60 protein-coding genes and 1 tRNA gene (2 of these 61 only partly in view) are annotated in these 55,513 nt (G+C 68.4%); 27 read left to right on the top strand and 34 right to left on the bottom strand.

The genetic code is table 11. The features are described 5' to 3' along the window. The 3 genes in view from ABT313_RS16835 to ABT313_RS16845 are tightly spaced (at most 3 nt apart) and all read right to left on the bottom strand, a layout consistent with a single transcriptional unit that may run on beyond the window. Positions 1-1,939 carry the 5' portion of a bifunctional aldolase/short-chain dehydrogenase gene (locus ABT313_RS16835; RefSeq protein ID WP_350853800.1) on the bottom strand. 101 nt of this gene lie to the left of the window's left edge, so only the first 1,939 of its 2,040 coding nucleotides appear in the window; the start codon lies at positions 1,937-1,939; its stop codon lies off the left edge, out of view. Then, entirely contained in the window at positions 1,936-3,099 is a 1,164-nt protein-coding gene (gene rhaI / locus ABT313_RS16840; RefSeq protein ID WP_350853803.1) for an L-rhamnose isomerase, read from the bottom strand. Before rhaI ends, ABT313_RS16835 begins: the two co-directional genes overlap by 4 nt. Before the next feature lie 3 nt (positions 3,100-3,102). Continuing rightward, positions 3,103-3,429 carry an L-rhamnose mutarotase gene (locus tag ABT313_RS16845; protein ID WP_350853806.1) on the bottom strand — a complete coding sequence of 109 codons (327 nt, stop codon included), beginning with the start codon at positions 3,427-3,429 and terminating at the stop codon, positions 3,103-3,105. 199 nt (positions 3,430-3,628) lie between these two features. Between ABT313_RS16845 and ABT313_RS16850 the strand changes: the two genes are divergently transcribed. Both ABT313_RS16850 and ABT313_RS16855 read left to right on the top strand, forming a co-directional pair. After that, entirely contained in the window at positions 3,629-4,705 is a 1,077-nt protein-coding gene (locus tag ABT313_RS16850) for a LacI family DNA-binding transcriptional regulator (RefSeq protein ID WP_350853809.1), read from the top strand. A 45-nt stretch (positions 4,706-4,750) separates the two neighbouring features. After that, a complete protein-coding gene (locus ABT313_RS16855) occupies positions 4,751-5,797 on the top strand; it encodes a lysylphosphatidylglycerol synthase transmembrane domain-containing protein (RefSeq protein ID WP_350853811.1) in 1,047 nt (348 codons plus the stop codon). Between the two features lie 3 nt (positions 5,798-5,800). Here the strand turns inward: ABT313_RS16855 and ABT313_RS16860 are convergent, their stop codons facing one another. After that, on the bottom strand, positions 5,801-6,436 hold the full coding sequence (locus tag ABT313_RS16860) for a TetR/AcrR family transcriptional regulator C-terminal domain-containing protein (RefSeq protein WP_350853814.1): 636 nt from the start codon (positions 6,434-6,436) through the stop codon (positions 5,801-5,803). Between the two features lie 77 nt (positions 6,437-6,513). Here ABT313_RS16860 and ABT313_RS16865 point away from each other — a divergent pair, with 77 nt between their 5' ends. Both ABT313_RS16865 and ABT313_RS16870 read left to right on the top strand, forming a co-directional pair. Further along, positions 6,514-7,317: an alpha/beta fold hydrolase gene (locus ABT313_RS16865; protein WP_350853817.1), complete on the top strand. Its 804-nt coding sequence runs from the start codon at positions 6,514-6,516 to the stop codon at positions 7,315-7,317. A 40-nt stretch (positions 7,318-7,357) separates the two neighbouring features. Further along, positions 7,358-7,909: a DUF4240 domain-containing protein gene (locus ABT313_RS16870; protein ID WP_350853820.1), complete on the top strand. Its 552-nt coding sequence runs from the start codon at positions 7,358-7,360 to the stop codon at positions 7,907-7,909. Here ABT313_RS16870 and ABT313_RS16875 read toward each other — a convergent pair. Genes ABT313_RS16875 through ABT313_RS16885 form a run of 3 tightly spaced genes read right to left on the bottom strand, consistent with a single transcriptional unit; the run spans position 7,906 to position 10,151 of the window. Further along, positions 7,906-8,571 (bottom strand): hypothetical protein, encoded by a 666-nt coding sequence (locus ABT313_RS16875; protein ID WP_350853823.1) that lies wholly within the window; start codon positions 8,569-8,571, stop codon positions 7,906-7,908. The genes ABT313_RS16870 and ABT313_RS16875 overlap by 4 nt on opposite strands. A gap of 3 nt (positions 8,572-8,574) precedes the next feature. Then, a complete protein-coding gene (locus tag ABT313_RS16880) occupies positions 8,575-9,801 on the bottom strand; it encodes an RNA polymerase sigma factor (RefSeq protein WP_350853826.1) in 1,227 nt (408 codons plus the stop codon). Further along, on the bottom strand, positions 9,798-10,151 hold the full coding sequence (locus ABT313_RS16885) for a YciI family protein (protein ID WP_350855132.1): 354 nt from the start codon (positions 10,149-10,151) through the stop codon (positions 9,798-9,800). The genes ABT313_RS16880 and ABT313_RS16885 overlap by 4 nt, the downstream gene beginning before the upstream one ends. Before the next feature lie 180 nt (positions 10,152-10,331). On the opposite strand from ABT313_RS16885, the gene ABT313_RS16890 reads away from it, so the two are divergent. From ABT313_RS16890 to ABT313_RS16900, 3 genes are all read left to right on the top strand, one after another. Beyond that, complete coding sequence (locus tag ABT313_RS16890) at positions 10,332-11,726, top strand: MFS transporter (protein ID WP_350853829.1); 1,395 nt, start codon at positions 10,332-10,334, stop codon at positions 11,724-11,726. 88 nt (positions 11,727-11,814) lie between these two features. Further along, positions 11,815-11,970, top strand: coding sequence for a DUF6131 family protein (locus tag ABT313_RS16895; protein ID WP_166679556.1), 156 nt, complete (start codon positions 11,815-11,817; stop codon positions 11,968-11,970). An 82-nt stretch (positions 11,971-12,052) separates the two neighbouring features. Next, complete coding sequence (locus ABT313_RS16900; RefSeq protein ID WP_350853833.1) at positions 12,053-12,415, top strand: YciI family protein; 363 nt, start codon at positions 12,053-12,055, stop codon at positions 12,413-12,415. Here ABT313_RS16900 and ABT313_RS16905 read toward each other — a convergent pair. Continuing rightward, positions 12,386-13,153, bottom strand: coding sequence for an enoyl-CoA hydratase/isomerase family protein (locus ABT313_RS16905; RefSeq protein ID WP_350853836.1), 768 nt, complete (start codon positions 13,151-13,153; stop codon positions 12,386-12,388). The two genes, ABT313_RS16900 and ABT313_RS16905, sit on opposite strands and share 30 nt — an antisense overlap. Before the next feature lie 274 nt (positions 13,154-13,427). On the opposite strand from ABT313_RS16905, the gene ABT313_RS16910 reads away from it, so the two are divergent. Continuing rightward, complete coding sequence (locus tag ABT313_RS16910; RefSeq protein ID WP_350853839.1) at positions 13,428-14,405, top strand: SH3 domain-containing protein; 978 nt, start codon at positions 13,428-13,430, stop codon at positions 14,403-14,405. A gap of 60 nt (positions 14,406-14,465) precedes the next feature. Here the strand turns inward: ABT313_RS16910 and ABT313_RS16915 are convergent, their stop codons facing one another. Continuing rightward, positions 14,466-15,734, bottom strand: a complete 1,269-nt coding sequence (locus tag ABT313_RS16915; RefSeq protein WP_350853841.1) for an FAD-binding oxidoreductase — start codon at positions 15,732-15,734, stop codon at positions 14,466-14,468. 76 nt (positions 15,735-15,810) lie between these two features. On the opposite strand from ABT313_RS16915, the gene ABT313_RS16920 reads away from it, so the two are divergent. Then, positions 15,811-16,548 (top strand): phosphotransferase family protein, encoded by a 738-nt coding sequence (locus tag ABT313_RS16920; protein ID WP_350853844.1) that lies wholly within the window; start codon positions 15,811-15,813, stop codon positions 16,546-16,548. Here ABT313_RS16920 and sigJ read toward each other — a convergent pair. Continuing rightward, the gene (gene sigJ / locus ABT313_RS16925) at positions 16,529-17,407 is read right to left on the bottom strand and encodes an RNA polymerase sigma factor SigJ (RefSeq protein WP_350853847.1); all 879 of its coding nucleotides are present in this window, start codon (positions 17,405-17,407) and stop codon (positions 16,529-16,531) included. The genes ABT313_RS16920 and sigJ overlap by 20 nt on opposite strands. Positions 17,408-17,492: 85 nt before the next feature. On the opposite strand from sigJ, the gene ABT313_RS16930 reads away from it, so the two are divergent. Together ABT313_RS16930 and trpD are read left to right on the top strand one after the other, a co-directional pair. Then, entirely contained in the window at positions 17,493-18,278 is a 786-nt protein-coding gene (locus ABT313_RS16930; protein ID WP_350853850.1) for a glycoside hydrolase family 16 protein, read from the top strand. Positions 18,279-18,426: 148 nt separating this feature from the next. After that, positions 18,427-19,467, top strand: a complete 1,041-nt coding sequence (gene trpD, locus ABT313_RS16935) for an anthranilate phosphoribosyltransferase (RefSeq protein WP_350853853.1) — start codon at positions 18,427-18,429, stop codon at positions 19,465-19,467. Here trpD and ABT313_RS16940 read toward each other — a convergent pair. Both ABT313_RS16940 and ABT313_RS16945 read right to left on the bottom strand, forming a co-directional pair. Further along, entirely contained in the window at positions 19,452-20,213 is a 762-nt protein-coding gene (locus ABT313_RS16940; protein WP_350853856.1) for an alpha/beta fold hydrolase, read from the bottom strand. The genes trpD and ABT313_RS16940 overlap by 16 nt on opposite strands. After that, positions 20,204-21,193, bottom strand: coding sequence for an acyltransferase domain-containing protein (locus ABT313_RS16945; protein WP_350853860.1), 990 nt, complete (start codon positions 21,191-21,193; stop codon positions 20,204-20,206). Before ABT313_RS16945 ends, ABT313_RS16940 begins: the two co-directional genes overlap by 10 nt. Positions 21,194-21,317: 124 nt before the next feature. On the opposite strand from ABT313_RS16945, the gene ABT313_RS16950 reads away from it, so the two are divergent. Continuing rightward, positions 21,318-22,046: a DinB family protein gene (locus ABT313_RS16950; RefSeq protein ID WP_350853863.1), complete on the top strand. Its 729-nt coding sequence runs from the start codon at positions 21,318-21,320 to the stop codon at positions 22,044-22,046. A 109-nt stretch (positions 22,047-22,155) separates the two neighbouring features. Here ABT313_RS16950 and ABT313_RS16955 read toward each other — a convergent pair whose 3' ends face one another. The 8 genes from ABT313_RS16955 to ABT313_RS16990 all read right to left on the bottom strand — a co-directional run bounded on the left by ABT313_RS16955 (position 22,156) and on the right by ABT313_RS16990 (position 28,261). Then, positions 22,156-22,854 carry a GNAT family N-acetyltransferase gene (locus ABT313_RS16955; protein WP_350853866.1) on the bottom strand — a complete coding sequence of 233 codons (699 nt, stop codon included), beginning with the start codon at positions 22,852-22,854 and terminating at the stop codon, positions 22,156-22,158. A 55-nt stretch (positions 22,855-22,909) separates the two neighbouring features. After that, a complete protein-coding gene (locus ABT313_RS16960; protein WP_350853869.1) occupies positions 22,910-23,575 on the bottom strand; it encodes a dihydrofolate reductase family protein in 666 nt (221 codons plus the stop codon). Next, positions 23,575-24,072, bottom strand: coding sequence for an SRPBCC family protein (locus tag ABT313_RS16965; protein WP_350853872.1), 498 nt, complete (start codon positions 24,070-24,072; stop codon positions 23,575-23,577). The genes ABT313_RS16960 and ABT313_RS16965 overlap by 1 nt, the downstream gene beginning before the upstream one ends. Next, on the bottom strand, positions 24,073-24,417 hold the full coding sequence (locus ABT313_RS16970) for an ArsR/SmtB family transcription factor (RefSeq protein ID WP_350853875.1): 345 nt from the start codon (positions 24,415-24,417) through the stop codon (positions 24,073-24,075). A 78-nt stretch (positions 24,418-24,495) separates the two neighbouring features. Beyond that, on the bottom strand, positions 24,496-25,917 hold the full coding sequence (locus tag ABT313_RS16975; protein WP_350853877.1) for a DUF2252 domain-containing protein: 1,422 nt from the start codon (positions 25,915-25,917) through the stop codon (positions 24,496-24,498). A gap of 136 nt (positions 25,918-26,053) precedes the next feature. Beyond that, positions 26,054-26,755, bottom strand: a complete 702-nt coding sequence (locus ABT313_RS16980) for a hypothetical protein (RefSeq protein ID WP_350853880.1) — start codon at positions 26,753-26,755, stop codon at positions 26,054-26,056. 242 nt (positions 26,756-26,997) lie between these two features. Further along, entirely contained in the window at positions 26,998-27,702 is a 705-nt protein-coding gene (locus tag ABT313_RS16985) for a hypothetical protein (protein ID WP_350853882.1), read from the bottom strand. Between the two features lie 470 nt (positions 27,703-28,172). Further along, positions 28,173-28,261 (bottom strand) — tRNA-Ser (locus tag ABT313_RS16990). Between the two features lie 91 nt (positions 28,262-28,352). Between ABT313_RS16990 and ABT313_RS16995 the strand changes: the two genes are divergently transcribed. The 3 genes from ABT313_RS16995 (at position 28,353) to ABT313_RS17005 (ending at position 31,738) form a co-directional block, all read left to right on the top strand. Further along, positions 28,353-29,588 carry an MFS transporter gene (locus ABT313_RS16995; protein WP_350853885.1) on the top strand — a complete coding sequence of 412 codons (1,236 nt, stop codon included), beginning with the start codon at positions 28,353-28,355 and terminating at the stop codon, positions 29,586-29,588. A 74-nt stretch (positions 29,589-29,662) separates the two neighbouring features. Then, positions 29,663-30,880 (top strand): MFS transporter, encoded by a 1,218-nt coding sequence (locus ABT313_RS17000; protein WP_350853888.1) that lies wholly within the window; start codon positions 29,663-29,665, stop codon positions 30,878-30,880. A gap of 258 nt (positions 30,881-31,138) precedes the next feature. Continuing rightward, a complete protein-coding gene (locus tag ABT313_RS17005; protein WP_350853891.1) occupies positions 31,139-31,738 on the top strand; it encodes a gamma carbonic anhydrase family protein in 600 nt (199 codons plus the stop codon). Between the two features lie 18 nt (positions 31,739-31,756). Here the strand turns inward: ABT313_RS17005 and ABT313_RS17010 are convergent, their stop codons facing one another. The 5 genes from ABT313_RS17010 to ABT313_RS17030 all read right to left on the bottom strand — a co-directional run bounded on the left by ABT313_RS17010 (position 31,757) and on the right by ABT313_RS17030 (position 36,915). Beyond that, entirely contained in the window at positions 31,757-32,812 is a 1,056-nt protein-coding gene (locus tag ABT313_RS17010; protein ID WP_350853894.1) for a sucrase ferredoxin, read from the bottom strand. 168 nt (positions 32,813-32,980) lie between these two features. Continuing rightward, positions 32,981-34,270 (bottom strand): cupin domain-containing protein, encoded by a 1,290-nt coding sequence (locus ABT313_RS17015; protein WP_350853897.1) that lies wholly within the window; start codon positions 34,268-34,270, stop codon positions 32,981-32,983. 5 nt (positions 34,271-34,275) lie between these two features. Further along, the gene (locus tag ABT313_RS17020) at positions 34,276-34,890 is read right to left on the bottom strand and encodes a BatC protein (RefSeq protein ID WP_350853900.1); all 615 of its coding nucleotides are present in this window, start codon (positions 34,888-34,890) and stop codon (positions 34,276-34,278) included. Between the two features lie 146 nt (positions 34,891-35,036). Next, entirely contained in the window at positions 35,037-36,065 is a 1,029-nt protein-coding gene (cobC, locus tag ABT313_RS17025; protein ID WP_350853903.1) for an Rv2231c family histidinol phosphate aminotransferase CobC, read from the bottom strand. A 58-nt stretch (positions 36,066-36,123) separates the two neighbouring features. Beyond that, entirely contained in the window at positions 36,124-36,915 is a 792-nt protein-coding gene (locus tag ABT313_RS17030) for a carbon-nitrogen hydrolase family protein (RefSeq protein WP_350853905.1), read from the bottom strand. 41 nt (positions 36,916-36,956) lie between these two features. Between ABT313_RS17030 and mobA the strand changes: the two genes are divergently transcribed. The 3 genes from mobA to ABT313_RS17045 all read left to right on the top strand — a co-directional run bounded on the left by mobA (position 36,957) and on the right by ABT313_RS17045 (position 39,573). Next, the gene (gene mobA / locus ABT313_RS17035; RefSeq protein WP_350853908.1) at positions 36,957-37,496 is read left to right on the top strand and encodes a molybdenum cofactor guanylyltransferase; all 540 of its coding nucleotides are present in this window, start codon (positions 36,957-36,959) and stop codon (positions 37,494-37,496) included. A 111-nt stretch (positions 37,497-37,607) separates the two neighbouring features. Beyond that, positions 37,608-38,570: a TRM11 family SAM-dependent methyltransferase gene (locus ABT313_RS17040; RefSeq protein ID WP_350853911.1), complete on the top strand. Its 963-nt coding sequence runs from the start codon at positions 37,608-37,610 to the stop codon at positions 38,568-38,570. Positions 38,571-38,595: 25 nt separating this feature from the next. Then, positions 38,596-39,573: an NAD(P)H-quinone oxidoreductase gene (locus ABT313_RS17045; protein WP_350853914.1), complete on the top strand. Its 978-nt coding sequence runs from the start codon at positions 38,596-38,598 to the stop codon at positions 39,571-39,573. Positions 39,574-39,678: 105 nt separating this feature from the next. Here the strand turns inward: ABT313_RS17045 and ABT313_RS17050 are convergent, their stop codons facing one another. After that, positions 39,679-40,095, bottom strand: coding sequence for a VOC family protein (locus ABT313_RS17050; RefSeq protein ID WP_350853917.1), 417 nt, complete (start codon positions 40,093-40,095; stop codon positions 39,679-39,681). 72 nt (positions 40,096-40,167) lie between these two features. Here ABT313_RS17050 and ABT313_RS17055 point away from each other — a divergent pair, with 72 nt between their 5' ends. Further along, on the top strand, positions 40,168-40,740 hold the full coding sequence (locus ABT313_RS17055) for a TetR/AcrR family transcriptional regulator (protein ID WP_350853920.1): 573 nt from the start codon (positions 40,168-40,170) through the stop codon (positions 40,738-40,740). On the opposite strand, the gene ABT313_RS17060 is transcribed toward ABT313_RS17055, so the two are convergent. After that, positions 40,724-40,885: a hypothetical protein gene (locus ABT313_RS17060; RefSeq protein ID WP_350853923.1), complete on the bottom strand. Its 162-nt coding sequence runs from the start codon at positions 40,883-40,885 to the stop codon at positions 40,724-40,726. The genes ABT313_RS17055 and ABT313_RS17060 overlap by 17 nt on opposite strands. A gap of 25 nt (positions 40,886-40,910) precedes the next feature. Here ABT313_RS17060 and ABT313_RS17065 point away from each other — a divergent pair, with 25 nt between their 5' ends. Together ABT313_RS17065 and ABT313_RS17070 are read left to right on the top strand one after the other, a co-directional pair. Further along, on the top strand, positions 40,911-41,441 hold the full coding sequence (locus tag ABT313_RS17065; RefSeq protein ID WP_350853926.1) for a CGNR zinc finger domain-containing protein: 531 nt from the start codon (positions 40,911-40,913) through the stop codon (positions 41,439-41,441). 16 nt (positions 41,442-41,457) lie between these two features. Then, positions 41,458-42,069 carry a bacterial proteasome activator family protein gene (locus ABT313_RS17070; protein ID WP_350853928.1) on the top strand — a complete coding sequence of 204 codons (612 nt, stop codon included), beginning with the start codon at positions 41,458-41,460 and terminating at the stop codon, positions 42,067-42,069. Between the two features lie 5 nt (positions 42,070-42,074). Here ABT313_RS17070 and ABT313_RS17075 read toward each other — a convergent pair whose 3' ends face one another. Continuing rightward, complete coding sequence (locus ABT313_RS17075; RefSeq protein WP_350853931.1) at positions 42,075-42,920, bottom strand: HAD family hydrolase; 846 nt, start codon at positions 42,918-42,920, stop codon at positions 42,075-42,077. 539 nt (positions 42,921-43,459) lie between these two features. Here ABT313_RS17075 and ABT313_RS17080 point away from each other — a divergent pair. Continuing rightward, the gene (locus tag ABT313_RS17080; RefSeq protein WP_350853934.1) at positions 43,460-44,014 is read left to right on the top strand and encodes a WhiB family transcriptional regulator; all 555 of its coding nucleotides are present in this window, start codon (positions 43,460-43,462) and stop codon (positions 44,012-44,014) included. Positions 44,015-44,148: 134 nt separating this feature from the next. Here the strand turns inward: ABT313_RS17080 and ABT313_RS17085 are convergent, their stop codons facing one another. Together ABT313_RS17085 and serS are read right to left on the bottom strand one after the other, a co-directional pair. After that, positions 44,149-44,952, bottom strand: coding sequence for an HAD family hydrolase (locus ABT313_RS17085; protein WP_350853937.1), 804 nt, complete (start codon positions 44,950-44,952; stop codon positions 44,149-44,151). After that, the gene (gene serS, locus ABT313_RS17090) at positions 44,949-46,223 is read right to left on the bottom strand and encodes a serine--tRNA ligase (protein WP_350853940.1); all 1,275 of its coding nucleotides are present in this window, start codon (positions 46,221-46,223) and stop codon (positions 44,949-44,951) included. Before serS ends, ABT313_RS17085 begins: the two co-directional genes overlap by 4 nt. 127 nt (positions 46,224-46,350) lie before the next feature. On the opposite strand from serS, the gene ABT313_RS17095 reads away from it, so the two are divergent. Next, entirely contained in the window at positions 46,351-47,910 is a 1,560-nt protein-coding gene (locus ABT313_RS17095; RefSeq protein ID WP_350853943.1) for a bifunctional phosphatase PAP2/diacylglycerol kinase family protein, read from the top strand. Between the two features lie 7 nt (positions 47,911-47,917). Here the strand turns inward: ABT313_RS17095 and ABT313_RS17100 are convergent, their stop codons facing one another. Further along, a complete protein-coding gene (locus ABT313_RS17100) occupies positions 47,918-48,400 on the bottom strand; it encodes a DUF4446 family protein (RefSeq protein WP_350853946.1) in 483 nt (160 codons plus the stop codon). A 112-nt stretch (positions 48,401-48,512) separates the two neighbouring features. On the opposite strand from ABT313_RS17100, the gene larB reads away from it, so the two are divergent. Continuing rightward, positions 48,513-49,229 (top strand): nickel pincer cofactor biosynthesis protein LarB, encoded by a 717-nt coding sequence (gene larB, locus ABT313_RS17105; protein WP_350853948.1) that lies wholly within the window; start codon positions 48,513-48,515, stop codon positions 49,227-49,229. Then, positions 49,229-50,509 (top strand): nickel pincer cofactor biosynthesis protein LarC, encoded by a 1,281-nt coding sequence (larC, locus tag ABT313_RS17110; protein WP_350853950.1) that lies wholly within the window; start codon positions 49,229-49,231, stop codon positions 50,507-50,509. Before larB ends, larC begins: the two co-directional genes overlap by 1 nt. Here the strand turns inward: larC and ABT313_RS17115 are convergent. Together ABT313_RS17115 and ABT313_RS17120 are read right to left on the bottom strand one after the other, a co-directional pair. Then, on the bottom strand, positions 50,506-52,050 hold the full coding sequence (locus ABT313_RS17115; RefSeq protein WP_350853952.1) for an MptA/MptB family glycosyltransferase: 1,545 nt from the start codon (positions 52,048-52,050) through the stop codon (positions 50,506-50,508). The genes larC and ABT313_RS17115 overlap by 4 nt on opposite strands. Then, positions 52,047-52,838, bottom strand: coding sequence for a glycosyltransferase family 2 protein (locus ABT313_RS17120; protein ID WP_350853955.1), 792 nt, complete (start codon positions 52,836-52,838; stop codon positions 52,047-52,049). Before ABT313_RS17120 ends, ABT313_RS17115 begins: the two co-directional genes overlap by 4 nt. A 197-nt stretch (positions 52,839-53,035) precedes the next feature. Here ABT313_RS17120 and ABT313_RS17125 point away from each other — a divergent pair, with 197 nt between their 5' ends. Both ABT313_RS17125 and ABT313_RS17130 read left to right on the top strand, forming a co-directional pair. Beyond that, positions 53,036-53,626, top strand: a complete 591-nt coding sequence (locus ABT313_RS17125; protein WP_350853958.1) for a dihydrofolate reductase family protein — start codon at positions 53,036-53,038, stop codon at positions 53,624-53,626. Between the two features lie 87 nt (positions 53,627-53,713). After that, complete coding sequence (locus ABT313_RS17130; protein WP_350853961.1) at positions 53,714-54,931, top strand: arginine deiminase; 1,218 nt, start codon at positions 53,714-53,716, stop codon at positions 54,929-54,931. 233 nt (positions 54,932-55,164) lie between these two features. On the opposite strand, the gene ABT313_RS17135 is transcribed toward ABT313_RS17130, so the two are convergent. Beyond that, positions 55,165-55,513: the 3' end of a DUF5926 family protein gene (locus ABT313_RS17135; protein WP_350853964.1), read on the bottom strand. Its footprint extends 620 nt past the window's final position; only the last 349 of its 969 coding nucleotides appear in the window; its start codon lies off the right edge, out of view — the gene reads right to left on this strand; its stop codon occupies positions 55,165-55,167.

The following is a 55,513-nucleotide window of genomic DNA, read 5'->3' on the forward strand; positions in this document are numbered from 1 at the left end:
CGTTCTCCGGCAGCACCTCACGCTTCAGCAGGGTCCGCTGCGCATAGAACGCACCGAGCTCCGCCTCCGGTACGCCGTACACCGCGGCCCGCTGTGCGCCCCAACCGCCGGCGAAGATCCCGGACCCGCGGACCACGCCGTCCGGGTTCACGCCGTTGACGCGGATCCCGTACTCGCCGAGCTCGGCCGCGAGCAGCCGGACCTGGTGTGCCTGGTCCGCCTTCGCCGCGCCGTACGCGACGTTGTTCGGGCCGGCGAAGACCGAGTTCTTGCTGGAGATGTAGATGATGTCGCCGCCCATCCCCTGGTCGATCAGTACCTTCGCGGCCGCCCGCGATACCAGGAACGAGCCCTTCGCCATCACGTCGTGCTGCAGGTCCCAATCCCGTTCCGTTGTCTCCAGCAACGACTTCGAGATCGAAAGCCCGGCGTTGTTGACGATCAGGTCCACCCCGCCGAACGCCAGTACGGCGTCCCGCAGCGCGGCCTCGACCGCCTCCGCCGACGACACATCGGCGCCCACGGCAACGGCCACGTCGGACGAACCGAGCTCCTTCGCGACCGCCTCGGCAGCCGCCAGGTCCAGGTCCGCGACGACGACGCAGGCGCCCTCGGCCGCGAGTCGAGTAGCGATCGCCTTCCCGATGCCCGACCCGCCGCCGGTCACGAGCGCAACCCGGGTCGCGAGCGGCTTCGGCTTGGGCATCCGCTGCAGCTTGGCCTCCTCCAGCGCCCAGTACTCGATCCGGAACTTCTCCCGCTCGTCGATCGGCGCGTACGTCGACACCGCCTCGGCGCCGCGCATCACGTTGATCGCGTTCACGTAGAACTCGCCGGCCACCCGCGCGGTCTGCTTGTCCTTCCCGAAGCTGAACATCCCGACGCCGGGGACGAGCACGATCGCCGGATCGGCGCCCCGCATCGCCGGGCTGTCAGACTCGGCGTGCCGGTTGTAGTAGGCGGCGTAGTCCTCGCGGTAGGCGGCATGCAGCTCCTTGAGGCGCGCGACCGCGTCCTCCAAAGAAGCGGAAGCCGGCAGATCCAGTACCAGCGGACGCACCTTGGTCCGCAGGAAGTGGTCCGGGCAGGAGGTGCCGAGGGCAGCCAGCTCGGCCAGCCTCTCCCGGGCAGTGAACTCGAGCACGACGTCGGAGTCGTTGAAGTGTCCGACCTGCGGCTTGTCGGTCGACGCGAGCCCGCGAATCACCGGGGCCAGCGCGGCCGCACGCACCCGGCGTTCATCGGCCGGCAGCGCCTCGAAACCCTGGACGACCGCGCCGAACGGCTCCGCCTTGCCGTTGTCGGCGAGGAACTGTTCCGCCGTACGGATGATCTCCAGCGAGTTCGCCTCGCACTCCTCGGACGTGTTGCCCCACGCGGTGATGCCGTGACCGCCGAGCACGCAGCCGATGGCCGCAGGGTTCTCGCGCTTGACCGCGGCGATGTCCAGACCGAGCTGGAACCCGGGCCGCCGCCACGGCACCCAGACCACCCGGTCGCCGAAGCACTCCGCCGTCAACTTCTCACCGTCCGCCGCGGTCGCCAGCGCGATCCCGGAGTCGGGGTGCAGGTGGTCGACATGAGGGGCGTCGACCAGCCCGTGCATCGCGGTGTCGATCGACGGCGCCGCGCCGCCCTTCCCGTGCAGGCAGTAGTCGAACGCGGCGACCATCTCGTCCTCGCGGTCGACACCCGGATAGGCATCGACGAGCGCGCTCAGGCGGTCGAGCCGCAGTACGGCCAGCCCGGCCGAGGTCAGCGTGCCGAGGTCGCCGCCGGATCCCTTGACCCACAACAGATCCACGGGGTTCTGCGTGACCGGATCGGTCGCCGTACCCTTCGCCGACGTGTTGCCGCCGGCGTAGTTGGTGTTCCGCGGATCGGCACCCAGTCGGTTGCTACGCGCAACGAGCTCGGCTGCGGTGTCACTCACACTCATGCTCCCCATCCGGCTTGCTGACCGCCCACGCGATCCTTGGTGATCTGCTCGAAGTAGCCGCTGCGCTTGTACGCCGCGACCGGGTCGGCGTCCAGTCCCTGCGACTCGCGCAGTTCCGCGAGCAGCGGACGGACGTCGGTGTTGTAGGCGTCCATCAGCGCCGCATTCGCGCCCAGCACGTCACCCGAGGCCTGGGCCGCGCGCAGTACGTCGCGGTCGACCAGCAGCGCCTTCGCGGTCGCCTCCTGGACGTTCATCACCGAGCGGATGATCGCGGGGATCTTCTCCTCGATGTTGTGGCACTGGTCGAGCATGAACGCGATCCCGCGGTCCGGGTCGAGCGCGTCGCCGCGGACGATCTCGTTCATGATCCGGAACAGCTGGAACGGGTCGGCCGCCCCGACCATCAGGTCGTCGTCGGCGTAGAACCGGCTGTTGAAGTCGAACGCGCCGAGTTTCTTGGTCCGCAGCAGGAACGCGACGATGAACTCGATGTTCGTGCCCGGCGCGTGGTGCCCGGTGTCGATACAGACCGTTGCCTTCGGCCCCAGCTCGAGACAGTGCGCGTACGACGTACCCCAGTCCGGCACGTCGGTGGTGTAGAAGGCCGGCTCGAACAGCTTGTATTCCAGCAGCATCCGCTGGTCGTCGCCGAGCCGGTCGTACACCTCCTTCAGCGCGGTCGCGAGCCGGTCCTGCCGGTCCTGGATGTCGTCCTGGCCCGGATAGTTCGTGCCGTCGGAGAACCACAGCTTCAGGTCCCGGGAGCCGGTCGCGTCCATGATGTCGACGCATTCGAGCAGGTGGTCGGTGGCCTTGCGGCGGACCGCGGGGTCGGGGTTCGTGACGCTGCCGAGCTTGTAGTCGTCGTCCTGGAAGACGTTGCTGTTGATCGCCCCGAGCCGGACGCCCTGCTCCTTCGCGTACGCCGCCAGCGCGGCGTAGTCGTCGACCTTGTCCCAGGGGATGTGCAGCGCGACGCTCGGCGCGACCCCGGTGTAGGAGTGGACGACGGCCGCGTCGGCGATCTTCTCCTCCGGCGAGCGGGGTACGCCGGGCTGGGCGAACACCTTGAACCGGGTGCCGGAGTTGCCGAACGCCCACGAGGGGAGCTCGATCTCCTGGCGGCTCAGCGCGGCCTTCACGGCATCGGTCGTCATGGGTCAGCCCTCTCTCAGGTGGAAGATCTCGGGAAGCAGCAGGAAGGACTCGTCCGGCGGCCTGCCATCGATCCCGGTGAAGAACTCGGTCATCTCCGACTGCCAGCGCGTGTTGACCTCGGTGGCCGCCATCGCCTTCTGGGCGGCGTCCAGGTCTTCGGCCTCGACGTACCCGATCAGCAAACCGTCGTCGCGGAGGAACAGCGAGTAGTTGTGCCACCCGGAGTCCCGCAACGCGGCCTGCATGTCGGGCCAGACGTTGCGGTGGCGGTCGACGTACTCGGCCAACCGGTCCGGCCGGACCTGCAGGCAGAAGCAGTAACGATTCACGGCGGCACCTGTGTCTGAGCGGGCGGGAAGGCTATGAAAGGTTTCAAGAACGTCTCATGACGCTAAGCGGGTGTACAGGCGGCCGTCAAGTGCCTGCCCACCTTTTGCGACCGATCCCGGACTGCCGACGCGGAGAATCCGCAGGAACCGGGTATTCTTCGGCAGCTAACACGTTTCAAGTTGCGCAGGGGAGGTTCTCGTGTCCGTCGACGATGCGGAAGCCCTGCCCGAGCGCACGCGGCGACGCCGTACGCCGAAGCCGCACGCCGCCGGCGTGAAGGCCGTGGCCGCGGCGGCCGGCGTCTCGCTGGGGACCGTTTCCAACGTGCTGAACCGGCCCGAGGTGGTCAGCCCGCTGACCCGCGCGAAGGTCGAGGCGGCGATGGCGTCGCTGGGCTTCGTCCGTAACGAGTCGGCGCGGCAGCTGCGAGCGGGCTCGAGCCGGATCCTCGCGTACCTGATGCTCGACGCCGGCAACCCGTTCTTCACCGATGTCGCGAAGGGCGTCGAGGAGGCGGCCCAGGCGGCCGGCCTGTCGGTGTTCCTGTGCACCAGCAGCGAGGACGCGGACCGCGAGGCGGCGTACCTCGATCTGCTCGAGCAGCAGCGGGTGCAGGGCATCCTGATCACGCCGATCGACCAGAACTCGTCCCGCCTGCGCAAACTGCCCTCCCGCGGTACGCCGGTCGTCGTGGTCGACCGCGCTCTCGACGAGGGCCAGCACTGCTCGGTCGCGGTGAACGACGTCCTCGGCGGCGAGCTCGCGATCTCGCATCTGCTCGAGCTCGGCCACCAACGGATCGCGTACGTCGGCGGCCCGAACACGATCGGTCAGGTCGTCGACCGGCGCGAAGGCGCTCGCCGGGCCTTGAAGTCGGCCGGGAGGCCGGCGGCGGATCTGATCGAGCTGACCACCGGCGCGCTCACCGTCGCCGAAGGTAGGGGCGCAGGGCAACGACTCGCCGGGCTCCCGGCTGATCGCCGGCCGACCGCGGCGTTCTGCGCGAACGACCTGCTGGCGTTGGGATTGCTGCAACAGTGCGTGAGTCTGGGGCTACGCGTTCCGGAGGATCTCGCGATCGTCGGGTACGACGACATCGAGTTCGCCGAGGCTGCCGCCGTACCGCTGACCTCCGTGCGTCAGCCGCGACAGCTGCTCGGCCGGACCGCGGCGGAGCTGCTGCTGGACGAGTCGTCGAACCCGGACCACGAGCACCAGCGCGTCACGTTCACGCCGGAGCTCGTCGTGCGCACTTCCACCCGCGGGACGCTGTAAGCAGGCGTTATGGTGGGGCAAGGGGTTCTCTGGGCGAGGTGAGTCATGCGCGTCGCTGGCGGGGGTTTGGTACGGCGATGGGGCGGCCGCGCGGTCGGCCTGGCGATCACCGGTGTCGGCCTGTACATCGTGGCGCCGAGCATCCTGTCACTCTTCGGGGCCTGGCCGCGCCTCGCGGACGTGGATCCCTGGTGGTTCCCGATCCTCGTGGTCCTGGAGGGCTGTAGCTTCGCCGCTCTGTGGTGGCTCGCCAGACTGGCTCTCGACCAGGACAGCGCAGAGCAGTCCAACGCGGGATGGGGCACGATCGCGACCGCCCAGCTGGCCGGGAACGCGGCCAGCAAGGTGATACCCGGCGGTGCGGCTGCGGGCAGCGTCCTCCAGGCCAGGCTCTTGATCCAGGCCGGGCAGCCGGCCGCAGTCGTCGCCTCCGCACTGACCGCGATCGGCCTGATCACGACCGGCGTGTTGCTGCTGTTGCCCGTGCTGACGATTCCCGCCGTCCTGATCGGTCCGCCGCCGGCCAGGCAGCTCGAGCTCGGTCTCCTGGTCTCGTTGATCATGGCGATTCTCATCGTCGGTTTCGGGCTGGCCGCCCTCAAGTGGCCACGGTTCGTCGTGCTGGTCGGTCGCGGGGCCGGACACGTGATCCACCTCGTGAAGCGCAGTGTGACCGCCGACAGTTGCGCCGCCCTGCTGGTCATTCAGCGGGAGCGAGTTGCCGCCGCCTTCGAGGGCCGGTGGTGGGCCGCGGCCTTGGCTGCTGCCGCGAACCGCATGTTCGACTACGCCGCGCTGGTGGCCGCGTTGGCCGCGCTGGACGTTCACGTTCGGCCTTCGATGGTGCTGCTGGCCTATGTCGTGGCTCAGGCGCTCGCGATGATTCCGATCACGCCAGGCGGTCTCGGCTTCGTCGACGCGGGTCTGACCGCGCTTCTCGTCCTGATCGGAGTCAGCCCGGACGCCGCGCTGATCGGGACTCTCCTGTATCGGCTCGCGTCCTTCTGGTTACCGATCCCGCTGGGCCTCCTGGCCTGGGCAGGCTGGCGGATCCACCTGCACATCACCCGGCCGGCTCGGGACGACCAGTAGCCGTCAGACGCCGTACGCCGCGAGGAAGACGTCGGCCGCCTGGTCGGCGAGCTTGTCCAGCTCGCCGGGCTTCGGACGCTGGCGTGTGCCGGCGAACATCGCGCGGTTCATCGGCTTGTACATGACCAGGCCCGCGAACTGGTACGCCGCGAGCGTGGGGTCCTCGAGCTCCTTCAGCAGACCGCGATCGCTGAGCCTCGTGAGCGCTTCACCGAGTGCGTCCAGCGACTGCTCGAAGCCTCGGTTGAACCAGGCTCCGCAGACCTCCGGGAAGCGGTCCGCCTCTGCGATCACCAGTCGGCGCAGCTGCAGGACGCTGTCGGCGGTCAGGCTCTGGAGCAGGCGATGAGCCAGCGCACGCAGGGCTTCCCGGGCATCGGCGGCTCCGTCGAGGGTTTCGACGTACGCCTGTAGTAGGCCGTCCATCAGCTGGTCGCTGGTGCCGAGGACGATCTCGGCGAACAGGCGTTCCTTGTTCTCGAACTGCTTGTACACGGTCTGTTTGGAGACGCCGGCGTTCGCGGCGACCTCGTCCATGCTCGCGCCGAGGTACCCGTGCTGGAGGAAGGCCGTGGTCGCGGCGGCCAGGATCGCGCGGCGCTTGCGGGGCGTCCGTCCTTCGAGCTCTACCTGCTCCATCCGGAAATCATACTAGACAGTCCAGTTCTCTGGCGAGTACTGTACGGTCTAGTTCCCTGCCACTGAGGAGAAGACCGATGAGCACCGTGACATCCGCCGACGGCACCACGATCGCTTTCGACGCGTACGGCGAGGGCCGGCCGCTGATCCTGATCGATGGAGCCACCGCACACCGCGCCGTCAACCCGGCGAACGCCGAGGTCGGCGAGCTGCTGAGCGACGAGTTCCGCACGTACGTGTACGACCGGCGCGGCCGCGGCCAGAGCACCGACACGGCGCCGTACGCTATCGAGCGCGAGATCGAGGACATCGCTGCCCTGATCGAGGACGCCGGTCAGCCGGCCATCCTGTTCGGCTGGTCGTCCGGGGCACTGCTGGCCCTGGATGCTGCCGCAGCCGGCCTCCCCATCGACGGCCTGGTCCTCTTCGAGCCGCCCGTCGTCGTGGACGACGTCCGCCCGCCGCTCCCCTCCGACTACGTCGAGCAACTGGACGCGTTCGTCGCAGAAGGCCGCCGCGACAAGGCCGCCGAACTCTTCATGACCGCCGCCGCAGGGCTGCCCGCCGAAGCCGTCGCCGGCATGAAGCAGTCCCCGTACTGGGCCCCCGTCGAGGAGATCGCCCACACCATCGCCTACGACGGCCGCATCATGGGCACCACCATGTCCGGCAACCCGCTCCCGGACGACCGCTGGTCCGCAGTCAAACTCCCCGTCCTCGTCCTCCACGGCGACAAAACCTGGCCAGCTCTCTCCTCCGGCGCCCAAGCCGTAGCCAACCACCTCCCCACCGCCACCCTCACCCCCATCCCAGGCGAAAACCACAGCACCGAGCCCAGCACGCTCGCTCCGGTACTGCGGACCTTCGCCGGCGGCCTCTGACCCCTCCCGTTGGACCCCGGGTCGGTGAGATGGTTTATGGGTGGACAGGGATGGTTTCTGGGGTCTTGTCGAGGAGGCGCGGGCCTCGGTGGATGACACCGTGGCTGATCCGGACGGGGTTGCGGACGCGTTGACCAAGGTGCTGGGTTCGGCGGCGGCCGGGGAGATCGCGGGGTTCGGGGTCGAGCTCGCGCGGTTGCAGGTCGAGTCGTACCGGTGGGACCTGTGGGCGGCGGCGTACCTGATCAACTCCGGGGCATCGGAGGACGGGTTCGATTCGTTCCGCGGGTGGTTGATCGCCCAGGGGCGTGAGGTCTGGGACGCCGCGCTGGCGGGGCCGGACTCGCTCGCGGACGTGGTCGACGAGGATCGGCCGGAGGGGTTCGAAGGGTTCGACGGCGAAGGGATGCTGCACGTCGGCAGTCACGCGTACAAGAACGTGACCGGCGACGAAGCGGCGTACTGGAAGGCTGTTGACGCGGATGCCCCGGACACACCGGACATGCCTGCCGGTGCGGAGATCGACTTCGACGACGAAGACGACCTCGAGGCTCACCTGCCCCGGCTGGCCGCGCTCTACCTCGACAACTAGGCCGGTTCGCCGCTGAGGCGTTCGATGGCAGTCCGGAGGCGGCGGCGCCAACCGGACTGGCCGGCCTCCTCATCTGCAGCGGCCAAGCTCACCAGGTGCTGCGCCATCTCGAAGCTCTCGTCGGTCTGCGGCTCTACGTCGGTCAACGCCGACTGCGGCTCGTCATGGTCGTACCCGAGCGACCTGCTCCTCCACCCGAACCCGTCCGGTACCAGCAGCTCCGGCACGAGCGTCTCGTGACTGAGCGACATCAGGTCCTTGTCACCGTTGCCAATGCTGAAGATCGTCGTACCACGTCGACGTACGTCGCTGACCCGCTCCAGCAACGTGTCGGCCGGATTGTCCTCGGCGACCACCAGCAGCGACTCGCCGCGGCCAGCGTCCTGCAGCCGGTCCAGACCGATCGCCAGGTGTGGCGGTGCGCCCGCTGGCGGTGCCCAGCGAACCAGTGACGGCCGTGCGTCCTCGATGCCCGCTCGGTGAAGCTCGTCGTCCAGATGCGCGGTCAAGTGCCACGGCTCGTCGTCGACCGGTCCGAACAGCATGAGCCCACTGCGTCTGGTCGTGAACCTTCGCAGTGCGTAGCCGAACTGCGTCGTCCGGCTCCCAAGCTCAGTACCGCTCAGCATCTCCCGGAGGAGCGAGGCTCTGGTCAGATCCACACCTCAGGCTAACCGGTCAGCCTTCGACTGGAGGTAGTTGCGCTCCGGCACGCTCGTCGTACGGCGGGCCGCGAGCAGGTAGCTCTCCCGAGCAGCAGCAGTGTCACCGGACATCTCGAGCAGGTGTGCGCGCACAGCCTCCAGCCGGTGGTTCATCCGGTCGTCGGCCTCGAGTGGCTCGAGTACGGCGAGCCCCTCCTTCGGACCGACTGCCATAGCGACAGCGACCGCGTGGTTGAGCTTCACCATCGGGTTGTCGACCAACTGCTCGAGTACGTCGTACAGCGCGACGATCTGCCGCCAGTCCGTGTCGTCAGCGTCCTCAGCCGTGTCATGCACCGCAGCGATCGCGGCCTGCACTTGGTACGGCCCCAGCTGCGACCGCGACAGCGCATCGGTCACCAGCGCTTCGCCCTCGACGATGGTCGCCTTGTTCCACTTCGACCGGTCCTGCTCGGCCAGCGGAATCAGCGCCCCGTCCGGCCCGGTCCGGGCCGGACGACGGGCGTCCGTGAGCAGCATCAGCGCCAACAGCCCGGCCACCTCACCGTCATCCGGCAGCAGCTTCCGGACGCCGCGCACCAGCCGGATCGCTTCGGTAGTGAGCTCCGCACTGTGCAACGACGTACCGGATGAGGCGGTGTAGCCCTCGTTGAAGATCAGATAGAGCACATGCAGTACTGCGCCCATCCGCTCGTCCCGCTCCGCCTCGGGCGGCATCTCGAACGAACTCCCGGCCTGCTTGATGCTCCGCTTCGCCCGGCTGATCCGCTGCGCCATCGTTGCCTCTGGCACCAAAAACGCCGCCGCGATCTGCGCGGTGGTGAGACCGCCGACAGCACGCAGCGTCAGGGCGATCTGCGAGGCCGGCGACAACGCCGGGTGACAGCAGAGGAACAACAACGTCAGCGTGTCGTCCCGGCCGCCCGGATCGTCGATCTCCGGGCCTGAGGCAACGAACTCCTCCGGTGCGGCGAGCTGGACCGCGTTCTCCTCACGCCGTCGCCGTGCCGACTCGCTGCGGAGCAGATCGGTCAGCCGCCGCGACCCGACCCGGATCAGCCAGCCCCGCGGGTTGTCCGGCAGGCCCTCACTCGGCCACTGCTGCGTCGCCGCGAGCAGCGCCTCCTGGACCGCCTCTTCGGCCAGGTCGAAGTGCCCGTAGTGCCGGACCAGCGCACTCAGCACCTGCGGCGCCTGCTCCCGAAGCAGGAGCTCGAAGTCAGTCACATTTCCAGCCCGGACGCATCCATCACCGGCCGCACCTCCACCGCGACGTACTCCGCGTCAGGCATCCGGGCGGCGTACCCGATCGCCTGGTCGATGTCGTCGCACTCCACCAGGTAGAACCCGGCCAGGTGCTCCTTGGCCTCGGCGTACGGCCCGTCCGTCGTGGTCGTGGTGTCGTCACGCACCTGCACGGTCCGCGTGGTGATCGGGTCGGCCAGCCCGGCCGCACTGACCAGGAGGCCCTGCTCGGTCAGCTCCCGGGCCAGCGTCTCGTGCGCGGTGGCCAGTCCGTCGCGTTGCTCGGCGGACAGGCTCGCCCAGCTCTCCGGGTTGCTGTAGATCAGCAGCATGTACTTCACAGGCACCATCCTGTCGCTTGCGGAGGCCCCTGTGACCCCCTGTCACCTGCTACGTCGAAACAAGCCCACCGAACTTCGACAGATCGAGGATGTCGAACTCCGCCCGGCCGGCACCGACGTCTCCACCGAGTGACGCTCAGCCGGGGCGTCCCGGCGTACTGGAGATTCCTGATGGTTTCGCATTCGAAGCGCTGGCTGGCGCTGGCACTGCTGTGTCTGACCGGGTTCATGATCATCCTGGACGCGTCGATCGTGCTGGTCGCCGTGCCGTCGATCGAGCGCGAGCTGACGTTCTCGACCGGGGGCGTGCAGTGGGTGCCCAGCGGGTACGCGCTGATGTTCGGCGGGCTCCTGCTCCTCGGCGGGCGGATCTCGGACCTGCTGGGTCGCCGGCGGGTCTTCATGACCGGATTGCTGTTGTTTGCCGGGTCCTCGCTGCTGTGCGGGTTCGCGTGGAGCGGAGACGCGCTGGTCCTCGCCCGCGGGCTGCAGGGCGCGGCGGCCGCCGTACTGGCGCCGAGTGCGTTGTCGATCGTGATGACGACGTTCCCGTCCGGTGCGGATCGCAACAAGGCGCTCGGCATCTGGGGCGCGACCAGCGGGGTCGGAGGTACGGCGGGGTCGCTCATCGGCGGACCGGTGACGGACGGACTCGGCTGGCAGTGGATCTTCTTCATCAACGTGCCGGTGTGCCTGCTGGTCGTCGTACTCGCACCCACGCTGCTGATGGACAGCCGCGGACCAGGACGCCGCGGTTTCGACGTCGCCGGCGCGGTCACAGTGACGGCAGCGCTCATCGTCCTCGTGTACGCCGTCATCGAGGCACCCGAGTCGTCGGGGCTCCGGACCGCACTGCTCGTCGTGCTGTCGGCCGTCCTGTTCGCAGCGTTCGTCCTTGTGGAGAAGCGATCCGCGGCACCGCTCGTACCACTGCGGATTTTCCGCTCGAGAGCACTGGTCGGCGGCAACCTCATCACGATCGCCTGGGGCCTGGCGGCGTTCGGACTCAACTTCGTCTACACGCAGTACGCCCAGCTCGCTCTGGGCGCGTCAGCGATCCGCTACGGCCTCATGTCCGCCGTACTCGCGGCCGCCGCGGTCGTCGGCTCGATCATCGGCCAGCACCTCGTCACGCGCGTCGGCCCACGCTGGGTCGCCTCGGTGTCGCTGCTGATCGCCGGAGTCGGTACGATGCTGATGACGCAGCTGACCGTGGACTCCGGGTACTTCGAGCTGGCTTTCTGGGGTTTGACGATCTTTGGCGCCGGACTGGGGGCTGGAACGGTCGCGGGTTCGATCGCCGCGCTCAGCGACGTACCGGGGGAGGACTCCGGCGTCGCGTCGGGTCTCCAGAACGCCAGCTTCCAGATCGGCGGCGCAGTGGGTGTTGCGGCAGTCTCCGCTGTCGCAACCGCCAGTACGTCGGGCACGTCGCCGGTCGACCTGACACACGGGTACCGGATCGCCTTCGCGACAGTGTGGTTGTTCATCGCGATCGGTCTGGCCGGTTGCGGCCTCCTGCTCACCCGCAAACGCTCACTGCGGCTCGAGCCGGTCGCGTCCTGAAACTCAAACACCCGTTGGAGGTTAGGCGTGGGCACCTGGTTCGTGTGGCCGCCGGCGACCGCCAGCCGGCCCTTGCGAAGGAGGCTTCATGCTCATCCTCGGTTTGATCCTGCTGATCTTGGGATTCTTGCTGAGTATCCCGATCCTGTGGACCATCGGCATCGTGCTGCTGGTGGTCGGAGCGGTGCTCTTCCTGCTCGGATCGACGGGCCGTGCTGTCGGCGGCCGCCGGCACTGGTACTGATCCACCCCCGGACCTGAACGGCCGGACCCCGCGGACCACGAGGCCGCGGGGTTCTGTCCGTCCCGATGGCTACGGTGAACCCATGAAGTACGTCGTGATGATCTTCCGCAACCTCGACCGCGTCTGGACCGACGAGGACCAGCAGGCCGTCGTCCGCCTGACCCGGCTCAAGCGTGAGCTCGACGAGTCCGGCGAGCTGGTCAGCTCCGAGGGCCTGCTGCCGCCCGAGGAAGGCCGGATCGTGCAGATCCGCGACGGCGAGCAGGTCGTCACCGACGGGCCGTTCGGCGAGGCCAAGGAGCAGCTCGCCGGGTACTTCCTGGTCGATGCCGTCGACGACGAGCGGGCCCGGGCGATCGCGTCGCTGGTCTCGGCCGCGGTCGGCGACCGGGTCGAGCTCCGCGGCACGCTGATCTCAGCGGGGATGCCAGCGGAACTCCGGTGACCGCTTCTGCGTGAAGGCGTCGATCCCTTCGGCCAGTTCGCCGGACGCGATGGTCTCGCGGTACCGCCGTACCGCTGCCGCATCGGCGTTCTCGCCCGCCAGCAACGCGTTGACCGACTCCTTGGCCGAGCGGATCGTCAGCTGTGACCGCGAGACCAACGTCTCCGCGAACGCCTCGGCCGCCGCCATCGGATCGTCAGCGACCCGATCGACCAGCCCCTTCAGCTCGGCCTCGACCGCGGTCAGCAACTCGCCGCTGAACAGCAGGTACTTCGTGGTTGCCGGACCGACCAGGTCGAGCAGGACCTTGATCGCGGCCGGCGGGTAGACGACGCCGATCCGGGCCGGCGTGACGCCGAAACTCGCATTGCGCGCCGCGAACCGGAAGTCGCAGTTGACCGCGATCTCCAGACCGCCGCCGATGCAGTGCCCGCGGACGACCGCGATCGTCGGCTTAGGGAACTCCCGCAACGCCGCCTGGGCCCGCAGGTTGAATGCCCGCAGCTCGGCCATCGGATCAGCCGGATCGTCACCGGAGATCAGCTCCCGGATGTCCGCACCGGCCGAGAAGCTCGAGCCGGCGCCGGTGACGAGCAGGACCTTCACGTGGTCGTCGTACGCCAACTCCGTGAGCAGCCCCGGCAACGCCTCCCACATCGACCGGGTCAGCGCGTTCCGCTTCTCGACCCGATCGATCACCAGCCGCGCGACCGCCCCACGCTCGATCCGAAACTCCACGCCCGCAGTCAACCAGCAACAAGCACCGAACCGCCGCGCCCTGAGCCACACCCGGATCGCCAGCCGATCACGACCGCGATCACGGCGGCGATTTGTCGACCAAGCGTTTGATCTCGGGGCGATTACATCCGGATACCGGGCGAATCACGGTGCCGGCGAGTCTGTGGATGTTCGTAATGCGTTAAGACCGAGGGCCGATTCGAACCGGCGCGGCGAAGTGTGCTTGACTCCTCCGGTCGATAACGTTTTGGTCTCGGCAGATTGGGTTCGACAAGTGGCTGAAGGACGGCATAGACAGGCGCGGCACCGCCAGCAGCGCAAGAAGGTGATCCAGCCAGGTCTCGCAAAGGTTGTGATCCCCGGCGCGGCAGTGGCCCTGGTGGCCACCGGCTCGGCCGCCGCACTCCCCGCCCAGCACGTCAAGCTCGACCCGTCGATCGCCAGCTCGTCCCTGCAGCTGTCGCGCGACACCACGATCAGCCGGGACGCTCTGCGTCCGCCGATCGGCGCCACGTCGTCGACCCCCAGTGCGTCTCCGACGCCGAAGGCGTCACCGACCGCGAAGCACCTGAAGAAGCAGGCGCCGATCCCGACGCCGACCTCCGCGAAGACCCGCGCGGCCGCGGATCTGAACGCGGCGCCGCCGAAGATCAGCGGCACGAAGTACACCACCACCGACGTGAACCTCTGGTCGATCCCGCTGACCGGCAGCCTGCTGGACGTGCTGCCGAAGGGCACCAAGGTCTCGGTCACCGGCAAGATCGACGGCATCTGGGCCGAGGTCGTCAGCGACGGCAAGTCTCGCTGGGTCAAGGCGCAGTACCTGTCCGCCACCAAGCCGGTCGCGAGCGTCGGCGGCGGCTCGATCTCGCAGGCGGCCTGCAAGTCCGGCTCGGCGATGGAGTCCGGTCTGACCCAGGACGCGATCCGCGTGCACCGGGCGATCTGCGCGATGTTCCCCGACATCACGTCGTACGGCGGGCTGCGGTCCGGTGACAGCGGTTCGGAGCACTCCAGCGGCCGCGCGGTCGACATCATGATCAACAGCTCGTCCGAGGGCCAGGAGATCGCCGACTGGCTGAAGGCGAACTACAAGAAGCTCGGCGTCAGCCAGCTGATCTGGGAGCAGCACATCTGGACGGTCCAGCGCAGCAGCGAGGGCTGGCGCGCGATGGAGGACCGCGGCAGCGCGACCGCGAACCACATGGACCACGTCCACGTCTCCGTCTACGGCAACTCCGGCACAGTCTGAATTCCTGAGGCGCCCTGAGCGATCCGGTCCCTTGACCCTCCTGGGGACCGGATCGCTTTGTTATGGCCGGATGTTGGCGTTCAGGTGGAAGAAGTTCGCCGGGTCGTAGGCGCGCTTGACCTCGCGCAGCCGGCGCAGATCGTCGGCGTCGTACGCCGTATCCGCGCGGCCCAGGTCGCCGAGGAAGTTCACGAACGTGCGACCGGAGCTCGGCAGGCCGGCGACCTCACGGTCGACGATCAGCGAGTACGACGCCTGCCGGTGGCCGACCGGTCCCGCACCCGGCCCGGGGTTCGCCATCGCGCCACCCCAGTGCCGGATCTCGACCGTGGCGTCCTCGAGTTCGGTGACGAGGTCGATCACCTCGTCGGTGAGGGCGTCCAGGAAGTCGAGGTGGCGGGCGGGGGTGCCGCCCATCGCGGCATCGGCGTACTCGATCGTCTGCAGTTCGCCGGCGAGGCGTTGCCCGGCCGTTGCGAGGAGCGGCTTGAGCAGGTGCTCCGCGAGGTCGGCGGGGCCGGCGTACATGACCTTGATCGCGACGGCGCGCTGCTCGGTGCCGGGGACGCGGGTCAGAAGGACGGCGGTGCTCAGCTCGTTGGGAATCGTGGCGGTCCAGTCGCGGTACGCGCGCAGGATCGCGGCGGCGCGGTCGATGCCGAAGTACACGATGCCGGCGTGGATCTGGCGGACCGGGTACAGGCGGAACTCGAGTGACGTGACGACACCGAAGTTGCCGGTGCCGCCGCGGATCGCCCAGAACAGGTCTGCGTGGTGTTCCGCGCTGGCGGTGACCGTACGTCCGTCGGCGGTGACAACCTCGGCGCGGATCACGCTGTCGGCCGCGAACCCATACTTGCGGGCCAGCCAGCCCACACCGCCGCCGAGCGTGTACCCGGTGACGCCGACGTCTCGGTGCGAGCCGGACAACGGGGCGAGTCCGAACTGTCTCGCCGCATCCAGCACCGCGCCCCAGCGAGCACCCGGCGCGACCTTGGCGATCCGTCGCTCCGGGTCGATCAGCACCGACGTCATCGGCGTCGTCTTCAGCAGGATCCCACCGTCCGCCGGTACGCGCGTCCCGTGACCGGTCGCCTGCACAGCGATCGGTACGCCGTAGTCGCGCGCGGTGCGGACCGCTGCCTGTACGTCGGTCCTGGTGTAGGCCTCGGCAACCAGCAGCGGGCGTGAGTCCACCGACGGGATGACGGAACGACGCTGCTCGTCGTACTCGACCTCTCCGGGCAGCCGGACCGCACCGTTGAACCCGGCCCCCAGCAGCCCCGCAACAACGTCACTGACAACCGCTGCAATCGCCTGCGTAGACATCCGATCCCACTCCCTCGCCGTATCAGCTCCTGCCCATACGTCGAAGAGGGGACCCCGTTATCGACACACTTTCCCGATGACCCACACAATCTCGGTCTCCGGCTCGGTTCTGACCAAGCACTACACCTCCTGGTCCCGCAACGAGCCGGACCGGGAGTGGGCCGCCCTCACCCTCCTGTCCGAAGCCGTACCGGACCTGGTCCCGCACCCCATCTCCAGGACCTCCGCCCCGTCGGTGACCATGACCACCGTCCCCGGCCATCCCCTCACCGGCTCTCTGCACCCTCCCCAACTGACAGCTCTGGGCGATGCGATCGAGGCACTCTGGTTCATCCCGTCCAGCACCCTGGCACCGATCGATCTTGCTGCTCTTGTCGACCGCACCCGCACCGGTCTCACTACGCTGCAGGATGGCGACGGCGTTGTTGCTCGGGCCGCTTCGGCCTGGCTCGACAACGAGCCGCCGGACCTCACCGCCGTACACGAACCTGTGGTTGCCCACGGCGATCCCAACCTCGCCAACTACCTCTGGGACGGCACGCGTGTCCGCATCGTCGACTTCGAGGACGCCGGGCTGGGCGACCGCACAGTCGAGCTGGCCAACCTGGTCGAGCACCTGTCCGGACGCGAGACCGACTGGACCCCGCTGGTACGACGCTTCGCCCCGGACGCCGAGCGCTTCCGGGCGGCCCGCTGCCTGTGGGCCGGCTTCTGGCTCACGCTGATCGGACCGGGCGGACCCAGCGCGCACCGCAACCCACCTGGCACCGCAGAGGTGCAGTCGGCGCGGATGCTCACGCTGGTAGCGGGATGACCTCTAGGCGTTCCAGGTCGGCCAGGATGTCGATCTGGGTGATCTTGCCGTCGGTGACCGTGACCGCCATGACCCCCATCAGACGGTCGTTGACCACGGTGATGACCCCGGGCACGCCATTGACCAGCGCCACCTGGTTGTAGGGCGCCATCCGGCTGAAGAGCAGCGCCTGCTCCACAACAGCCTTCGCACCACGCACCAGCTTCGACACCGCCGGCCCAGCGAAGTCCGCACTGGCAGCACCGGCGTCCGCGCGGAGTAGTACGTCGGGGTCGAGCAGCTCGAGCAGGGCCTCGAAGTCACCGCCACGCGACGCCGCCATGAACGCCTCGACGATCACCCGCTGTCGACTGACATCCCCGTCACTCGCAGGAGCCCCCTGCACCCGCCGCCGCGCCCGACTGGCCAGCTGACGCGTCGCAGCGGGGGACTTGTCCACAATCGTCGCGATCTCGTCGAACCCGACACCGAACATGTCGTGCAGCACGAACGCCAGCCGCTCAGCCGGCGACAGCGTCTCCAGTACGACCAGCAGCGCCAGCCCGATCGCATCCGCCTGCACGGCCTCGTCCTCCGGCCCCGGCTCGCCGATGATCGGGTCCGGCACGTACGTGTCCAGTGAGTCCTCGCGCCGCGACTTCCGGCTGCGCAGCAGGTCCAGACAGACCCGCGACACCGCTGTGGTCAGCCAGCCCGCCAGATTGCCGACATCACTCACGTCGGTCCGGCTCAGCCGCAGCCAGGCCTCCTGTACGGCGTCCTCCGCCTCGGCCACCGACCCGAGCATCCGGTACGCGACCGCGCGCAAGTGCCCGCGGTTCTGCTCGAACTGCCGCGCCAGCTGCTCGTGGTCGTCCACCGGTGCTGTCTCCTGTCGCATCACTTCCCTGACGAATGGGAGCACCATGATGTGACAGCGTGCCCGATCCACTCATGATGGGGTCATGAGTCAGGTGCGCGGTGACTTGGTGTTCGAGGACGACTTCGATGCGTCGTCGCTCGACCGGTCCGTCTGGTCGCCGTACTACCTGCCGCAGTGGAGTTCGCGCGCGACCTCGGCAGCGACGTACCAGCTGGGTGACTCGTGCTTGACGCTCAGCATCCCGGCAGACCAGGGTCTGTGGTGCGAGGGCGACCACAAACCCAACCTGCGAGTCTCCGGCATCCAGTCCGGTAACTACTCGGGCCCGGTGGACAGCGCGGTCGGGCAACAGCCGTATCGCGAGGGCCTGGTCGTCCGCGAGGAGCAGGAGCCGTTCTGGGGCTGGACTCCGAACGGCGGGTACGTCGAACTGCGCGCCCGGGCCGAGCTGAGTCCACGGTCGATGGTGTCGCTCTGGATGGTCGGACTGGAGGAGCAGCCGGAGCAGTCCGGCGAGATCTGCGTCATGGAGGTGTTCGGCGACGCTCTGGTACCGGGCCGGTCGACGGACGTCGGCATGGGCCTGAAGACGATCCGCGACCCCGCCGTACCGCAGGACTTCGAGGCGGTCCGGCTCCCGATCGACCTGCGTGAGTTTCATACGTACGCCGTCGAGTGGACCGGCGGCGAGGCGACGTTCTTCGTGGACGGGGCTGCGATCCGGAGTTGCCAGGGCGCACCGACGTACCCGCTGCAGTTGATGCTGGCCGTCTTCGACTTCCCTGAAGGGGGCGGTGGGGCGCATGTCCCCACGTTCACCGTCGACTCCGTCCGTGGATGGAACGTTGCGGAGGCTTTGGTGGCCTGACTAAGGTCAGTGTCATGTTCCAGCGCGCAGGTATGTGGTGGGCCGTCGACTGACGGCCTGACTCCGCGCGTATCCACCCGGCCGTCTCCTGCGAGGCGGCCGTTGTGATGTCCCCTCGTGGGCGGCCCAGCACCCTCGAGGACACCCGATGGCGACAACACTCCGGACCTGGTCCGGCCTGATCTCCGCGCTCCTGGCCGGCTCCGACCTGTCAGCGGAGGACACCGGCTGGGCGATGGACCAACTGGTGCTGGGCGAGGCGTCACCAGCCCAGATCTCCGGGTTCCTGATCGCCCTGCGGGCCAAGGGGGAGACACCTGACGAGCTGACGGGTCTGGCCGACGTACTGCGTTCGCATGCGACGCCGGTGCGGATCCGTGGGCCGTTCGTGGACATCGTGGGAACGGGCGGCGACCGGACCGGCGCGGCGAACATCTCCACCATGGCTGCCGTGGTTGCAGCCGCCACTGGTGTCACCGTGGTCAAACACGGCGGACGGGCCGCGTCCTCATCGGCCGGCGGATCTGGTGATTTGGTCGAGCACCTGGGCGTGCCACTCGACCTGTCCGCTTCCGAAGCCGCCGCCGTCGCAGCTGAGGTAGGTCTGACCTATCTGTTCGCCCCACGCTTCAACCCGGTGCTCCGCCAGGTCGCCGTCGTACGGCGTGAGCTGGCCGTCCCCACCGCATTCAACGTCCTCGCACCACTGCTCAACCCAGCAAACCCCAAGCACCAGCTCGTCGGCGTCGCCAACGCCCAGATGCTGCCCGTCCTGGCCGGCGCACTCGCCCAACAAGGAAAGTCAGCCCTAGTGGCCCGCGGCGACGACGGTCTCGACAAACTCACCACGACTGGTTACTCACGCCTGTGGGTAGTACACAACGGCTCCGCAACCGAGACCGTCTTCGATCCCCGCTCTCTTGGTCTCCCCCCATCAACCCTGGCCGACCTCCAAGGCGGCCCCCCAGCCTTCAACGCCCACGCCCTCCAATCCCTGGTCCACGGAACACCAGGCCCCCTACGAGACGCAGTCCTACTCAACGCCGCAGCCGCCATAACTACCCTGTCCCTAGGCGAGGCACCACTCGTCGACCTGCTGGCAGATGCGTTGGAGCGCTGTCGTCGCGCCGTGGACACCGGCCAGGCAGCACGAGTCCTGACGACCTGGACCAGTCACCCGCCCAGATAGTTGTTGATGGCATCGATTACTAGTTGTGGGTTGCGGAGGCTGGGGTAGTGGTCGGCGCCGGGGATCCAGGTGAAGTGGGCGCCTGGGATGCGGGCTGCTGCGGCGCCGGCTGAGGCTGTGGAGATTGCGCGGTCTTTGTCGCCGACCATCACCGTGGTGGGGGCGTGGATCTCGCTGAGCCTGTCGTACACAGGTGGCTCGGCCTTGAGGTACATGCCTTGTTCGAACCAGGCTGGGGCGGCAGCACGGAGCTGGGCGACCACGGCGTCGTCAGTGACGGTTGGCGCCCACACCGGCAGGCCGAACTCCACCAGGCCATCCACATCCCTGTTGGCGATCAGCTCGTCGTACTGCGCGTTCAGCTCCGGCTCGTCCAGTGCGGGGAAGCCATGGACGCTTGGGCAGAGGAGGACGAGGGCGTGGACCCGGTCCGGATGTGTGAGCGCGAAGCTGAGCGCAGTACCGCCGCCCATGGAGCAACCGACCAGGATGACCCGCTGCAGATCCAGCTGCTCCAGCACCGTCACCAGATCGTCCAGCAGCGAGAACTCCTCGGTCGGCAGCGGAGAGCGCCCATAACCGCGTACGTCGTACCGGATGATGCGGCGTCCGCTGAGCCCAGCCACCACCAGGTCCCACACCCGGGAGTCCCCGGTGCCCGGATGCAGGAAGACGACCGGTACGCCGTCCCCGGCCAGATGCTCGGTCCACAGGTCGTCTGGTCCAACCGGAATCCCTAGCTCCATCCCTTCAGCATGCCCGTACGCCCGTACCAGTGCCGCCCGGCGCGCAGGTGCGACACGAACGCCCGCTGCAGGGACGTGTCCTGGGGAATGCTGTCCAGGTCAGGCGGCCCGTCGGGCACTGGCAGGTGCAGCCCGAGCCGCATCAGCTCGCGGTCGCCCTCAGCCGGGTCCTCCGGTGGTAGCAGCGGTAGCAGGTCGAAGCGCTGCTGGAAACGGATGATGTTGGACTCCGGACGCAGATACTCGGCCAGCTGCGGATCCAGCAGCCACGAGTGACAGACGAACGCGTGGACCGGTTCCTCCGGATACCAGCGCTTGAAGGACTCGACCGCCGCGGCGACTGACTCCTCCGACTCCTGTGCGTCGAGTGGCCCGTTCGGCGGGATGTGAATCATCAAGAGATGCCCGGAGACGCCGTCGCCCAGACCCAGCTGGGCCCGAGTGAAGTCGTGCCGACCGATCTCGTAGTCCGCGCCGCGGAACCGCAGCGGTGGACCCCACAGCGGCATCAGTCCGACACCAGGACGACCGAAGACATGCCGGTGAGTACTCATGACTCCACCCAGCGCGGAGACAGTCGCCCTGCTCACCGAATCCGGCACACCACGCTCGGCATGCAGGTCCAGCAAGCGCGGCAGGTTGGCGAGCAACGCCCAGGCGTTCGCGAACAACCCGACGGCAGACGCGTCCTGCGGTACTGCGGGCCAGCCCCGGAACCCTGTCGACGGCAGCGCTAGCCCCATGTCCCGTTCGACCTCGCCGGCCAGCGCGGACGCGATCGTCCACCACTCGGGGTCGTCGTCCGGGTCCGGGCGCGCTGCGAGCATCTCCTCCCGATCGGCTGCGGCCACACCGCAGTACTCGATCAACGCCTCGGCGTCGTCCGGCACCCGTAGCCCGTCGCCCACCTCCAGGCCCTGGAATCGCGTTCGGGCCTGCTCGGAGAAGCCCACTCGTTCCGCCGCACTCAGAACATCCACAACCAGTTCCCTCCGCCGCGTGGTCAGTTCCTCGACCTCACCACGGGCCGCGGGTCTCGCGCACGACTTTTGTGTCCCAGGTCACGGATACGCTCGCTGCAACCTCGAGAGTTTGGGAGATGGCATGACGAAGTTCGGTCGGTCCGACGACCTGCAGGGAGCCGAGTTCGTGGAGGCGGACCTGAGCGGGGCTCGGTTCGTCGAGTCCGATCTGTCCCGGGTCGTGATGCGCGGCGTCGACATCCAGGCCGGCGACATCGACGCGCCGTGGCTGGGGACGGCGGACGCCAGCCTGGTCATCAACGGCGTCGACGTCGTGCCGTTCATCGACGCGGAGCTCAACCGCCGGTTCCCCGGCCGGGAGAACCGGCGCGCCGAGGATCCGGACGGTCTGCGTGCGGCCTGGGCGCAGGTCGAGCAGGCCTGGGCGACCGCCCGCGAGCGCCTCGGCGCCATGCCGGACGGCACCGTCGACGTCGCGGTGGACGGCGAGTGGTCGTTCGCGCAGACGGAGCGGCACCTCATCCACGCCACCGACACCTGGTTCGGCCGCAGCATCCTGGAGCTCGACGACCCCTACCACCCGCTCGGTCTCAAGTACCTCGGTACGGACGCGCCGGGCACGAAGCCGCCGTCGTACGCCGAGGTTCTCGACGGCCGCGCCGGCCGCGTCGCCATGGTCCGCGACTTCATCGCCGCCACCACCCCGACCGAGCTCGACGAGCCGCGGAAGAACCCGCACAGCCCCGAACACCCCGAGACCGTCCGCCACTGCCTGCACGTGATCATCGAGGAGGAATGGGAGCATCTCCGCTTCGCCACCCGAGACCTCGACGCCATCGAGTCCCGCTGACCCCGGGTTGTACGGCGCCCCGACCCGACGCCGTACAACTCCACGCCCCGGCTCAGATGTCCTTGCTGTCGGCGAGCATGGTCGCCCTCCCATCCTTCGGTGTGAACACCTAAGGACGGTAGAGACGTGCGCTGACGAGTCGCTGACAATCCACTGACGCAGCCGGCACCGGCAACTGGAAGACCGCCCAGCCGTCGACAGGCTCGAAGCCGAGCACCGCGTTGACCGCGCGCATATGCGTGTTGTCCTCGGCGTTCCACGCGTCGACGAAGCGGAGCGCCGGCTCGTTCGCCTGTGTGTACGTGTGATTGGCCGACTTCACCAGCAGACCGAGACGCCGGCCTCGGTGCGCCGGCTCGACGATCGTGATCCGCTGACGCGCATGGGTATCGTCGTCGGACTCGAACGACAGCTTGGTCCGGGCGACGATCTGCCCGGTCGCATCGTGCCGGGCAGCGGTCGAGTAGGAGCGATAGCCGCGTCCCAGTTCATCCGCCTCCTGCCGGCGTACCCGCGCGGCAGCCTCGAGCAGTTCAGTGCCGATGCCGCGGCGCCGGTACTGCGGGTGCACGACGAGATCCAGGTACATCAACCTGAGGTTCTCCGTCTGGGGCAGCTGGTACGACGCGGCACCGATGACTCGGTCCCCGTCCCAGGCCAGCAGGGTCGGGTCCTCGAAGCGGGCCAGGTGTGCCCGCCGGCTGGGTGTCGGGAAGTCGGGCACGTCGTACTGCGTGACCGCGACGACCAGCTCGTACCACTGGCCCATCGCCACGGCGTCCGCCGGATCCAGCTGCCTGATGGTCATGCCCGCATCCTCCGGCGGGCACAACCGATCAGCAATCGAATTCGGGACAGCCTGGCTACCGCTCCCGGACGACGTAGGTCAGGTGCGTGGTCCTCGGCGAGGGGTCCGCGCGGACCTGTTCCAGAGCCACGCGATCGTCGTTGATGCCGTCGAACAAGCGGATCCCGGTGCCGAACAACACAGGTGCGAGCGCGATCGTGAACTCGTCGATCAGGCCGGCGTTCAGATACTCCAGGATCGTCGCACCGCCACCCGCGATGCGTACGTCGCGTTCGCCGGCGGCCTCGCGGGCCAGGTCGAGCGCCTTCTCGATGCCGTCGTTGACGAAGTGGAACGTGGTCCCGCCCGGCCGCTCCCAGGAGTCACGCGTCTCGTGCGTCACGACGAAGACCGGCGTGTGGAACGGCGCCTCCTCCGGCCAGGCCAGCGCGCCGCCGTCGAACATCCGCTTGCCCATCACGCTCGCACCGGTGCGCTCGTACGTCGCCCGCGCGATGTCGTTGTCGAGCCCTTCCTCGCCGCCCTCACCGAGCTTCAGGTTTTCCCGGAAGAACCGCTGCGGGAAGATCCACGCCTGCAGTTCCGACCACTTCGACATCCAGCTCTGGACCCTGGGGTCCGTTTGGCCCTCGGGCGAGAACACGACGTCCAACGGCACGTCGTCCGGCGCCACGAAACCGTCGAGCGACATCGTCACGCTGAAGAACACCTTGCCTGCCATCAGTTCTCAACTCCCTTCCGAACAAGCTCCTCGACGTACGCCGCCAGGTTGGCGACGGTCTGCTGACCGCCCTCGATCGCGTGATACTTCTCGACCGCCTCGTCGCGCAACTCCCTGGTCGGGAACACCGTGTGCATCTCGATCCGGGTCCCCGCACCGGCGGGCTCGAACGTCAGCACCGAGTCGAAGGCGTTCGGGTCGTCGCGGGACTCACCGTGCAGCAGCGTGATCCGCTCCGGCGGGACGATCTCGGTCCAGGTGATCCACTCGGTGTAGTCCGTCCCGTCCGGCCCGTGCATCAGGAAGTCCCACTCGCCGCCGGCGCGGAACTCGAACGCTCGCGTGGTCGTGGTGAATCCCTCCGGTCCCCACCACTGCGACAGGTGCCGGACCTCCGTGAACGCCTCGAACACCAGCTCTCGCGGTGCGTCGATGACGCGCGAGATCACGATCTCCCGATCGGCCGTCGACGGCGTTCCTTGTCTTGCCGTGCTCATTTACTGCTCCTCCTCGCTTGCCTGCTTGAGGTCCTGCACATACGCGTCCAACCGATCGAAGCTCTCGTTCCAGAACTGTTCGAACCCACCCGTCCACTCGTGGACAGGCCGCAGCCCGCGAGCATCCAGCCCGTACAGCCGCTGCTTGCCCGCCCTCCGGTCCCGCACCAGCCCGACCTCCCGAAGCACCCGCAGGTGCTTCGACGCCCCCGGCTGCGTCATCCCCAACTCCTCGGCCAACTCAGTCACCGGCCGCTCCCCATCGCGCAGCAACACCAAGATCTCCCGCCGCTGCGGCTCCGCAATCGCATTGAAAACATCCGACGTCGTCGCTGCCCGTGCCATGCCGCAATCATATGCCTATATCGGCATGCGTCAAGCACCCGGTCTGGAACGTGCCTCGGCGGCGGGCACAGCGCACCGTCAGATTTCGGGGCTGATGGGGATGGTGCCGGCGTCTACTGCTGCGGCGAGTCTGCGGTGGTCGCGGGCGTTGGTGTCGGCGTAGGCGAGGGCGAAGTCGGCGATGGCCTCATCGAAGATGTCGGCGTTTCCGAGGTAGCCGGCGATGGCGATCTCATCTCCACCTCGGCCGTGGGCGCGGGCGAGGGTCCAGCCGCACATGCCGCCATAGACGCCCAGACCTCCGGGGGTGAGCTTGGCCGGGTCGATGGCGCCTTTCATGTCCCACAGTTGACGCACGTAGTAGTCGAAGCCGCGGGGTCCGGTGGTCCAGCCGAGGAAGATGTCGGGGAGCGATTGCAGGAGCCGTTGTCCGGCGACCACGCGTTGGCCGTGGTGTGAGAACTCGCTGGTGGCGACGTACGGCTCGAGGACGCTGGCTTCGGCTTGTTTGATCTGGAGGAACAGCAGGTCGTGGATGCCCTTGCCGCGGAGTAGGGCGACGTAGCAGCGGGTGCCGACGCTGCCGACGCCGACCACCTTGCGCGCGATGTCGACGATCTCGAATTGGTCGAACAGTGCTCGGCGGTTGTCGTCGAGGCTGTGCCGGTAGCTGTCGACGGCTTCTTGGATGCCGGCGGTGAGCAGCTGGGCGTCGGCCGCGGCGAAGAGCTCCCGGACCGGGACGAGGAGTGGCGGGTGGCTGGCCAGTCGCACCCCGGCGCTGCTGCGCAGGCAGAGCTTGGCGAAGGCGCGCAGATTGTCGTGTGCCTTCGCCTTGGCGAAGACCTTGTGCAGCCTGGTGGGTGTCAGCTTGGGCGCGGTGGTTCCGAACTCCTTTTCCAGGCGTCGGATGATGTCGGTCATTTGCGCGGAAGACAGGTGCAGGTACCACAGGTCGAGCGTGGCGAGCTCGGCGAAGGTCAGCATGGCTTCGCGATACTCGCGGACCGTTTCGCGAGCCGCCGCGCGCTGCTGGTCCGACGTGAAGCCGTTCTGCCGGCCGGCGACGGCGACACTGGCGGCCAGGCGTTTCACGTCCCATTCCCACGGGCCGGGCAGGGTTTCGTCGAAGTCGTTGACGTCGAAGACGAGGTCGCGCTCCGGTGTTCCGAACAGGCCGAAGTTGACCAGATGTGCGTCGCCGCATGCCTGTACGGCGATGCCGGTGGTCGGCGTGCCGGCGAGGTCGTTGGCCATGATCGCCGGGCCGCCGCGGAAGAAGTCGAACGGCGAGGCCAGCATCCGGCCGTAGCGCACCGGGACCAGGTCCGGTTCCCGGGTCGCGGCCTGTGCCTGCAGGATGTCGAGCGGGTCGGGCCGATCAGGCGACAGTTCCCAGTCGGCGTGAGCGCGGCGCGGCGCCGTACCGCGGGCGGCCCTGCCATAGGCCTTCCGCTGCTGTACCCCGGGAACCAGGGCACTCGACCCACCCCCGCCCATGAGTCCAGATTGCCAGATCCACGGCCGTCGCGGCAGAGCGACTCCGCAATCCAGATAGCTCGCCGTCGTGGGATGCAGGTGAATACCTGGCCATGGTCGCGGCCGGTTTCGTGAACCACTGTTCCAGCATTCCGCCTCAGACGGGTGGTTTCGGGGCGAGGAACAGCAGCACGCACGCGAACACGAGGATGGCCCCGCCGACGCAAATAAGACCGATGCGGGCCGAGCGCACCCGGAAGTGGCCACTGATGCCGGCGAGGAACAGCACGGTCGCCAGGTAGATCGTGGTCCGCACGTAGTTGTCGGAGTTGTTGCCCGCCGTCACCCCCGCGGCGTAGTGGCGGTCGGCGCTGGCGTCAAGCAGGCCGGCTCGGGCCAGCTCGGGTTGGTGGTACTGGCGCATATAGGTCGGGCCTTTGGGCGCTTGCGGGTTGTTGAACGGGTCTGTCGTGAGCCAGGCGTTGAACGCGGCCAGGAACACCGGGCGGAATCGGTACTGGGCTACCCGCATCGCCTGCTCGTTGTCTGCGAGGTAGGCGGTGTACCAGGCGTTGAATGCCAGCGCGTCGAAGTTCCGCAGATCCGCGGCCTCGTAAGCGGCCCGATTCGCCTCCGACCTGGCCGCCGACGCCTGAGCCAGCTGGAAGGACGACTCGGTGCCCCACTTCGCCGCCGCGAAGCCGGACCAGGCCGCGAGCACCGCTACGACAGCAAGCAGGAACGCCTCGCTGATAGTGATCAGTCGGTCGCGGCCGGCATGCCCGGTGCCGGGGCCTTCCCGTGCCCGGTGCTCGGAGATTTCCTTTCCGACTTCGTTCGGCGACAGGCCCTCTGGCACCGCGTCCCCCCTCAGCAGGTGGCCTGTCCCGGAATCCGTCCTCAGGCCACGTACCCGCGCTCACTCAGAGCTACGTGAGCTGCTGCGGGCTGACCGCCGTACTCGTCTGGACATCGGACTTCGGGACTGGCGAGCCGGCGGATCTGCTGGGCAGATCGAGACCAGCAGTCTGCTTTCCAAATTCTCGCTGTCTCAGCAAAGACTGACAAGGGAGTGCGGTCGCCGCGTGGCGGGAACGGTTCCTAGGCAGCGCCGACCTTCCTGGGCATCAGAACCAGCCGTACGCCGGTCACCAGCAGCCACACGAGCCAGGCGGCGTAGCCGAGTAGCCCCACGAACAGGATCGGCGAGCCGTCAGCGATCGCGAGGTTGGCCACCCCGGCGGCGATCGCCAGGCCTCCCCCGGCCACGCCGAGCACACGCTGCCACGGCGCCGCCAGCCGACTCGCATGCGCCGCCAGCGCAGCGCCGATGAAGGTGGTGCCGAGCGCCGACAGCGCCAGAGCGAATGCTCCTGCATGCAGCTGCCAGACGAGCTTTAACAGCGGGCTCGGCTCGGCGAGCTCGCCGGCGGACAATACGACTCCGTCCCACAGAACGGCGTAGAACGCGAAGACCGCCGCGAGAGTCGCGCCCGCGGCCACCGCGAGGCGCGACCAGTCGGCGCCCGCACCCCCGCGACGCCCGACCAGCCCGTGGAGACCGGTCACGAACACGAGCAGCAGCGGCAGGTTCAGCGCCTCTGAGCCGACCGCGATCGCGACCACGCCCCGGTTCTCCGCGTGCCAGGCGAGCACCTTCTCGATCGGGTCGCCGTAGCCGGGCGGCCTGGTCCAGACAAACACGGCATTCTGGATGACCAACGACGCTACCAACGCGATCGCCGCCCCGCCCACGACCCGTTCCCCGAACGCCGCGGTCGGCGTCGTCAGCGGAACCTTGTTCACGGCCACAGGATGCGCTGGTGTAGCCGCCGCAATCAACATCGGGAATCATCCCGACGTACGCCGTGGCCCACCCTGGCGCTGCTGTGGCGCTACTTAAACGCTGGCTTCGAGCCGCTTGCGCGCCACCTCCTCCTGGCCGTCCAGGAACTTGGCGTAGACCCTCAGCAGCACGTCAACGCTGTGCCCTGCCTAGGCGGCGACGCGGGGTGCCCCGACTCCGCTCGCCAGCCAGGTCGAGACGGCCGCGTGCCGGAGATCGGATGGCCGCTTGGCGAGCTGCGAACGCCCAGCGATTTCCTTGCCGAAGGCCCGTTCCCGGACCTTCTTCCACATGGCTCTCTGGTGCTTCAGTGCCAGAGATGGGCTGAACACGTGGGGGCCGGACTTAGCCGGACACAACTGGACGGCGCTCAGGGCACCCGCTCCGCAGTGTTTCAGCAGGTCAGCCGCCTGTTTCCGGAGTCAAAAGGCGGAGGGTGTGGGATTCGAACCCACGATGACGGTCACCCGCCATACCGGTTTTCAAGACCAGCGCACTCGGCCACTATGCGAACCCTCCCGGCGTTGCCGCCGAGGATCGAGGATAGCGCAGGTGGGTGGGGGGAATTGGAGTGCGGGCGGGAGGGGCCGGCGGTAGGGTCTGGGGTCTCATGCGTTCGCTTGGCGCTGTTGCGTTTCCGGTTGAGCTCGGGTCGGATTTCCGGAAGATCTGGCCGGCTTCGATCATTTCCAATCTCGGTGACGGCGCGATGGCGGCTGCCGGGCCGTTGCTTGTTGCCTCGATCACCACGGAGCCGGCGGCGGTGGGGGCTGCGGCGTTCATCCAGCAGCTGCCCTGGTTGCTGTTCGCGTTGTTCAGTGGCGTGCTCGTCGATCGGCTCGATCGCCGGTTGATGATTGTTGCCGCTGACACCTTTCGCGCGATCGTGCTGGTCGCGCTGGGTGCCGCCGTACTGCTCGGCACCTCGCCGCTCTGGGCGATCTACCTCACCCTGTTCCTGCTCGGTACGGCGGAAACGCTTGCAGACAACGCATCCGGCGCGCTGCTCGTGAGCGCCGTACCGAAGGAACAGCTCGGCAGGGCCAACTCACGACTGTTCGCCAGCGCCACCATCCAGCAGCTCGGCGGACCTCCGCTCGGCGCATTGCTGTTTGCGGCGGGCGCCGGCATCCCGCTGGTCTTCGATGCGGTCACCTTCGCCGCGGCAGCAGCCCTGATCGCGCGCGTCGCCGTACGTCCGCCGCTGCCGGACCGCTCCACGCGTGCAGCGCTCTGGCACGAAGTCCACGAGGGAGTCCGCTGGCTCTGGGGGCACTCCGGCGTACGGACGCTTGCACTGTCGATCCTGGTCATGAACATCACCTTCTGTGCAGCGTTCGCGACCTGGGTGCTGTTCGCACGCGAACGGCTCGGTCTGACCGAGACGCAGTTCGGCCTGCTCATAGCTGTAGGCGCAGTCGGCGGCGTGCTCGGCATGCCGATGTACCACTTCCTGGAACCGCGCGTCGGCCCGGTGACCCTGCTCCGCGCCGGTCTGGTCATCGAAACGACAGTCCACCTCGTCCTGGCGCTCACCCGGAACCCGTGGGTCGCCGGCGCGACTATGGGGGTGTTCGGCGTCCACGCCGTCGTGTGGGGCATCGTCTCGACCACGACGCGCCAGCTGGTCACTCCGGATGCGCTGATGGGCAGAGTGAACAGCGTGTACCTGCTGGCCTCGGTCGGCGGTGCTGCGATCGGCTCGGCGCTCGGCGGCGTACTGGCGCAGCGGTTCGGACTGGCTGCTCCGTTCGCGATCGCCTTCGTCGCCATGGTGCTCATGACGGCAGTCGCGTGGCGTCCGCTCCGGAATATCGCCGTACGGCGGGTGTCGGCAGCAGACTGAAATCGGATGGTACGGCCGGAGAGCGCTTGCTAGAGTTCGCCAGCCGCCGAGATGACCGATGGGAGCGCTCCGCCATGCCCGCAGCGACGTCACTCGGCCTGCCGAACGTCCGCGGCCGGGTACCGCTGCTGGCCGGCCTGGCGATCGACTCGTTCGGCGGCGGCTGCGCGGGACCGCTCCTGCTGCTGTTCTTCAACAAGGTCGCCGGCATTCAGCTCGGCACGGCCGGACTGATGCTCACGATCGCGACGCTGTTCTCCATCGCAGCACCGGCCGCAGTGGGGGTCGTGATCGATCGGGTCGGGCCGCGCAACATCGTCGTGGCCGCGCAGTTCGCCCAGGGGCTGGCGTTCACCGGCTTCTTCTTCGGGCGATCGATCTGGGTGCTGTTCCTGTGCTCGCTGGTGACGACGACCGGGCAGCGGGTGTTCTGGTCGGCGATCTTCAGTCTGCTCGCGGACGTCGCCGACGAGGGCGAGCGAGACAAGTGGTTCGGACTGGGCGGGATGATGCAGGCCGGCGGTCTGGCACTCGGCGCTCTGGTCGCGGGCTGGCTGCTGGCGATCGGCGGCGACACACCGTTCCTCGTCGCGATGGCCGTGAACGCGGTGACGTTCTACGTCGCCGGTCTGCTCCTGCTGCGCCTACACCCCTCGCACCACGAGCGGACCACGCAGGACGGCGGTCCGGCTCCGCTGCTGCGCAAGGACAAAACGTTCCTGGTGCTGATCGGCGCGAACACGTTGCTGGCGCTCTGCACGATGATGCTCGGCGTCGGCGTACCCGTGTACGTCACTGAGGCGCTGACGGTGCCGAAGTGGCTGGTCGGTGTGCTGATTGCGGCGACGTCCGTCGTCCTGGCGACCGGTCAGACGCTGGTGGTGCGGCACACCGAGCGGCGTCGTCGTACGAACGTCATGGTGGTCGCTGGGATCACCTACGCGGTCTGGGCGGTGCTGATGGCGCTGCAGATCCACATTCCAGCGGGATGGGTCGTGCCGGTGCTGGTACTTGCGACGGCTTGCTATGCGTTCGCCGACGTACTGCATGCGGCGACCAACAACGCTCTGTCGGCTGCGGTGTCGCCTGTGGTGGGGCGTGGGAAGTACCTGTCGTACTGGCAGTACTCGTTCGCCTTCGCGAGCGTGCTGGCGCCGGGGTTCTTCGCGCAGCTGTTCGAGGTCCATCACGAGCTGCCCTGGGTCGCGCTGGCCGGGCTCGCGCTGGTCGCGAGCCTGACGATCTACGTGCTGGCACGGGTCGCGCCGCGGTTGAGTTCCGAGCGGATCTGAACTGCGTTTCGCGGGTCGATTCCTGACCTGTCAGAATGCGTTGCGCTGCGTCGAACATCTGTTCTAATGTTGGCTCAGTTCGCGGTTCTCCACCCGGATTGTCCGATGGACCGAGCCTCCCACCTTCGATGTGGACGGGCCGGAGGACACCGCCGCCCGGGGTTGTGAGGACCCGGGCTGTGGAGAGTCCGCAGGGTTCACACACAAGACTGGGTACAGCTGGAGCGAGGTGGTCACGCAACGAAAGGACAGCGACAGATGCTGCTCGAACACCGCGGCCGACGACCGGTCGTGCCCGAATCCGCGTACGTCGCACCATCGGCCGTGCTCTGCGGCGCCGTCGTCCTTGGCGAAGGCAGCAGAGTCCTGCACGGTGCTGTGCTGACCGCGGAGAACGGCGAGGTCAGGCTCGGCGAGAACAGCGTGGTGATGGAGAACGCCCTGGTGCGCGGCCGGGCCGACCATCCCGCACTGCTCGGCGACGGGGTCCTGGTAGGTCCTCATGCACACGTCAACGGCGCCACGGTCGAGAACGAAGTTTTCATCGCCACGGGCGCCGCGTTGTTCCCCGGTTCCGTCGCCGGCACAGGCGCAGAGCTCCGGATCAACAGCGTGCTGCACGTCAACTCGCACCTGGAAGCAGGCACGATCCTCCCGATCGGCTGGATCGCGGCCGGCAACCCGGCACAGCTCTTCTCCCCGGACCGGCACGAAGAGCTGTGGCAGGTCCAACGCGAGCTGGACTTCCCCGGCACGGTGTACGGCGTTCCTCGCGGCACACCCCTGCGCGAGATCATGGCCCGGCAGTCGGCCTTCTACGGATCGCACCTCGAGGATCGCCCGATCGACCCAACCTGAGCCAGCCCGCTTGCGGGTTCAGACGGTCGTGAGGGAGTGCAGCTCGAAGCGCCGGACCTGGGCGGGCGAGGTACCGGCGCAGGTCAGCCGTGCGTCAACGGTGTCGAGATGAGCCGACACCTCGACGGCGATCGCCCCGGTGGACGTCGCGTTCGAGTTCGGTGTGGAGGCGGTGGTGGTGAGCAGGATTCGGTAGTGGTGGTTGGGGAGTTGCTGGACGGACTGCGGTAGGAGGTTGTCGACGGTTGGTGAGTGGCCGGCTTCGCGGGCGAAGTGCTGGGCGGCTTGGACGGGCGGGGTGAAGGCACCTGATCCGCGGAGGAGATCAGGTACGACGAGGCCCTTGTCGTACTGCCGCGCGAGTTCGACGGCGCGGGTCGGCGGGACGTGGCCGTAGAACAGTCCGTGCGGGAGTAGGACGACGTTCGCCGCGAAGCGATCGCCGCCGATGTGGCTGCATTCCCACGTGCGCTCCGGGTACGCCGAGGCAAGCGCCGCGGCCACCGGACGACCTCGCACGGCGCAACACGCGTCGTGGCGCCCGTGTGTGCAGACGAGGTACACGGGATCGGTGCTGATCGTCCCCTGAACCTTTCCGGCGAGTACGTCGAGCAGATGCTCGTCTGTCGGTAGCGGCCCCCACCGAACTTCTTCACGCCCCGGCCGACAGTCCACCAACCCCCACCGTCGTCCACGTGTCCGATCCACCCGCCCATACCGCCGAACCAACACCGGCCGAACCCCCAACTCCCGACACAACCGCGCCACAGCGTCCCCAAGCCGCACACCGCCGCCCGCCCCGTCGGCGCGATAGGAGGAGGTGTGGTGAACAGCCTCCGCCACCTCGGCTTCGGAGACGGGGGAGGTGTGGCCTACAGCGTCCGCGTCTGCGCTGACGGGGTGCGTGGGAGTGGCTTGGAGGGTGGTGAGGGCCTGGCGGGGCCAGGGGGTGTGGGATTCGATGAGGAGCCAGCGTTGGGCGGGTGGGGCGGTGGCTGTCAGGGAGTCGTGCCGGAGGTCGGCCTGGGCTGCGCAGCCTGTTTCCGGTCGGTATCGAGCGTCCCCGTCGTCCACGGCACCTCACAATTCCACAGCAACTCACGGCAACTTCAACCACCACAGCAACTCACGCGCCCTTCAATCAGGACGGCAACTCACGCGACCTTCGACCAGCACGGCAACTCACGCGACCTTCGACCAGCACAGCAGCGCACGCGACCTCAACCAGCCGGGCCACGAAGCTCAGCTGGTGGTCGCGACCAAGACGGCTTCTGTGAGGAGGCGGCGGACTAGGACTAGTTGGTCGGCGTCGGTCAGGTTGGGCAGGTTGCCTACCTTGCAGTCGGCGCCGGAGGTCAGTTCGGTTACGGCTGCTTCGGTGGAGATGGGGAAGGTGATCGTACGGTCGGGGAGTTGGAGGACGACCGGGTCGCCGGGGACGACTCGGCAGCGGAGGCCGGGGCGTAGGCGGACTGTGGTGCCTACGGACAGGGAGGCGATTGACGCCGCGTGAGCGAGCGGTGGGAGGGGTGCTGGGCGGTTGCCGGACCACGTGCGGCGGCGGAGCCGGCCGGCCAGTGCGTCTGGCGTCGCGGAACGGATCTGTTGTGCGAATTGCTCGGCTACCTCGGGCAGGATCTGTGCGAGCTGATCTGGGTCGCCAGGGTCGAAGCCGAGCGGCAGTGCGGTGCGTAGTGCTGGTTGGTTGGCGGCGAGGGCGGCCAGTTCTTGTACGAGTAGATAGCGCGTCAGGGTGTGCATTCCGACGGTGAGGTGTGCGCTGACCCCACCAAGCGCCTTCGCGGAGTGCAGGAAGCCCCGCGGTACGTAGAGCGCGTCGCCGGGCCGCAGTACCTCGTCGATCACCGGTGCGTTGTCGCGGGCAGCCGCTGCGACAGCTTGGGCGTGGTCGGTCCAGGGCTGGTTGCGGAGTGGGTCGACGTGCACCGGCTCGTGTACGGTCCAGTGCTTCTCGCCGGCTACCTGGAGTACGAAGACGTCGTGTACGTCGTAGTGCGCCGAGAACCCCTGCGACTCGGCGGGGGTGATGTATGCGTTGATCTGCACCGGGTGCCCGGCGTCCGCGGACAGCTGGGTCGAGAAGTCGACCAGGGCGGGCCAGGTCCGGTGCAAAGCCTGCAGTACGACGGTGTGCCCGCTGGCGAACAGCGCCGCGACCTTGTCGTCGCGTACCTGGTCGGCGATCTCCGCGCCCACACCAGCCGGTCCGGTGAACTGGCTATCCCCCACGACCGAGCCGTTCTTGGCGATCCGCAAGAACGGCGTCCGCAGACCGCGACGGGACAGCAACTCGTCAACAGCCTCGAGACTGAACAGATCGTCGTACGGCGCAGGCAGATCCGGGCTATGCGACAGCAGCGAACGCCTACCCCAGTACGAGCTAGCAAACTCGCCCAGATCCCCCGCCACACAACGCCGGAGCGCCGGACACTCACCCCGCAGCCCGTCCGGCGGATCTGCAGCGTCCGCCGCGGGTGCGGGGTTCGCGGGGTTGGGCCCGGCGTCCGGCATGGTGGTCACCAGCTTCCGGAGTTCCCGCCGCCGCCTTCTCCGCTGCCGGCGCCGCCGTCTGCGCCACCGTCAGCGCCGCCGTCTGAGCCGCTGGGGTTCGCACCGCCGTCCGCAGTACCTTCGCCGCCGGCACCGCCATCCGCGCCACCGTCCTGCGACCCCTGCGAGGCGCCGCCATCTGCTGGGCCCTCGCCATACCCGCCGGCGCCACCGTCAGCGCCACCGTCGTGCCCACCTTGTGAGGCGCCGCCGTCAGCTGGGCCCTCGCCGGCGCCACCGTCAGCGCCGCCGTCTTGTGCGCCCTCGTTGGCGCCGCCGTCGGCGGTGCCTTCGCCGTAGTTGCCTGAGCCGCCGCCCGCGCCATCACCCGCACCGCCATCGGCACCGCCGTCCTGCGCACCTGGCGAAGCGCCGCCGTCAGCCGGGCCCTCGCCGGTGCCACCATCGGCACCGCCGTCAGCGCCGCCGTCGGAAGACGAGCTGTCGCCGTACCCGCCGGAGGTGTTGCCGCCTGCGCCGCCGTCGGCTCCACCGTCGGTGCCGCCAACGTTCGCGCCGCCGTCGGCCAAGCCTTCGCCGCCCTCGGACGAGGTGTTCATGTCGTCGTCGCTGAGACCCATTGTGCTGCTCCCTTCGCGAATGGCCAGAAAGATGCCCGGGACATCATCAATGGGGCACCCTGGCCATCTTGTGCGCAAAGTGGAGCTCCGCTAAACCCCTCCAGCGTTACAGCGCCAACTCGATTCAGCGGCGGGTACCGGATCGGTCAGCGAAGAAGATCCGCGAGCACCTTCACGAACCCGTCGGTGACGTCCTCCGGCCGTACGGCGATCCGCAACCAGTCCGGTCCCAGTCCGGGGAACGTGTCCCCGCGACGGACCGCAAATCCCTGCGCACGCAGGGATTCCCGCAGCTCCGCGGCACCGCGAACGTGGACGAGAACGAACGGCGCCGACGCCACGCCGTACGTCGAAAGGCCCTGCGCCGTCCCGAGCTTGTCAAGCAGGTGGACACGCTGCCGGGAAATGTCCAGCGCCGCCTGTGCCGCTTCCGCCACCGCACGCTCGTTGCTGCAGGCAATTGCCGCCGCGAGAGCAGGAGTGGACACCGGCCACTGAGGTTGAACGGCTGACAATTGTTCGATCAAACTCGGCGCCGCGAGCACATATCCGACCCGCAACCCGGCGAGCCCCCAGGTCTTGGTCAGACTCCGCACCACCACGAGCCCCGGGATCGACGCACACGCGAGCGACTCGGGCTCACCCGGTACGGCGTCCATGAACGCCTCGTCGACGACCAGGATCCGGTCGGGCCGCGCCAGCTCACGCAGCGAGTCGGCCGGGTGCAGCACGGACGTCGGGTTGGTCGGGTTGCCAATCACAACCAGGTCCGCATCCCGGGGTACGGCGGCCGGGTCCAGCACGAACCCGTCCTCGGGCCGCAGGATCACCCGGTCGACCAGGTGCCCGGCCGAACGCAGTGCCGCCTCGGGCTCGGTGAATTGGGGATGAACGACGACCGGATGCCGCGGCCGGAAGGCCCGCGCAATCAGCACGAACGCCTCCGCAGCACCCGCGGTGAGCAGCACCCGATCCGGCGAGACGCCATGGCGCCGCGCGACCGCGTTGAGCGCGATCCCGGGCCGTGGGTACGCCGCGAGGTCCGTCAGGCTCGCCGTGATCGCGTCGACCAGCCACGGCGGCGGAGCACCCGTACGAACGTTGACAGCGAGGTCGACAAGACCCTCGCCGACCTCTAGATCACCGTGATGCTCCAGATCAAATGCATCCACCACGCCAGGAGGTTAACGTGTCAATGACCGTTTCGGACCAGCTGGTCCGCGCACTGGGCGATCAACGTGGCGTGACCGAGTACCGGCGGTTCTGGAGAGACGGGTTGCGCTTGCGTACGTCGGCCAGCCGCTCGCCCGTGAGCTCGGCGAACGCATGTCCGTCCGACTCACCCACCGAGGCGAGCGCGATCCCCTGCGGGTCCACGACCTGGCTGAGGCCGCAGTACTTCTTGCCGTTCTGGGCGGCGGCGACGACATAGCAGGTGTTCTCCACCGCCCGCGCGGTGAGCAGAGTGGTCCAGTGGTGCTCCTTGAGCGGTCCACGTACCCAGGCCGCCGGTACGACGAGCACCTCCGCTCCAGCGTCGATCAGCGCACGGGACAGCTCTGGGAACCGCAGGTCGTAGCAGGTCATCAGTCCGAGCTTCCGGTCGCCGACCTGCACCACCACCGGAGCTACGTCGCCCGCGGTGAGCTGGTCGGACTCCTTGTACCCGAACGCGTCGTACAGGTGGATCTTGCGGTACGCACCGAGCAGTGCGCCGTCCGCACCGACGGCCAGCAGCGTGTTGTACGGACGGTGCTGGTCACAGCTGCGCTCGAACATGCCGGCCACGATCGCGACGCTGTGCTCGACCGCAGCCTTCCGCAGCGTCGCCACGAACTCGCCATCGAGCGACTCCGCCGCATCTGCCACCGAGCCCTCAACAGCGAAGTCGGACATCATCGCCTCCGGCAGCACGACGAGATCAGGCTGACCCTGTGCGGCGGCGTCCGCGACCAGGCGACTGACCAGGTCCCGGTTGGCGGCCTTGTCGTAGCCACTGGCGGTCTGCACCACAGCGATCCTCATCTCTCCATGGTGCCGCACAACTCGAGTGCGAGACTGCCTCCGTGGAGTTTGACGCGGTGGTGCTGGCTGGGGGCGGGTCCACTCGGTTCGGTGGGGTGGACAAGGCGATGTTGGTGCTCGACGGGGTGACACTGCTGGACCGGGTGCTGACTGCGACAGCAGATGCGGCACAGACGGTCGTGGTCGGGCCGGTGCGTACGACGTACCGCGGCGTCGACTGGACCGTTGAGGACCCGCCGGCGGGCGGACCAGTGGCGGGGCTGGCGGCCGGACTGCAGCGGGGTACGGCGCCAGTAGTCGTGGTTGTCAGCTGCGACCTGCCCTGGTTGACGAAGGACGACGTGACCGCGCTCGTCGACGGACTCGGCGAGTACGACGGGTACGGGCTGCGCGACGCCTCCGGACAGGAACAGCGACTCGCCGCCGCATACCGCCGTACCGCACTTGTCGACGCCATCCAGCGGGCAGGCGATCCGCGGGACAAGTCGGTACGTCGTACCCTCGCTGGACTCAATCTGAGCTGGACCGACCCGACGCGGGCCGGAGACGACGTCGACACCTGGGCCGACCTGGACGACTGAATCGGACCGGCTTGACAATCGGATTACGAAAGGCAGTGGATGGCCGAGTACGCAATACTCATACTCCCGGCGACAAATCGGGTTTATGCCGAGTCATCGGCCGCGCTGACGATGGCCGAACTGGCACTGTTCGGTCAGGTCGCCCTGGGCTCGGCGGTGCAGAACGTCGCCCAGACGTCGATCGGCGGCATCCCCTACATCACGTTCGAGTCCGACGGCCTGAGCGACCGGGACGCCGCCCTGCTCGCGAACATGTCGTCGATCTATGCGCTGTTCCGCGTTGAGGGAAAGCTTCTCGAGCCGGTCCACCTGCACTCGCTGGACAAACTCGACAGCGATCTGATCAGCATTCAAAAGTATCAAGGAAAGACCAACGAGCTCTTCACCAAACTCCTGCTCAACGTGACCTTGCTTTCGTCGGAATTCGCCGGGCAGATGCTGGATCGCAAATTCAGCGTGATCGACCCGCTCTGCGGCCGTGGGACCACGATGAACCAGGCGCTGATGTACGGCTTCGACGCCGCGGGTCTCGACGTGGACCGCAAGGACTTCGACGCCTACGCCACGTTCATCCAGACCTGGCTCAAGCGAAAACGTCTCAAGCACGATGCGTCCGTCGTCCGGGTTCGCCGCGAGCACGAGATGGTGGCCCGTCGGCTCCAGGTCTCGCTCGGACTGACGAAGGAGAGCTGGAAAGCGGGCGACGCGCTGAAGCTCTCGTACGTCAACGCCGACACCACCAAGGCGCTGGAATTCCATCGCCCCGGGAGTTTCGATCTGGTCGTGACGGACGCGCCGTACGGCGTGCAACACGGCAGCCGCACCGCGGAGAGCGGACTGCACCGGAGTCCGATCGATCTGCTCAAGGCAGCTGTCCCGACGTGGGCCGGGCTGCTGCGCTCGGGCGGAGCGCTGGGCATTGCGTGGAACACGAACGTCGCACGCCGCTCGGCCGCGGTAGAGATCCTGGCCGACGCCGGCCTCGAGCCGCTCGACGAGCCTCCGTACTCCGATTTCGTCCATAGGGTCGACCAGGCGATCGTGCGCGACATCCTGGTGGCTCGACGCCCTTGAATCACGACGGCGTAGGTTGTGGACCATGCGAGCTGTCGTGTGTGAGGGTGCCGGCGGAATCGAGGTCCTCCGGGTCGGCGAGATCCCGGACCCGCAACCAGCCGTCGACGAGGTCGTCATCGACGTCGTCGCGGCAGGGGTGAACCGGGCCGATCTCATGCAGCGGCAGGGCTTCTACCCGCCGCCGCCCGGCGCCCCCGGCACGATCGGACTCGAGGTGTCGGGCCGGATCTCCGCGGTCGGCGCCGAGGTCGAGGGCTGGTCCGTCGGCGACGAGTGCTGCGCGCTGCTCGCCGGCGGCGGGTACGCCGAGAAGGTCGTCGTACCGGCCCCGCAGGTGATGCCCGTCCCGGACGGGCTCGATCTGGTGAGCGCCGCCGCGCTGCCCGAGGTCGTCGCGACCGTCTGGTCGAACATCTTCATGACCGCACACCTCAAGGCCGGCGAGACCCTGCTGGTGCACGGCGGCTCGTCCGGGATCGGCTCGATGGCGATCCAGTTGGCGGTCGCGCACGGCGCACGGGTGCTGACCACCGTCGGCAGCAAGGAGAAGATGGAGTTCTGCACCCGGCTCGGTGCGGATGTCGCCATCAACTACAAGGAAGCCGAGTGGGCGTCGGTCGTCCAGGAGGCGACCAAGAACGCCGGCGCCGACGTGATCCTCGACATCATCGGAGCGAAGTACCTGACCGACAACGTGAAGTCGCTCGCGTACGACGGACGTCTGGTCGTGATCGGGATGCAGGGCGGCGCCAGGGGCGAACTCGACCTCGGCCGGCTGATGAGCCGGCGCGGCTCGATCATCGCCACCGGCCTGCGGTTCCGCTCGGTCGAGAACAAGGGCCAGATCCTCGCCGAGGTCGTCGGCCACGTCTGGCCGCTGATCGCGGAGAAGAAGGTCCGCCCGATCGTCCACTCCACCTTCCCGCTCGCCGAGGTCGCCAAGGCGCACCAGGCGCTCGAGCAGTCCAACCACCTCGGCAAGATCCTGCTGACGCCGTAGCCGGACACCCCGCACTCACCAAACCCCTCCCTCGACCCCGGCTCACGCTCAACCGGCGGCCAACCTGCCTCCTCGAGCGAGGTTAGTGAGTGCGGGCGGTCCGCGTCACACTGCAGGCAGGTTCGCCGCGGCCCACTCCGGGTCTGGCTCGACCAACTGGATGACGTCGATCCAAGTGCCTGCGGGGTCGCGGACGAAGAAGTGCCGCTGCCCGAACACCTCGGTGACCGGCTCGCTCTCGAGCTGGACACCGCCCTCCGTCAACGCGGCGGCGACCTTGTCCGCGTCGTCGACGATGAAGCCGAAGACGTTTGTGCTCTCGGTCTGCGCCGACACGGCTGCCGGCACGGTCGGGTGGCCGCGCTCGCAGATCGCGAGCTCCCAGTCCGCCGTACCCCGGCGAAGCGTGATGAACCAGCCGAGGTCGATGCCGACCTGGAGGTCCAGGTACTGCGTGTAGAAGGCGGCGACCTCCGAGGTCCGGTCGGTGACCACGGTCGCGCCGAATGCGGCGGGTTGCATACGCTCTCCTGACTACTACAGCTGTCGTTATTATGTACGACAGTTGTAGTAGAACTCTGCTAGCCTGTCAACATGCCGCGGAATCCGGAACGCCGTACCCAGCTCGCCGACGCCGGCCTGGCCGTCCTCGCGGAAGCCGGGGCCCGCGGGCTCACCCATCGGGCCGTCGACGCCGCCGCCGGACTCCCCGCCGGTACGGCGTCCAACTACTTCAAGACCCGCGACGCGTTGCTCGGCGCACTCGGCGAGCGGATCTTCGAGCGGCTCGCGCCGGACTCGGCCGTCCTCGAGCCCCTCGCCGAACGCAAGCCCGATGTCGAGCTGATGACCGATTACGTGCGCTACATCGTCGAGCGCCTGCTCGGGCGTCCCGAACTCTCGCTCGCGCTACTGGAGCTCCGCCTGGAAGCCGCCCGGCGTCCGGGCCTCAACGAGATCCTCTCCCGGACCATCCGGCAGGGCTTCGACGCGGACGTCGCATTCAACTCGAACGCGGGCCTGCCCGGCGGCGCCGAGGAGATTCGCCTGCTGCACTTCGCGATCGACGGCCTCGTCCTCGACCAGCTGACCCCGGGCACCGGACATCCGTACGACGTCGACGCCACCACGGCTCGGCTCGTACGCCGTCTTACCGCGAAGGACTGATCGCGACCTCGGGGTACGCGACGGGGTACGGCGGCGTGCTGGCAATACGCCACTGGCCGCAAGCGCATCGCTGGTACACGACCAGGCCCTCGCTGACCTGATGGGCGGAGATGGCGCTCCAGCGATGCCGATGGGTTTCTGTCATGCACCCATCGTGATGTAATGGCATTATGCATCTCAACCCTTACGGCGCGGACGCCGTCCTGCTGGCGGTCAATCTGGCCACGCGACCGGCGACCACGCCGCAGGAGCTGGCCGAGCGATGCGAGGAGAGCGGTGTCGACAACCGGCTGGTGCGCGAGCGGCGGGTCACCGCCGACGATCTGGCGGCCGTCGAGACCGCGCTCGAGGAGTGGCTGCAGGTCGTGGACGCGCAGGACGAGCAGACGCGGGTCGACCTGGTGAACGCGATGCTCGCGAAGTACACCGAGCATCCGAGGCTCACGAACCACGCCGGCGACGGCTGGCATATGCACTACCGCCCGATGAACGTCCCGGTCGGGCGACTGGTCGCGACGCTCATCAGCACAGGTACGGCGCTGCACCTGGCCGGTCGCGGGATCACCCGACTCGGTCGCTGCGCCACCGACGGCTGCGACAACGTGTACGCCGACCTGTCCCGCACCGGCCGCCAGCGCTACTGCAGCCCCACCTGCGCCAACCGCGACGCCGTACGCCGCCACCGGGCCCGCGCATCTTGACGCCTAGGATGGGCAGATGAGCGAGAGCAGCAGCGAGGGCCAGGAAGTTCCGATGGCCGGGGCGAGGACCGAGGACGGCAAGGTGCTGATCGTCGGGCCCGACGGCATGGCCGTCGAGGGGCCGCCGCGCTCCGATGACGATCACGACGAGCACGGCGACGAACCCCGTTCGGTGACCGAGCTGGTCGAGCAGCCGGCCAAGGTGATGCGGGTCGCCAACATGATCCGGCAGCTGCTCGAAGAGGTGAAGTCGGCGCCGCTCGACGAAGCCTCGCGGGCGCGGCTGCGCTCGATCCACGAAGCGTCGATCAAGGAGCTCGAGAGCGGCCTGGCGCCGGAGCTGGTCGAGGAGCTGGAGCGACTCAGCCTCGACTTCACCGACGACAGCACCCCGAGCGACGCCGAGCTGCGGATCGCGCAGGCGCAGCTGGTGGGCTGGCTCGAGGGCCTGTTCCACGGCATCCAGACCGCGCTGTTCGCGCAGCAGATGGCCGCACGTCAGCAGCTCGAGCAGATGCGCCGCGCGCTCCCCGGCGGCCAGCAGCTGCCCGAGGGTCACCCGGGCTTCCCCGGCGCACCGCAGGCCGGCAACAGCGAAGACCCGCGCAGCGGCGGGATGTATCTGTAATCGCCTTATTTCAAAGGCTGTAACAACTCCTCGAGGACGGCGGCGACGCCGTCCTCGTCGTTTGCCGGACAGACTTTGTCCACTACTGCGAGAACTTCGGGGTGTGCGTTGGCCACTCCGTACGACGTCCCCGCCCAGGCGAGCATCGGCAGATCGTTGACGGAATCACCGAATGCGATCGTCTCGGCAGCCGAGATCCCTTGCTCTGCGGCGAAATCGGCCAGCATCGCGGCCTTCGAGACCCCGCTCGCGGAAATCTCCACCAAACCGTGACCTCCGCTGTGGCTGGCGGTCACTCGTCGGCCGACCAACGGGTCGACCCGGGCGAGCAGCTCGTCAGCGGGCAGGCTCGGGTGCCGGACGAGCAGTTTTGCGGCCGGCTCCGTAAGTAGCTCCTCGACGGCGGCGATCATCGTGCCGTCGGGATTCGGGTAGAAGTTCTGGTAGACCGGTTCCTGTCCGTAGCGGTCCGGTCGCTCGATGGCGAACTGCACGTCCGGGATCGCGGCGCGGATCGCCTGTGCGACCTCCAACGCCACCGTAGGATCGATGAGCCGGGTCCGAATCGCCTTACGCTGAAGGACATCGTACAAAATAGCGCCGTTGGCAACTATCGCGATCCCGTGATCGCCGACCAGGTAGGTCAGGTCGTGCAGCCAGCGAGGTGGCCGCGCGGTGACCATCACGAAAACACTTCCGGCATGCTGTGCCGCGAGGACGGCGGAGCGCGTCCGCCCGGACACGGTGCCGTCGCTGCGGACCAGCGTTCCGTCGAGATCGGTGGCTATCAGGCGGGGGTACTGCGAAGCCGTCACGAGGCCACCGTATCCTCGACGCAGCCGGCGTCGCACTACTCCTGCCGACGCCCTGGGCGCAAGCTATTGCACGTCGGTTTCAGCCCTTTTTGACTTATCTGATTGAGCTTTTGACAACGTCATCAGACCGTTACGGCAGGATGCTGCAAAGGCAGCAAGTTCCCCTGCGCGGCACGGTTGGTGCGTGATTTCATGCGTTGGTCTGGTGGGGAACCGGCGGCTGTTCGGCCGCGTCCTAAGCGTGTTCTGGATCAGCGCGACTGATGCCGCCCCGCCTCCGGAAGCACACACAAACGTCGAAAAACTGTTGTGGAATTGGCTGCAACCAAAACCGCGGCAGTGGCGTCAACAGTTATGGATCGATGCGTCCCGCGCCCGGGACGCCATGGTGGGCCGGCAACCAAGCGCAGGTCCATCAGCAGCGGATCCGTGCGGACGAGCGGTGTTCATCGTTCGTTCACTCGGGTCTTGATACTTGGGGAGCCTTGATGACCGTCAACAGCGCCAACCTAGCGGGGCCGGGGGGCAGTAGCTCTCAAGCGGCTGTCGACACATCTTCCATCAAGGAGGGGGCAATGACCGGCTGCATCGCCCGTTCCGACATCTTTCAGCACCGCCTGATGGAAGAGCCGCCGCCCGCATCCGCCACCCGCCGTACGCGGGAGCGGTACGAACAGCTCGTCCGCGAGGCAAAGGCGTTGTGCGCGTCCTGCCCGCTGTTCACCGATTGCCTGTACAGCGCCGTCGCCGAGCACGACGTCAGCGGCTTCGTCGCCGGAACGACCGCTGTGCAACGGCGTTCGATCCGCAACCTGCTCGACGTCGAGGTACAGGCCGACGACTTCGACCAGCTCGCCGGTGCACGGGGCACGCGCCGGCCGGTGAGTCACGAAGAGGTCCTCCGGCTGCGCACGCAGTACCCGAACGACAGCTTGGAGTCCCTGGCCATGCGGCTGGGCTGCTCGCTGTCGACGGTGAAGCGTCACCTGCGCCGTGCGCGCCGCGGCCAGAGCCCGGCAGCCAAGACGCCGCGGCCGCGGCCCGAGGTCAGCGCCGTGCTCGACGCGTTCGACACCGTGGTCGACCAGCAGTGCCAGCCACGCCGGACCGGCAGCAGCCGGGTTGCTTGATCCGATACTCGGCCCGCCAGCGGACTATCGGAAACATCAGGCCCGGAACTCCTGTACACACAGGGGTTCCGGGCCTTTCGGTTGCCCAGGGCAAGGTCAAGCCTTTCGACCGTGGCCGAAAGGTCTTGCCGACACTAGAACCAGCGGTTCAGGATGGCCGCAACGCCGTCGTCCTGGACCGACTTGGTCACCTCGTCGGCGGCCGACTTCACCTCGTCAGGAGCCGAACCCATGGCGATACCGAGACCGGCGAACGTCAGCATCTCGATGTCGTTGCGTCCGTCACCTATCGCGAGCAGACCGGACGGCTCCAGGTCGTACTGCGCCAGCGCGACCTTCAGCCCGGTCGACTTGTCGACGCCCTCGGGCGCGATGTCGAGCCAGGCGGTCCAGCCGACGAAGTAGCTGACGCCGTGCAGGCCGAGGCGTTCGGCCAGGTGGACGAAGTCGCTCTCGGACTGGTCCGGGTCGCGGATGATCAACCGGGTCACCGGCAGCGGCGCGAGCTCGTCGTCGCCGACCACCCGGATCCTCGCGTCGCGGCCGAGGTCGCCGTCCGGGAACGGCGCGGTCACCAGGTAGGTGCCGTCGGACTCCTCGACCGCCATCCGCGCGTTCGGCGCGTACTTGCGCACCGACGTGATCACCGTCGACGGGTCGAAGGTGCGCTCGTCGACGACCTCGCCGTCCGGGAACCGCATCGTCCGCGCACCGTTGCTACAGACAACCAATCCGCCGGCCGGCAGGCCGAGCCGCTCGGCCACCGGTTTGGTGGTCGACCAGGCCCGGCCCGTGGCCAGGACGACGGGCACCTGGGCCGCAGTACGGCGAACCGCGTCGAGGACCGCGGGTGACAGTCCCTCGTCGTGATCTATCAGCGTGCCATCGATGTCCAGGGCAACAGCTGTCGGCCGCTGGAATTGTGGGCCGTCGCTCATTTACCGACCGGTTCGAGGACCTCGCGACCGCCCACGTACGGCTGGAGGGCTGTGGGCACCCGGACCGAGCCGTCGGCCAGCTGGTGCGTCTCCAGGATGGCGACGATCCAGCGGGTGGTGGCCAGCGTCCCGTTCAGCGTCGCGACCGGCTGCGTCTTGCCGTCGGCGTCGCGGTACCGGATGTTCAGCCGGCGCGCCTGGAAGTCGGTGCAGTTCGACGTCGACGTCAGCTCGCGGTACCGGCCCTGCGTCGGCACCCACGCCTCGCAGTCGAACTTCCGGTACGCCGAGACGCCGAGGTCACCGGTCGCGGTGTCGATCACCCGGTAGCTCAGCTCCATCTTGTCGAGCATCTCCTTCTCCCAGGCCAGCAGCCGCAGGTGCTCGGCGGCGGCGTCCTCGAGCCTGCAGTAGGAGAACATCTCGACCTTGTCGAACTGGTGGACGCGGATGATCCCGCGGGTGTCCTTCCCGTGCGAGCCGGCTTCCTTGCGGTAGCACGACGACCAGCCGGCGTACCGGATCGGGCCGTCGGACAGGTCGAGGATCTCGTCCATGTGGTACCCGGCGAGCGCGACCTCCGACGTACCGGTCAGGTACAGCTCGGGGTCCTCGAGCCGGTACACGTCGTCGTGGGCCGACAGGTAGCCGGTGCCGCCCATCACCTCGGGCTTGACCAGCGTCGGCGTGATCATCGGGGTGAAGCCGTTCTCCACCGCCTGCTGGACGGCCAGCTGGAGCATGCCGAGCTGGAGCAGCATCCCGGCGCCCTTGAGGAAGTAGAACCGCGAGCCGCTGATCTTCGCGCCGCGCTCCATGTCGATCGCGCCGAGCAGCTCGCCCAGCTCGAGGTGGTCGCGGGGCTCGAAGCCCTCGGCGGCGAAGTCACGCGGCTTGCCGACCTCCTCGACCACGACGAAGTCGTCCTCGCCGCCCACCGGGGCCTCGTCGGAGACCAGGTTCGGCAGCGCCTTCGCGAGCTCGTCGAAGCGCTGCTCGGCCTCCTTGGCGGCCGCCTCGTTGGCCTTCACGTCCGTGGCCACGGCCTTGGTCCGCTCCAGCAGCGCGGCCCGCTCGTCGCCCTTGGCCTGGGCGACCTGCTTGCCGAGCGTCTTCTGCTCGGCCCGGAGCGCCTCGAAGGCGGAGATGGACGATCGACGCTCACTGTCGGCGACCAGGATCTGGTCGACCAGGTCCGTACTCTCACCGCGCTTGGTCAGGGCCGCGCGGACGACATCGGGGTTCTCACGGAGCAGTTTCGCGTCAATCACACGACGAGGGTATCGGGGCGTGTCTGCGGGGGCGAAGTCTATTCGGGATGATGTGGTGGACGCACGTGATCACGGAGGGGGATCTGAGCGGGCGATGAACCACCACCCACCCAGTCCGGTCGGCCGTGTGCTCACGGTCGTGCTGGGTGTGCTGCCGTTTACGGTGCTCACCGTGCTGGTCTTCGAGCACTGGTCGCCGCTGGCGCGCTGGGACCAGTCGGTCGCCGCCCGGGCCGCGTCGTACGGCGCCGCCCACGAGGGCGTCGTCGACTTCTGGCAGGTGGTCGCGGCGATCGTGATCCCGTGGACGTCACGGGCTGTGATCGTGATCGTGGCGGCGTACCTCTGGCATCGCCGGGCCCGGCTGCTCACGTTCTGGCTGCTCACGTCGGCGGTCGCGGAGCTGGTGCTGGTCCAGGTTGTGAAGGCGATCTTCGAGCGCGAGCGGCCGACCCAGATGCTCGTCGACAGCGACGGCTTCTCGTACGTGTCCGGTCACGCCACGGCTGCGTTCGTGATGGCCGGCGCGCTGGGCGTCGTACTCCCGTCGGTCCGCGGCTGGCGACGGCGGTTCCGGCTGCTCGTCCTGCTGCCGGTGATCGCGGTGGTGTGGATCGCGTCCGCCGACCAGATCGCGCTGAACGTCCACTACGTGTCGGACGTGCTCGGCGGCTGGGCGCTCGGCCTCGGCATCCTGACCGCGACGTCGATCGGGTTCGGACTCCGGCCCGGGCTGCGTCGCCGACGTCGACGTACGGCGTCCGACGGCGACGGTACGGCGGCTCCGCCGCGGGCAGCCGTGATCGTGAACCCGATCAAGGTCGGCGACGGCGTCGCGTTCCGCCGGAAGGTCACGCGAGCCCTCGAGGTCCGCGGGTACGACGAACCGCTCTGGCTCGAGACCCGCGAGGACGACGCCGGCAACGCGATGGCCAAGCAGGCGATCGAGAACGAGTCCGACCTGGTCCTGGTCGCGGGCGGCGACGGCACGGTCCGCGTCGTCTGCTCGGCGCTCGCACACACCGGGATCCCGGTCGGAGTGATCCCAGCCGGCACCGGCAACCTGCTGGCCCGCAACCTGCACATCCCCCTCGACCTCGACGACGCTCTCGAACGCATCCTGGAAGGCCGCGACCGCCGGATCGACCTGGTCCGCGTCCACGGCGACGAACTCGACACCGACCACTTCGCGGTGATGGCCGGCGTCGGCCTGGACGCCGCGATCATCTCGGACGCGCCTCCACACCTGAAGAAACAGATCGGCTGGACGGCGTACCTCGTGTCGGCCGCGAAGAACATCAACCACCCGTCCGTCCGGGTCACCCTCGCTCTGGACGACTCCGAACCGATCGAACGCCGGGTGCGGACGGTGGTGGTCGGGAATGTGGGGATGCTGCAGGCCAACATCCCCCTGCTCCCCGACGCTCGGCCTGACGACGGCCTGCTGGACGTGGTCGTGATCGCCCCACGCCGTGTCACCCAGTGGCCGATCGTCCTGTGGCGCCTCATGACCCGCACCAACCGCACCGACATGTACCTAGAACGCTTCACCGGCCGAAAGGTCGAAATCCACGCAGCCGTGGATGTCCAGCGCCAGCTGGACGGCGACCCCATCGGCCCCGGCCGCTACCTGGCCTGCGAGATCGAGCCCGGCGCCCTCACCGCCCGAGTCCCCAAACGCCGTTAGCCGTCCATCAGTCGACTGTGGGGCCGGCTTCTTTGTGGAGGGTGTCGATGGCTTCTTCTTCTTCGGGGGAGAGCTTGGACTCGCTGGTGAAGGACTTGATTTCCTTGGCGTACGTGCGGGCGTCGGCGCGGCTGTTGATGGAGGTCAGGACGACGCCGTCGCCGTTGTTGTCCAGGATTGCCATCGACCACGACAGCTTGCCGCCGGTCTCGCCGAAGGCGTCGTAGCGGACGACGGCCAGGTGCTGCAGGGTCTCCTTGAGTTCGCCGCGGGTGACGGCGAGTTCCTTGCCGAGTTTGCGCAGTTCGGACTTGACCGTACCGGGTTTGGGCTCGGGTTCGGCCTGCGGTTCCGGCTCCGGGAGGGCGGCCGGCGTGGCCTTGTCCGACGTGACAGTCCGGGCCCGGAGGGCCTGGATTGCGAAGACCAGGGCAAGCACCGCCACGAACAGGGCAGCGACCCCGAAGGCACCGGCTAACGTCGAAGACACGCACGAGAGCCTAAAGCATCCGGTGTTATGCCTGAGTATTCAGGCGATCGCACAGCGTGTACAAGCCGGGACGGATGCGGAACCTCGGGCCGGGGCAACGTAGATTCGCGGCGTGACACATTTGCCTGATCAGGGGCCACAACCTGGCGTCCATGACCTCGGATATGCCCGCCTCGACACCGACCGACTGGAGCGTACCGGCGACGCAGAAGTCGTCTATGGAGCCGGTAAGACGCCGTCTCAGGTGGTGGAACTGCTGCGTACCCTGCACGCCACGCACCCCGGTCACGCCGTCCTCGCGACCCGGCTGACCGAGGAGGCGCAGGCCGCGGTGACCGCTGCGCTGCCGGAAGCCGTGGTGGATCCGGTCGGACGTACGGCGGTGCTCGGCGAGCCCGGCGTACTGCGCGGCACGGTGGCCGTGGTCGCTGCTGGTACGTCGGACGCGCCGGTGGCTGCTGAGGCGGCGACGACGGCTCGTGTGTTCGGGGCCAACGTGGAGATGATCACCGACGTCGGTGTGGCCGGCCTGCACCGGATCCTCGGCGTACGGAAACGGCTCGATGCGGCGGACTGCCTGATCGTCGTGGCCGGGATGGAGGGTGCTCTGCCCAGCGTGGTCGGCGGGCTGGTCGGCGTACCGCTGGTGGCTGTGCCGACGTCCGTCGGGTACGGCGCTTCGTTCGGCGGGCTGGCTGCGTTGCTCGGGATGCTGAATTCGTGTGCGCCCGGGGTGTCGGTCGTGAACATCGACAACGGGTTCGGGGCCGGGGTGTTCGCGGCTCGGGTGGCTCGGCAGTCCGCTCCGCGCGAGACGAAGGAAGCCTGATGCGCGTCGCTTGGCTCGATTGCTCGGCCGGTGCGTCCGGCGACATGCTCCTTGGCGCGTTCATCGCGGCCGGGGCGGACCTGAACGCGGTGAACGCGGCCGTCGCCGCGGTCGACCCGTCGTTGTCCGTCACCGTCAGCCAGACCGCCCGCCACCAGATCGCCGCCACCAAGGCGACCGTCAAGGTCAACGGGGAGCCTCACCCGGAAAACATTCCAGACACTGCGGATGGGCATGGACACGGGCACGGGCACGGCGAGGGTGCCGGGCACGGGCATGGGCATGGGGCGGATCACACGCATTCCGGGCCTACGCGGGCTTGGGCGGATGTCCGGAGGTTGCTGGAGGAGGCGGAGCTGAGCGACCCGGTGCGGGCGCGGGCTCTCGACACCTTTGCTCGGCTTGCTCGGGCCGAGGCTGCGGCGCACGGCGTCGAGCCGGACACCGTGCACTTCCACGAGGTCGGCGCGCTGGATGCGATCGCGGACATCGTCGGCGTGGCCGCGGCATCCGTCTCGCTGGATCTCGACCGGATCGTGGTGTCGACGGTCGTGCTCGGCGCCGGGAAGCAGGTTCGCGGGCAGCACGGCGGCATCCCGATCCCCGGTCCCGCGGTCCTCGCGATCCTGTCCGAGGCCCAGGCACCCGTCATCGGCGGCACAGTGCCGTACGAGATGACCACGCCGACCGGCGCCGCGTTGCTGGCCAGTCTGGCGGACGAGTACGGGACCCTCCCGCCGATGCGGATCCAGCAGACCGGTGTCGGGGCCGGCGGACGTGACCCGGTCGAGGTGCCGAACATCCTGCGCGTCGTGCTCGGCGAATCGACCGAGAGTTCCGCCACCGAGCTCGTCTACGAAACCAACGTCGACGACCTCGACCCGCGGATCTGGCCACAGGTTCTCGCCCGGCTGATGGAAGCGGGCGCCGCCGACGCGTGGCTGACCCCGATCCTGATGAAGAAGGGCCGCCCGGCGCACACGCTCTCGGTCCTCGTCGGCAGCGCGAAGGCCGAGATGGTCCGGGCCGTGATCCTGTCCGAGACCTCCGCGATCGGCCTGCGCGAGTTCGGCATCCGCAAGCACGCCGCGGACCGCGAGTTCACCACGGTCGACGTCGAGGGCCAGCGCATCCACGTCAAGATCGCGCGGTACGGCGGTCAGGTGGTCAACGTCCAGCCGGAGTACGACGACGTGGCCGCCGCCGCGAACGCCCTGAAGAAGCCGGTGAAGACCATCCTCGCCAAGGCCGTCGCCGCCGGCCACGACCTCTGGAACTAGACCGCTTCGGCCTTCTCAGGGACAGCCTTCTGTTTACGGCGCGGCCAGTCGTACGGCCACCACTGCGCACCACTGCGCCGCGCCCAGACGATCAACCCGATCAGGACCGCCAGCTCGATCGCCGGGCAGAGGGTGTCCCGCAGCCGGGCGCTGAAGAACTCGAGCGAGTCCGACAGGCTCGCGGCGACCTGCCGCGCGTTCGGGTCGCGGCCCGGTACATACGCGATCGCGAGCATCGTCGTACGGACCACCATCAGCCCGTCCACCTTCGAAGCGGCGACCGCGGCCAGCGCGACCCAGGCGATCACGTCGTACCAGGGCAGGGAGTACATCGCGGTGAGGACCCAGGCGATCGCGTAGATCGCGGTGTAGCGGATGGCGGCCGGCGTCGGGTCGTCGGGATGCGTCTGTGGGACCAGCGACTTCGGGAACACCTGCGTCAGCAGGATCGCGACCATGATCAGGCCGACCCACGCGAGGATGGCCAGCACAGTGCGCACCAGTCCGTTCGGCAGGAACAGCGTGAAGAAGCTCAGCAGCACCTTGTGCGGCGTGCCGGTCGAGATGAACGACGTCTGCGACCGAGCTTGCTGGAACGCCTGCAGCCCGACGATTGCGTACAGGCCGCCCATCGCGATCGCACCGCCGCCACAGAACCAGATGCACTTACGGCGGTCGGCCCGCAGCGCCCACAGCATCGCCACCCCGACCAGACCGATCGACAGCTTCGTACAGCCCGCGACGCCGAGCATGATGCCGGCGAGGAACACGTGCCGCCGGAACAGCACGAGCGCGATCACCGCGAACATCACCGCGATCGCATCGTTGTGAGCGCCGGCGAGGACCGACCAGAGGATCAACGGGTTCGCGAGGCCGAGCATGATCACCCGCCGCCGGGCCGGCAGATCCTTGCCGACCAGCTTGACCAGCAGCAGGCCGGTGACGACCAGGCTGATCGCGACCGACAGCTGCAGCATCCACACCGTCAGCTGGGCGGAGTCACCGCCGATCAGCGACGACAGCCACTGGATCCAGGTCGCGATCGGGCCGTACACACTGCGCGCGCCCTGCCACGGCCGCTCGGTCGCGGCGATGACCGGGTCGTACCCGAGGCGGATCGTGTCCGCCGGCGAGGCCGTGTACGGGTCGCCGCCGAGCGCCATGATCCGCCCGTACGCCGCGTAGATCAGCACGTCGCCGGAAGCCATCGGCGGCACCAGCGTGATGGCCGCCGTCGTACCGATGCCTAGGGCAATCAATCGGTCGACGCGCGGCGCCCAGCCGTGCCGAAGCGCCTTGGTGGCAAGGAAAACACCGTATCCGCCGAGCGCGATCGCGACGTAGATCATCACCGACACGAGCCAGTCGTTGGCGTGCGCGTCGAACCAGTACGACGGGAGCCACGGGTGCCGGCCGGTCAGCGTGAGCACGACCACGGACGGTCCGAGCAGGCCGACCGCGACGATCAGCACCGTGGAGATCAGGTAGAGAGCGACGGCCCGGCGACCGTACTTCCGGCCGAGCTCGAGATCAGTGCTCATTGCGCGGACTTCCGCGGGAAGAGACTGCGCAGCGACGGGCCACCACCGTCCGCGGGGAGCGCACTGCGTGCGGCGAGCGCGCGCCGGACGTGCAGGTACTGCTTCGCGCGGTGGAGCTGACCGCGCAGATCAGTCCCGGTCGCCCGGTGCCGGACATCGATCGGCACTTCGAGAATGCGGAAACCCTTCCGGCCGAGGTCGATCGTCAGCGCGGTCTCGACCCCGAACCCGGCAGCCAGCGGTACGGCGGAGTCGAACGCGGCCCGCGTCAGACAGCGCTGCCCGGACAACGGCTGCTCCGGCGCCCAGCCGATCGCCTCGTCGATCCCCGCGCGCGACAGCCGTACGACGAAGCCGTGGCCACCGGCCTTGGACCCGTCGGCCCGGACCTGCGCGGGCAACGTCCCGATGGTCATGTCCGCCCGACCGGTCTGCACCGGCTCGATCAGCGGACTCGCGCCCGAAGCGGTGTCGGTCAGGTCGGCGTCGAGGAACAGCAGGTGGCGCGCGCGGGCGCCGTCGCGCTCGGCGACCGCGGCCGCGCCGGTCTCCATCGCGGCCGCCTTGCCCCGGTTGCGCTCGTGCCTGACCACGACGGCGCCGGCGCGCTCGGCGGCCTCCGCCGTACCGTCCGTGGAGCCGTCGTCGACGACCACGACCAGGTCCACCCCGATGATCTTGTGCACCGCGTCGACGGTCGCCGCGATCCGGTCGGCCTCGTCCTTCGCCGGGATCACACAGGCGACGGCACGCTCGAACGGCTCGGGGGACAAATCTTGACCGGACACAGCACCGCAGCCTAGTTGCTCCGCAGCCGATCGACCTCGTCAGCGTCGTTCGGCTGTGGATATTCGTCCTTTCGTACGACAGGCCGATCAGCCGGTCGGCTGCCGATATCAGCCAGGTGGCAGATGTTCCGCGGACGCCGCGGCGGCAGGATTTCTGGTGTCAGGCACACCGAGCCGCAACCGGAAGAGGTACCGAAATGACCCGCACAGTGACCGCCAACATCTCGCTCTCGCTCGACGGACGGGTGAACGGCGCAGGCGGCGACTACGACATGAGCTGGATCGTCCCGCACGCGATCACCGAGGGTGCCCGCGACCACATGCTCCGGGTCACTGAGCCGGCCACCACGGCGCTGCTCGGCCGCAAGAACTACGAGGGCTTCGGCGGCTTCTGGCCGGCGGTCGCCGACGACGAGAACGCGGCGCCCCAGGACCGGGCCTTCTCACGCTGGCTGAACGAGACCGAGAAGGTCGTCTTCTCGACGACGCTGACCGAGGCACCGTGGCAGAACTCCCGGATCGCGGACGCCGAGCCGGCCGACGTGGTGAAGCAGCTGCGCAGTCAGGAAGGCGGCGACATCATCGTCCTGGCCAGCTCCAGTGTGATCCGGGCCTTGCTGGCCGCCGACGAGGTGGACCGGCTGAGCATCACCCTCGATCCGGAGCTGGTCGGCGGCGGCGCGCGGCTCTTCGAGGACGGCCTGCCCGCCACCTCCTGGAAGCTGACGGCCTCCACCCCCACCGAGTCCGGCGCCGTCTGCCTCCTTTACGACCGCGTTCGCTCCTGACCAATTAAGAGGATATTGTCGGACAATCAGACAGATCAGGCGGCCTGTCGTAGCGTGGTAGGCCACAACGGAGTGAAGGGGCGGGCGATGACTGAGGCGCAGCAGGACAGCGGCAAGGCGTACGGCGTCGACAGCGAGGTCGGTGCGCTCCGGACCGTGATGCTCCACCGCCCCGGGAACGAGCTCCGAAGGCTCACCCCGCGGAACAACGACAAGCTGCTGTTCGACGGCATCCCGTGGGTCGGCCGGGCCCAGGACGAGCACGATGCGTTCGCCCAGGCGCTGCGGGACCGCGACGTCGAGGTGCTGTACCTCGGCGAGCTGCTGACCGAGTCCCTCGCCGATCCCGCGGCCCGGGCGCAGGCGGTCGTGGGCGCGACCGAGGACCTGCGGCTCGGCGACACCCTGCGCGACTACCTGCGAGCCTCCCTCGGCGAGCTCGATCCGGCCGGGCTGGCCGAAGCGCTGATGGCCGGCGTCCGCAACGACGAGGTCCGGGTGGGCGGGCTCGTGACGTCGCTGCTCGCACACGAGGACTTCCTGATCGACCCGCTGCCGAACCTGCTCTTCACCCGCGACTCGAGCGTCTGGATCCGTGACTCGGTAGCAGTCACCTCGCTGGCGATGCCGGCCCGGATGCGCGAGACGCAGCTGACCGAGCTGATCTACACGTTCCACCCGCGGTTCGCCGGCGTCGACAAGGTGTACGACCACCAGTTGGAGCATGTCGAGGGCGGTGACGTGCTCGCGCTCGGTCCCGGCGTGCTCGCGGTCGGGGTCGGGGAGCGGACCACGCCGGCCGGGGTGGAACGGCTGGCGCGACGGGTGTTCGCGAAGGACCTGGCACACACGGTTCTCGCCGTACCGATCGCTCAGCAGCGCGCCACGATGCACCTGGACACCGTGTGCACGATGGTCGACAAGGACGCCGTGCTGATGTACCCGAACATGGCGGAGGAGATGCGGGCGCTGGCGGTCACCACCGACGGCGACCAGCTGCACATCGCGGAGCCCGAGCCGTTCCTGGTCGCGGCCGCGAAGGCGCTGGGCATCGACACGCTCCGGCGGATCGACACCGGCCTCGACCCGGTGACCGCCGAGCGCGAGCAGTGGGACGACGGGAACAACACGCTCGCCCTCGCACCCCGGGTCTGCATCGCGTACGAGCGGACCGTCGAGACCAACGCGCGCCTCGAGGAATCCGGTATCGAGCTGATCCGGATCTCCGGCTCGGAACTCGGCTCCGGCCGCGGCGGACCCCGGTGCATGTCGTGCCCCGTACTGCGGGCGCCGGCGACCGCCTGAGCGGTCGCTCCGGCCGTCACGTGAGCCCTACGACACGCGGAGTGAGATCGGGGCTTGTGGCGGACGACCTTCGTGAGTACTCTTCCTGTCTAGGCCCAGGCCCTGTTGCTCCCCCGTCAGCAGGACTTGGGCCGTCCACGTTTCTGGGCTTGGTTTAACGATCACGGCCTAGACCACTCTGAGTAAACGAAACGCCCGGCTGGAGCTCCAGCCGGGCGTTCGTCGTACCTGGGTCAGCGAATGGTGAGCTGACGGCTGGCGAGGCCGGCTCGGGCAGCCCGCTCCTCGGTGGTCAGCGGCGCCTCGGTGGCCAGCGCCTTCTCGAGCGCGGTAGCGAAGTCGGCCGCCGGCTTCTCGACATCCGCGGCCTCGGTGCCGGCCGGGAGCTCCCAGACGGGCGCGAGCACTCCGAGGGCACGGAACGAGCCGATCAACCGGCTGCCATCGATCAGCGCGGACGATCCCGCCGCGTGCAGCCGGGCCAGCGCGTCGAGCAGGGTGTCCTCGGTGTGCGGCATGACCCAGCGCAGGTAGATGCGGTCGCCGATCTGCGTCCAGTACGCCGCGTCGACCGACTCCAGC

Source organism: Kribbella sp. NPDC000426, from assembly GCF_040300265.1.
GTDB lineage: Bacteria > Actinomycetota > Actinomycetes > Propionibacteriales > Kribbellaceae > Kribbella.

Coding starts and splice junctions, on each gene's coding strand:
- ABT313_RS16885 (WP_350855132.1), bottom strand. CDS start 10,151: ATGCTGCTGATCTACAGCAACCCGGAGAGCTGGGCGAGCCTGTCCGCC.
- ABT313_RS16950 (WP_350853863.1), top strand. CDS start 21,318: ATGACGAAGTTCGGTCGGTCCGACGACCTGCAGGGAGCCGAGTTCGTG.
- ABT313_RS16920 (WP_350853844.1), top strand. CDS start 15,811: ATGACCCACACAATCTCGGTCTCCGGCTCGGTTCTGACCAAGCACTAC.
- ABT313_RS16955 (WP_350853866.1), bottom strand. CDS start 22,854: ATGACCATCAGGCAGCTGGATCCGGCGGACGCCGTGGCGATGGGCCAG.
- ABT313_RS17015 (WP_350853897.1), bottom strand. CDS start 34,270: ATGCCGGACGCCGGGCCCAACCCCGCGAACCCCGCACCCGCGGCGGAC.
- ABT313_RS17020 (WP_350853900.1), bottom strand. CDS start 34,890: ATGGGTCTCAGCGACGACGACATGAACACCTCGTCCGAGGGCGGCGAA.
- ABT313_RS17125 (WP_350853958.1), top strand. CDS start 53,036: ATGACCCGCACAGTGACCGCCAACATCTCGCTCTCGCTCGACGGACGG.
- rhaI (WP_350853803.1), bottom strand. CDS start 3,099: ATGACGACCGATGCCGTGAAGGCCGCGCTGAGCCGCCAGGAGATCGAG.
- ABT313_RS17080 (WP_350853934.1), top strand. CDS start 43,460: ATGACCGGCTGCATCGCCCGTTCCGACATCTTTCAGCACCGCCTGATG.
- ABT313_RS16895 (WP_166679556.1), top strand. CDS start 11,815: ATGCTCATCCTCGGTTTGATCCTGCTGATCTTGGGATTCTTGCTGAGT.
- ABT313_RS17115 (WP_350853952.1), bottom strand. CDS start 52,050: ATGAGCACTGATCTCGAGCTCGGCCGGAAGTACGGTCGCCGGGCCGTC.
- ABT313_RS16965 (WP_350853872.1), bottom strand. CDS start 24,072: ATGAGCACGGCAAGACAAGGAACGCCGTCGACGGCCGATCGGGAGATC.
- ABT313_RS16890 (WP_350853829.1), top strand. CDS start 10,332: ATGGTTTCGCATTCGAAGCGCTGGCTGGCGCTGGCACTGCTGTGTCTG.
- ABT313_RS16915 (WP_350853841.1), bottom strand. CDS start 15,734: ATGTCTACGCAGGCGATTGCAGCGGTTGTCAGTGACGTTGTTGCGGGG.
- ABT313_RS17085 (WP_350853937.1), bottom strand. CDS start 44,952: ATGAGCGACGGCCCACAATTCCAGCGGCCGACAGCTGTTGCCCTGGAC.
- ABT313_RS17045 (WP_350853914.1), top strand. CDS start 38,596: ATGCGAGCTGTCGTGTGTGAGGGTGCCGGCGGAATCGAGGTCCTCCGG.
- ABT313_RS16860 (WP_350853814.1), bottom strand. CDS start 6,436: ATGGAGCAGGTAGAGCTCGAAGGACGGACGCCCCGCAAGCGCCGCGCG.
- ABT313_RS16900 (WP_350853833.1), top strand. CDS start 12,053: ATGAAGTACGTCGTGATGATCTTCCGCAACCTCGACCGCGTCTGGACC.
- ABT313_RS17060 (WP_350853923.1), bottom strand. CDS start 40,885: ATGACAGAAACCCATCGGCATCGCTGGAGCGCCATCTCCGCCCATCAG.
- ABT313_RS17000 (WP_350853888.1), top strand. CDS start 29,663: ATGCCCGCAGCGACGTCACTCGGCCTGCCGAACGTCCGCGGCCGGGTA.
- ABT313_RS16855 (WP_350853811.1), top strand. CDS start 4,751: ATGCGCGTCGCTGGCGGGGGTTTGGTACGGCGATGGGGCGGCCGCGCG.
- ABT313_RS17050 (WP_350853917.1), bottom strand. CDS start 40,095: ATGCAACCCGCCGCATTCGGCGCGACCGTGGTCACCGACCGGACCTCG.
- ABT313_RS17030 (WP_350853905.1), bottom strand. CDS start 36,915: ATGAGGATCGCTGTGGTGCAGACCGCCAGTGGCTACGACAAGGCCGCC.
- ABT313_RS17070 (WP_350853928.1), top strand. CDS start 41,458: ATGAGCGAGAGCAGCAGCGAGGGCCAGGAAGTTCCGATGGCCGGGGCG.
- ABT313_RS16930 (WP_350853850.1), top strand. CDS start 17,493: ATGAGTCAGGTGCGCGGTGACTTGGTGTTCGAGGACGACTTCGATGCG.
- ABT313_RS16970 (WP_350853875.1), bottom strand. CDS start 24,417: ATGGCACGGGCAGCGACGACGTCGGATGTTTTCAATGCGATTGCGGAG.
- ABT313_RS16865 (WP_350853817.1), top strand. CDS start 6,514: ATGAGCACCGTGACATCCGCCGACGGCACCACGATCGCTTTCGACGCG.
- ABT313_RS17065 (WP_350853926.1), top strand. CDS start 40,911: ATGCATCTCAACCCTTACGGCGCGGACGCCGTCCTGCTGGCGGTCAAT.
- trpD (WP_350853853.1), top strand. CDS start 18,427: ATGGCGACAACACTCCGGACCTGGTCCGGCCTGATCTCCGCGCTCCTG.
- ABT313_RS17040 (WP_350853911.1), top strand. CDS start 37,608: ATGGCCGAACTGGCACTGTTCGGTCAGGTCGCCCTGGGCTCGGCGGTG.
- ABT313_RS16940 (WP_350853856.1), bottom strand. CDS start 20,213: ATGGAGCTAGGGATTCCGGTTGGACCAGACGACCTGTGGACCGAGCAT.
- ABT313_RS16960 (WP_350853869.1), bottom strand. CDS start 23,575: ATGGCAGGCAAGGTGTTCTTCAGCGTGACGATGTCGCTCGACGGTTTC.
- ABT313_RS17130 (WP_350853961.1), top strand. CDS start 53,714: ATGACTGAGGCGCAGCAGGACAGCGGCAAGGCGTACGGCGTCGACAGC.
- ABT313_RS16995 (WP_350853885.1), top strand. CDS start 28,353: ATGCGTTCGCTTGGCGCTGTTGCGTTTCCGGTTGAGCTCGGGTCGGAT.
- ABT313_RS16975 (WP_350853877.1), bottom strand. CDS start 25,917: ATGGGCGGGGGTGGGTCGAGTGCCCTGGTTCCCGGGGTACAGCAGCGG.
- ABT313_RS17055 (WP_350853920.1), top strand. CDS start 40,168: ATGCCGCGGAATCCGGAACGCCGTACCCAGCTCGCCGACGCCGGCCTG.
- larC (WP_350853950.1), top strand. CDS start 49,229: ATGCGCGTCGCTTGGCTCGATTGCTCGGCCGGTGCGTCCGGCGACATG.
- ABT313_RS17005 (WP_350853891.1), top strand. CDS start 31,139: ATGCTGCTCGAACACCGCGGCCGACGACCGGTCGTGCCCGAATCCGCG.